The organism is Chitinophaga lutea, from assembly GCF_003813775.1.
GTDB lineage: Bacteria > Bacteroidota > Bacteroidia > Chitinophagales > Chitinophagaceae > Chitinophaga > Chitinophaga lutea.
Map to the genome: position 1 here is coordinate 2,418,355 of NZ_RPDH01000002.1, position 57,671 is coordinate 2,476,025.

51 protein-coding genes and 1 tRNA gene (2 of these 52 only partly in view) are annotated in these 57,671 nt (G+C 50.9%); 22 read left to right on the forward strand and 30 right to left on the reverse strand.

Annotation, left to right across the window (positions count from 1 at the left end; all coding sequences use genetic code 11):
* The 4 genes from EGT74_RS22155 to EGT74_RS22170 all read left to right on the forward strand — a co-directional run.
* Positions 1-475: the 3' portion of a sensor histidine kinase gene (locus tag EGT74_RS22155; protein WP_123848717.1), read on the forward strand. 347 nt of this gene lie to the left of the window's left edge; the window shows 475 of its 822 coding nt (coding positions 348-822); its start codon lies beyond the left edge, outside the window; its stop codon occupies positions 473-475.
* Complete coding sequence (locus tag EGT74_RS22160; RefSeq protein WP_123848718.1) at positions 472-1,140, forward strand: response regulator; 669 nt, start codon at positions 472-474, stop codon at positions 1,138-1,140. Before EGT74_RS22155 ends, EGT74_RS22160 begins: the two co-directional genes overlap by 4 nt.
* 976 nt (positions 1,141-2,116) lie before the next feature.
* Complete coding sequence (locus EGT74_RS22165; protein WP_123848719.1) at positions 2,117-2,479, forward strand: plasmid mobilization protein; 363 nt, start codon at positions 2,117-2,119, stop codon at positions 2,477-2,479.
* Positions 2,476-3,237 (forward strand): relaxase/mobilization nuclease domain-containing protein, encoded by a 762-nt coding sequence (locus EGT74_RS22170; RefSeq protein ID WP_123848720.1) that lies wholly within the window; start codon positions 2,476-2,478, stop codon positions 3,235-3,237. The genes EGT74_RS22165 and EGT74_RS22170 overlap by 4 nt, the downstream gene beginning before the upstream one ends.
* A 245-nt stretch (positions 3,238-3,482) precedes the next feature.
* Here EGT74_RS22170 and EGT74_RS22175 read toward each other — a convergent pair whose 3' ends face one another.
* Positions 3,483-3,749 (reverse strand): protein-tyrosine phosphatase family protein, encoded by a 267-nt coding sequence (locus EGT74_RS22175; RefSeq protein ID WP_123848721.1) that lies wholly within the window; start codon positions 3,747-3,749, stop codon positions 3,483-3,485.
* A gap of 221 nt (positions 3,750-3,970) precedes the next feature.
* Here EGT74_RS22175 and EGT74_RS22180 point away from each other — a divergent pair, with 221 nt between their 5' ends.
* Positions 3,971-4,864, forward strand: coding sequence for a toll/interleukin-1 receptor domain-containing protein (locus EGT74_RS22180; RefSeq protein ID WP_123848722.1), 894 nt, complete (start codon positions 3,971-3,973; stop codon positions 4,862-4,864).
* 104 nt (positions 4,865-4,968) lie between these two features.
* Entirely contained in the window at positions 4,969-8,736 is a 3,768-nt protein-coding gene (locus EGT74_RS22185) for a hypothetical protein (RefSeq protein ID WP_123848723.1), read from the forward strand.
* Positions 8,737-8,777: 41 nt separating this feature from the next.
* Here EGT74_RS22185 and EGT74_RS27400 read toward each other — a convergent pair whose 3' ends face one another.
* Positions 8,778-9,023, reverse strand: a complete 246-nt coding sequence (locus EGT74_RS27400; protein WP_123848724.1) for a helix-turn-helix domain-containing protein — start codon at positions 9,021-9,023, stop codon at positions 8,778-8,780.
* A gap of 378 nt (positions 9,024-9,401) precedes the next feature.
* Between EGT74_RS27400 and EGT74_RS22195 the strand changes: the two genes are divergently transcribed.
* The 3 genes from EGT74_RS22195 to EGT74_RS22205 all read left to right on the forward strand — a co-directional run bounded on the left by EGT74_RS22195 (position 9,402) and on the right by EGT74_RS22205 (position 11,900).
* Positions 9,402-9,776 (forward strand): hypothetical protein, encoded by a 375-nt coding sequence (locus EGT74_RS22195; RefSeq protein WP_123848725.1) that lies wholly within the window; start codon positions 9,402-9,404, stop codon positions 9,774-9,776.
* Positions 9,757-10,011, forward strand: a complete 255-nt coding sequence (locus EGT74_RS22200) for a hypothetical protein (RefSeq protein WP_123848726.1) — start codon at positions 9,757-9,759, stop codon at positions 10,009-10,011. Before EGT74_RS22195 ends, EGT74_RS22200 begins: the two co-directional genes overlap by 20 nt.
* A 365-nt stretch (positions 10,012-10,376) precedes the next feature.
* Positions 10,377-11,900: a recombinase family protein gene (locus EGT74_RS22205; RefSeq protein WP_123848727.1), complete on the forward strand. Its 1,524-nt coding sequence runs from the start codon at positions 10,377-10,379 to the stop codon at positions 11,898-11,900.
* On the opposite strand, the gene EGT74_RS22210 is transcribed toward EGT74_RS22205, so the two are convergent.
* Positions 11,882-11,955: transfer RNA gene (locus EGT74_RS22210), tRNA-Met, on the reverse strand. The genes EGT74_RS22205 and EGT74_RS22210 overlap by 19 nt on opposite strands.
* A 102-nt stretch (positions 11,956-12,057) precedes the next feature.
* Entirely contained in the window at positions 12,058-12,528 is a 471-nt protein-coding gene (locus tag EGT74_RS22215) for a group II truncated hemoglobin (RefSeq protein WP_123848728.1), read from the reverse strand.
* Positions 12,529-12,811: 283 nt separating this feature from the next.
* Between EGT74_RS22215 and EGT74_RS22220 the strand changes: the two genes are divergently transcribed.
* Both EGT74_RS22220 and EGT74_RS22225 read left to right on the forward strand, forming a co-directional pair.
* Positions 12,812-13,204, forward strand: coding sequence for a BlaI/MecI/CopY family transcriptional regulator (locus tag EGT74_RS22220; protein WP_123848729.1), 393 nt, complete (start codon positions 12,812-12,814; stop codon positions 13,202-13,204).
* 22 nt (positions 13,205-13,226) lie between these two features.
* Positions 13,227-15,479: a M56 family metallopeptidase gene (locus EGT74_RS22225; protein ID WP_123848730.1), complete on the forward strand. Its 2,253-nt coding sequence runs from the start codon at positions 13,227-13,229 to the stop codon at positions 15,477-15,479.
* Between the two features lie 59 nt (positions 15,480-15,538).
* On the opposite strand, the gene EGT74_RS22230 is transcribed toward EGT74_RS22225, so the two are convergent.
* The 7 genes from EGT74_RS22230 to EGT74_RS22260 form a co-directional block, all read right to left on the reverse strand.
* Positions 15,539-16,300, reverse strand: coding sequence for a sugar isomerase domain-containing protein (locus tag EGT74_RS22230; protein ID WP_123848731.1), 762 nt, complete (start codon positions 16,298-16,300; stop codon positions 15,539-15,541).
* A gap of 11 nt (positions 16,301-16,311) precedes the next feature.
* Positions 16,312-17,478 carry an MFS transporter gene (locus tag EGT74_RS22235; protein ID WP_220392927.1) on the reverse strand — a complete coding sequence of 389 codons (1,167 nt, stop codon included), beginning with the start codon at positions 17,476-17,478 and terminating at the stop codon, positions 16,312-16,314.
* Positions 17,471-18,388 (reverse strand): ROK family protein, encoded by a 918-nt coding sequence (locus tag EGT74_RS22240; protein WP_123848732.1) that lies wholly within the window; start codon positions 18,386-18,388, stop codon positions 17,471-17,473. Before EGT74_RS22240 ends, EGT74_RS22235 begins: the two co-directional genes overlap by 8 nt.
* Before the next feature lie 111 nt (positions 18,389-18,499).
* On the reverse strand, positions 18,500-20,320 hold the full coding sequence (locus EGT74_RS22245; RefSeq protein WP_123848733.1) for a RagB/SusD family nutrient uptake outer membrane protein: 1,821 nt from the start codon (positions 20,318-20,320) through the stop codon (positions 18,500-18,502).
* A gap of 12 nt (positions 20,321-20,332) precedes the next feature.
* A complete protein-coding gene (locus EGT74_RS22250; RefSeq protein WP_123848734.1) occupies positions 20,333-23,722 on the reverse strand; it encodes a SusC/RagA family TonB-linked outer membrane protein in 3,390 nt (1,129 codons plus the stop codon).
* A gap of 42 nt (positions 23,723-23,764) precedes the next feature.
* On the reverse strand, positions 23,765-24,682 hold the full coding sequence (locus EGT74_RS22255; RefSeq protein WP_123848735.1) for a FecR family protein: 918 nt from the start codon (positions 24,680-24,682) through the stop codon (positions 23,765-23,767).
* 42 nt (positions 24,683-24,724) lie between these two features.
* Complete coding sequence (locus EGT74_RS22260; RefSeq protein WP_123848736.1) at positions 24,725-25,258, reverse strand: RNA polymerase sigma-70 factor; 534 nt, start codon at positions 25,256-25,258, stop codon at positions 24,725-24,727.
* 214 nt (positions 25,259-25,472) lie between these two features.
* Between EGT74_RS22260 and EGT74_RS22265 the strand changes: the two genes are divergently transcribed.
* Together EGT74_RS22265 and EGT74_RS22270 are read left to right on the forward strand one after the other, a co-directional pair.
* Positions 25,473-27,932, forward strand: a complete 2,460-nt coding sequence (locus tag EGT74_RS22265; protein WP_158618266.1) for a DUF2339 domain-containing protein — start codon at positions 25,473-25,475, stop codon at positions 27,930-27,932.
* Positions 27,913-29,130, forward strand: coding sequence for a DUF3999 family protein (locus tag EGT74_RS22270; RefSeq protein WP_123848738.1), 1,218 nt, complete (start codon positions 27,913-27,915; stop codon positions 29,128-29,130). The genes EGT74_RS22265 and EGT74_RS22270 overlap by 20 nt, the downstream gene beginning before the upstream one ends.
* Here EGT74_RS22270 and EGT74_RS22275 read toward each other — a convergent pair.
* A complete protein-coding gene (locus EGT74_RS22275) occupies positions 29,108-29,872 on the reverse strand; it encodes an NIPSNAP family protein (RefSeq protein ID WP_123848739.1) in 765 nt (254 codons plus the stop codon). The two genes, EGT74_RS22270 and EGT74_RS22275, sit on opposite strands and share 23 nt — an antisense overlap.
* Before the next feature lie 100 nt (positions 29,873-29,972).
* On the opposite strand from EGT74_RS22275, the gene EGT74_RS22280 reads away from it, so the two are divergent.
* Complete coding sequence (locus tag EGT74_RS22280; RefSeq protein WP_123848740.1) at positions 29,973-30,743, forward strand: MerR family transcriptional regulator; 771 nt, start codon at positions 29,973-29,975, stop codon at positions 30,741-30,743.
* Between the two features lie 49 nt (positions 30,744-30,792).
* On the opposite strand, the gene EGT74_RS22285 is transcribed toward EGT74_RS22280, so the two are convergent.
* Positions 30,793-31,362: a hypothetical protein gene (locus tag EGT74_RS22285; RefSeq protein WP_123848741.1), complete on the reverse strand. Its 570-nt coding sequence runs from the start codon at positions 31,360-31,362 to the stop codon at positions 30,793-30,795.
* Between the two features lie 51 nt (positions 31,363-31,413).
* Between EGT74_RS22285 and EGT74_RS22290 the strand changes: the two genes are divergently transcribed.
* Both EGT74_RS22290 and EGT74_RS22295 read left to right on the forward strand, forming a co-directional pair.
* Positions 31,414-31,677 (forward strand): VanZ family protein, encoded by a 264-nt coding sequence (locus tag EGT74_RS22290; protein WP_123848742.1) that lies wholly within the window; start codon positions 31,414-31,416, stop codon positions 31,675-31,677.
* Between the two features lie 221 nt (positions 31,678-31,898).
* Positions 31,899-34,322: a TonB-dependent receptor gene (locus EGT74_RS22295; protein WP_123848743.1), complete on the forward strand. Its 2,424-nt coding sequence runs from the start codon at positions 31,899-31,901 to the stop codon at positions 34,320-34,322.
* A gap of 305 nt (positions 34,323-34,627) precedes the next feature.
* Here the strand turns inward: EGT74_RS22295 and EGT74_RS22300 are convergent, their stop codons facing one another.
* A complete protein-coding gene (locus EGT74_RS22300; RefSeq protein WP_246008277.1) occupies positions 34,628-36,703 on the reverse strand; it encodes an alpha-ketoacid dehydrogenase subunit alpha/beta in 2,076 nt (691 codons plus the stop codon).
* Positions 36,704-36,774: 71 nt separating this feature from the next.
* On the opposite strand from EGT74_RS22300, the gene EGT74_RS22305 reads away from it, so the two are divergent.
* The gene (locus EGT74_RS22305; protein WP_220392928.1) at positions 36,775-37,209 is read left to right on the forward strand and encodes a MarR family winged helix-turn-helix transcriptional regulator; all 435 of its coding nucleotides are present in this window, start codon (positions 36,775-36,777) and stop codon (positions 37,207-37,209) included.
* A gap of 56 nt (positions 37,210-37,265) precedes the next feature.
* Here the strand turns inward: EGT74_RS22305 and EGT74_RS22310 are convergent, their stop codons facing one another.
* From EGT74_RS22310 to EGT74_RS22325, 4 genes are all read right to left on the reverse strand, one after another.
* Complete coding sequence (locus EGT74_RS22310; RefSeq protein ID WP_123848744.1) at positions 37,266-37,877, reverse strand: fumarylacetoacetate hydrolase family protein; 612 nt, start codon at positions 37,875-37,877, stop codon at positions 37,266-37,268.
* 192 nt (positions 37,878-38,069) lie between these two features.
* Complete coding sequence (pth, locus tag EGT74_RS22315) at positions 38,070-38,645, reverse strand: aminoacyl-tRNA hydrolase (protein ID WP_123848745.1); 576 nt, start codon at positions 38,643-38,645, stop codon at positions 38,070-38,072.
* 88 nt (positions 38,646-38,733) lie between these two features.
* Complete coding sequence (locus EGT74_RS22320; RefSeq protein ID WP_123848746.1) at positions 38,734-39,324, reverse strand: 50S ribosomal protein L25; 591 nt, start codon at positions 39,322-39,324, stop codon at positions 38,734-38,736.
* A 35-nt stretch (positions 39,325-39,359) separates the two neighbouring features.
* Entirely contained in the window at positions 39,360-40,310 is a 951-nt protein-coding gene (locus EGT74_RS22325) for a ribose-phosphate pyrophosphokinase (protein WP_123848747.1), read from the reverse strand.
* Positions 40,311-40,476: 166 nt separating this feature from the next.
* Between EGT74_RS22325 and radC the strand changes: the two genes are divergently transcribed.
* Positions 40,477-41,220, forward strand: a complete 744-nt coding sequence (radC, locus tag EGT74_RS22330) for a RadC family protein (RefSeq protein WP_123848748.1) — start codon at positions 40,477-40,479, stop codon at positions 41,218-41,220.
* Between the two features lie 324 nt (positions 41,221-41,544).
* Here radC and EGT74_RS22335 read toward each other — a convergent pair whose 3' ends face one another.
* Positions 41,545-43,554: a T9SS type B sorting domain-containing protein gene (locus EGT74_RS22335; RefSeq protein WP_123848749.1), complete on the reverse strand. Its 2,010-nt coding sequence runs from the start codon at positions 43,552-43,554 to the stop codon at positions 41,545-41,547.
* 90 nt (positions 43,555-43,644) lie between these two features.
* Here EGT74_RS22335 and EGT74_RS22340 point away from each other — a divergent pair, with 90 nt between their 5' ends.
* On the forward strand, positions 43,645-44,616 hold the full coding sequence (locus EGT74_RS22340) for a Gfo/Idh/MocA family protein (protein ID WP_123848750.1): 972 nt from the start codon (positions 43,645-43,647) through the stop codon (positions 44,614-44,616).
* Positions 44,617-44,727: 111 nt separating this feature from the next.
* Here EGT74_RS22340 and EGT74_RS22345 read toward each other — a convergent pair whose 3' ends face one another.
* From EGT74_RS22345 to EGT74_RS22360, 4 genes are all read right to left on the reverse strand, one after another.
* Positions 44,728-45,405, reverse strand: a complete 678-nt coding sequence (locus EGT74_RS22345; protein WP_123848751.1) for a 2-C-methyl-D-erythritol 4-phosphate cytidylyltransferase — start codon at positions 45,403-45,405, stop codon at positions 44,728-44,730.
* Between the two features lie 409 nt (positions 45,406-45,814).
* Positions 45,815-46,864 carry a tRNA preQ1(34) S-adenosylmethionine ribosyltransferase-isomerase QueA gene (queA, locus tag EGT74_RS22350; RefSeq protein WP_123848752.1) on the reverse strand — a complete coding sequence of 350 codons (1,050 nt, stop codon included), beginning with the start codon at positions 46,862-46,864 and terminating at the stop codon, positions 45,815-45,817.
* Positions 46,865-46,931: 67 nt separating this feature from the next.
* Entirely contained in the window at positions 46,932-48,662 is a 1,731-nt protein-coding gene (locus EGT74_RS22355) for an ABC transporter ATP-binding protein (RefSeq protein WP_123848753.1), read from the reverse strand.
* Positions 48,659-49,429, reverse strand: coding sequence for an AMP nucleosidase (locus EGT74_RS22360; RefSeq protein WP_123848754.1), 771 nt, complete (start codon positions 49,427-49,429; stop codon positions 48,659-48,661). Before EGT74_RS22360 ends, EGT74_RS22355 begins: the two co-directional genes overlap by 4 nt.
* Before the next feature lie 65 nt (positions 49,430-49,494).
* Here EGT74_RS22360 and EGT74_RS22365 point away from each other — a divergent pair, with 65 nt between their 5' ends.
* Positions 49,495-49,962, forward strand: a complete 468-nt coding sequence (locus tag EGT74_RS22365) for a type I restriction enzyme HsdR N-terminal domain-containing protein (RefSeq protein ID WP_123848755.1) — start codon at positions 49,495-49,497, stop codon at positions 49,960-49,962.
* Between the two features lie 59 nt (positions 49,963-50,021).
* On the opposite strand, the gene EGT74_RS22370 is transcribed toward EGT74_RS22365, so the two are convergent.
* From EGT74_RS22370 to EGT74_RS22390, 5 genes are all read right to left on the reverse strand, one after another.
* Positions 50,022-50,798, reverse strand: coding sequence for a LuxR C-terminal-related transcriptional regulator (locus EGT74_RS22370; RefSeq protein ID WP_220392929.1), 777 nt, complete (start codon positions 50,796-50,798; stop codon positions 50,022-50,024).
* Positions 50,799-51,171: 373 nt separating this feature from the next.
* The gene (locus tag EGT74_RS22375; RefSeq protein WP_123848756.1) at positions 51,172-52,608 is read right to left on the reverse strand and encodes a Glu/Leu/Phe/Val family dehydrogenase; all 1,437 of its coding nucleotides are present in this window, start codon (positions 52,606-52,608) and stop codon (positions 51,172-51,174) included.
* A gap of 69 nt (positions 52,609-52,677) precedes the next feature.
* Positions 52,678-52,932, reverse strand: coding sequence for a CcmD family protein (locus EGT74_RS22380; RefSeq protein WP_123848757.1), 255 nt, complete (start codon positions 52,930-52,932; stop codon positions 52,678-52,680).
* A complete protein-coding gene (ccsA, locus tag EGT74_RS22385; RefSeq protein ID WP_123848758.1) occupies positions 52,925-53,590 on the reverse strand; it encodes a cytochrome c biogenesis protein CcsA in 666 nt (221 codons plus the stop codon). The genes EGT74_RS22380 and ccsA overlap by 8 nt, the downstream gene beginning before the upstream one ends.
* A gap of 144 nt (positions 53,591-53,734) precedes the next feature.
* Positions 53,735-54,397 (reverse strand): heme exporter protein CcmB, encoded by a 663-nt coding sequence (locus tag EGT74_RS22390; RefSeq protein ID WP_246008278.1) that lies wholly within the window; start codon positions 54,395-54,397, stop codon positions 53,735-53,737.
* Between the two features lie 66 nt (positions 54,398-54,463).
* Here EGT74_RS22390 and accC point away from each other — a divergent pair, with 66 nt between their 5' ends.
* The gene (accC, locus tag EGT74_RS22395) at positions 54,464-55,954 is read left to right on the forward strand and encodes an acetyl-CoA carboxylase biotin carboxylase subunit (protein ID WP_123848759.1); all 1,491 of its coding nucleotides are present in this window, start codon (positions 54,464-54,466) and stop codon (positions 55,952-55,954) included.
* Between the two features lie 70 nt (positions 55,955-56,024).
* On the opposite strand, the gene EGT74_RS22400 is transcribed toward accC, so the two are convergent.
* Positions 56,025-56,504, reverse strand: a complete 480-nt coding sequence (locus EGT74_RS22400; RefSeq protein WP_123848760.1) for a GtrA family protein — start codon at positions 56,502-56,504, stop codon at positions 56,025-56,027.
* Between the two features lie 75 nt (positions 56,505-56,579).
* Positions 56,580-57,149 carry a thymidine kinase gene (locus EGT74_RS22405; RefSeq protein WP_123848761.1) on the reverse strand — a complete coding sequence of 190 codons (570 nt, stop codon included), beginning with the start codon at positions 57,147-57,149 and terminating at the stop codon, positions 56,580-56,582.
* 149 nt (positions 57,150-57,298) lie between these two features.
* Between EGT74_RS22405 and EGT74_RS22410 the strand changes: the two genes are divergently transcribed.
* On the forward strand, positions 57,299-57,671 hold the 5' portion of the coding sequence (locus EGT74_RS22410; protein WP_123848762.1) for a hypothetical protein. The gene runs 353 nt beyond the window's last position; the window shows 373 of its 726 coding nt (coding positions 1-373); it begins with the start codon at positions 57,299-57,301; its stop codon lies off the right edge, out of view.

The window sequence follows — 57,671 nt, forward strand, 5'->3', positions numbered from 1 at the left end:
TGAATTAAAAGCACTAAGCGCTAATCTCAATACTGATCACATCATCCATATAGGATTTGTAAAAGCATTAGAGAATGAGCTTAACCGGCTTGCCAAAAGCAGGAGATATGAAGTGGTGATTACAAAAACAGGAGAAGAGTACCGTATGTCGGCCGAACATGAAATTATTCTGTTTCGCCTCTGTCAAGAAGTGCTAAACAATGTAGTAAAGTATGCAAAAGCAACAAAAATATCTACTTCACTATCCTTTTCGCCCGATCTTTTTATATTGACAATCGCAGACGATGGATCTGGTTTTGATGTCAAGGAGGCTCTTTACCAAAGCGGAGAAAAGCAAAGTACCGGATTACTTAACATCCGAAAAAGGGCTTCCATCATCAATTCTGAATTCAATATTGTCAGCGGCGAAGGAAAAGGAACTGTAGTAACTATCAACATGCCAAATCCTGAAAGGACAAATATTCCAGTATTATGAGAACGAACACTCCTGCACTGAACATCGCATTGGTGGATGATCATAACCTCTTCAGAAAGGGACTGATCAAACTTATTAACCTCGCAGACTATGGAAAAAGGTATGCCATTCTCCTTGAAGCAGAAAACGGGAACGACCTTCAAAACAAAATGACCCAGCCTCCGTTTCCTGATATCGTGCTGATGGACATTGACATGCCGGATATGAACGGATTTGAAACGGTGGAATGGCTGCAGCGAACACACCCGTCCATAAAAGTAATGGTGATTTCCATGCTAGAATCTGAAAGTGCAATACTGCGGATGCTGCGCCTTGGTGTGAAAGGCTTTCTTTCCAAGGATATAGAAGTGGAAGACATTCATAGAGCGCTGGAAACAATCTCCAGCAATGGCTTCTACTATTCCGATGCTGCTACAGAAGTTCTGAACCAGAATTTAACCGGTTCTGGTAAATTCAATACCACAGCCGTTCATCTGTCGGAAAATGAGCTGGAATTTCTCAAACTTGCCGCAACAGAAATGACTTATCTGCAAATTGCAGACAAAATGAATTTAAGTCCCAAAACAATTGATGGATATCGGGAAAATTTGTTTAAGCGGCTAAATGTGAAAACCAGGGTAACTCTGGCGCTTTATGCCGTAAAACACGGTATTGTACAAGTATAACCCCCAGCCAAAATGAAGCCCCTTTTATTCCTGTTATATGTTCTATTAATAGTCCCACTATCAACAACGTGTACTCAACCCGGCGAAGTCTATATCTGTCGGTCCAAATCCAGCTATGCCTATCATAAGCGCTTATGCCAGGGGTTGAAAAGATGCACACACAAGATAGATACGGTAACTATAAAAGAAGCACTAAAGGCCGGGTACTATAAAGCCTGCGGATATTGCAAATAGCTTTCCCGGTGATTTCCGGCCTCATGTAAAATTCGAGCAGCATATCCAGCTACTTAAAAGTACTCAATTACATATGTATTTGATACCATTCTAAGAATGGTAATTATCAACCGGTGCGTGAATAGGCTCTAACAATCTAAATCGGATGCCCTGCCAGACAATTTTATCAAAAAAAAATGCTCTTAGGATGCCTGTAGGGTGAATTTAAAAGAACCCCGGGGGAGTAAAATACTGGTCTAATAGGTTTGGCCTTACGGAGACTATCTAGAACATTTCCCTCCATCCGGCCCTAATACATAACGAAGGACCCTCCTGATATTTCAAATTAAAGTAAACTTCAAAAAAATCAAAACAAAAAAGCCCGACAACAAATTGATGATCAATTGTTATCGGGCCTTGTAGCGAGAAGGAGCGATCGTTTGAACACTTTTTGGAGTTGGCGGAGGTTTTGGGGCCGGTGATCGAAGCCCTCCCCGCCGAACCTGTTAACCCTGTAAATATTTGCAAATGAGCCGATTGAGTAATTTGCAGGTATCCCGGCCCTATCTTCTCTTTTCAACGGCAATTCGGATCAACTCCACTCCGGCACCTCCTCCCCTCTTCCCCCGCCGGCCGATGAAAGAAAAAGATTTTTGGTAGGAGCCAGCTATGTTTTGACTTCGTCAAAACGCGCTGGCTCCCCTCATGCCTGCGGCATTCAGGGAGGGTTATTGATTACGTTTTGTTCTTAAAAGTATATGCGATGCAAGTGAAGCGAAACAGGGGCGGTAGGCCGCGGAAACAAGTTAAGAAAACCGAGCAACTGGCGGTGATGTGTACGCCGATCGATCGGCTGGTAATTAAGGCGAAAGCAAGGGAAGCTAACCTCACCATTTCGGAATATCTGTTACATGCCGGGAAAGGATCACCGGTTAAAATCAAGCACATCCCCCGGGAGATCCTCCAGTTCACCGGAAGGATAAACCACACTGCCGCACTCCTAAACCAGATGGCCCGGAAACTAAATTGCGGGCTTTCGCTTGGTGAAATGGAGCGGCTTCTTTTGGTTTCCTGCCTTGAAACGCTACAAAAACTATCCTCCGAAATCAAATCCAGCCTGCCATGATCGGGAAAATTATCATCGGGAAGAGTTTCAAAGGCTGCATTAGTTATTGCCTCAGCCCGAAGCAAGGCCAAGCCGAACGGGCGGAAGTGATTCATTATAATAACTGTTATGGCGATAAAAACGAGCTGATCCGGCAGTTTGAGGAATTAAGAGAGCATAATCCTAAACTTGGGAAGCCCGTCATTCATGTTATTCTAAGTCTGGCGCCGGGAGATAAGGTTCGGCCAGGGCTAAAGGAGGCAATTGCCCAGGAATGCGCGGAGAATTTGGGGTTTGCTGATTGCCAGTACCTCGCCATTTCCCATAACGACACGCAGCACCAGCATATTCATATTATCGGCAACCGCGTCCGGTATAATGGGAAAACGGTTTCAGATAGTAACAATTACCGACAGATCGTGCGGTTCTGCAGGAAAATGGAGCAGAAATATAACCTCACCAAAGTCTTAAATCCCCGCCGGTATCTTTCCTCCGTAAACCAACTGATTCCCCGAGAGGACCAGCGGAAAAACATCTTGAAGCGCGCTATTAGTAGGGCGTTACAGGAGGCAAAAGATCTTAATTCCTTCCTGTCACTTATGAAATCGAGCGGGTATACGGTGGATAAGGGCCGGGGGATCGCTTTCATAGATGCCCAAAAAGTGAGGACGAAAGGCAGCGAGATTGGATATTCGTTGCAGAACATTCAGGAAACAATCGAACGATTGAACAACCGGCAAATTATTAGTCCACGCCAATATCGCGGAATAAGAATTTAAACCGGGGAAGGGACTAATGCCGCCCCTTCCCCCTCCCCCTTCCCGGCAGGGGTTTCCAAAACAATGTCTCACTTGGCCGAATTATACCAACCACACATAACCCGCAAGGCCGTACCTCCGGGCAATACTTCATCATCACGACCATAGCCGCAAAAAATAGGAGTATAAAAGTCTGGGTGAATGCCGTCTCCGTTTTAACGGAAACTCAGCAGCAAAGCTGCAATGATGGCTTGGGGTATGGGGTACTATTTCTGGGCCTTCCGCAGTACTTCATTCCTGCGCTCTCTCATCAGATTAAAATATTCCTTGTACTCTTCTTTACTGATTGGAGCAAAATCATCCCCATGGCAATCATAACACATTAATTGCCAAGATTTTACAGCACTTAGTCCATCTCTTAAACTTTGCACATCATAAACTGGGCCGCCGTAGCACACCCTTTCAACCCCCCAGTTTGGGAGAATCCTGTAAACTTCACCTCTTTTGAGGCTTTTAAAATAAAGATCTAACATATAATATTTTTTTGAAAATTCTTAAATACCTAAGAACCAGCAAATATACGAACAAAAATTGATATTACAAAATTTTTATCGCTCTTTTTTTTATAACAAAAAAATTTATTTTTATTTTCTTTTAACTATAGAACCAACGCTCGTTATAAATCCAACGGTAGCTAATGCGATTAAGAGCGTATCTTTATTACCAGCACTGAAATCACATTATCACTATATATATGCCTGAACTAGTTGATTACTTTTTCAATGATTTTAAAGGGGCAAATATTGACGTTAACATCCAAGAATTATTCCAACAAGCTGCTCCAAATTACCTAACGGACAATGATAAAATAAACCTCCGCATTCTACAAGGATCACAAAATCCAATCAGAATGTTCGTTTTTTACATTTCAAGTCCTGACAAGACGCTCACGTTGATATTAAGCGCGTTAGCCAATCTCAGTAAACTATCTGAGTTCGCAAATGGAATAATTTCAATTCCTCAGCATATTTCCGAAGTGAATTTGGGGAATTTCAGAGTGGAATACTCGTATCAAATTTATTTCTACATTGAATATGAATTGACCGACCAAGAATACTCAGAACTTAATCTTGAATCAAGTAGGATTGGAATCTGGGTTACAATTAGAAGCAAAAAATATGCAGAAATGGAGAATAAAAGCAAAAAGCCACAAGCATTTATTTCACATGATTCAAGGGACAAAGAATTAATTGCTCGGCCTATTTTCCACGGTTTACAATCCAGGCTATGCTCAGTTTGGTATGATGAATATTCCTTAAACATCGGCGACAGTCTAAAAGATTCAATAGAGCAAGGTCTAAAAGAAACCAATAAGTGTATTTTAATCTTGACTCCTAATTTCCTTAAAAATCCGGGATGGGTAAAGAAGGAGTTTGATTCAATATATACAAGAGAAATTATTAAGAATGAGCGTGTGTTTCTTCCAATTTGGCATGGTGTTACAAAAGACGAGATTTACGAATACTCTCCTGAACTATCATTACGCGTAGCGGAAATATGGCCGTCGCCAAAAGGAAAATCGGAGGATCAATATCTATTAGAGATTGAAGTTTTAATAAGTAAACTGCATACTGCAATAGCAAACTGAAGCCCCCACTCTCTCTTAGCAACTTACGCTAAGTTTGAGTGAGAGTTTGAAACTAGATTGAAAATTCTCCGTAATAAAGATTATTCATTCACCTTAAAAGAAATATGATTAAGAAAATTGTTTGGGCTAATTATACACCCGATGACTTCCAACTTTTCTGCAATTCCTTACTGTCCTTTGAAGTCGGCAAGCAATTTATTCCATATGGGGCTAAAGGAAAAGACAAAGGATTTGACGGATCATTCCAGGGATTCTATGATTTAGAGGAGGGGAATTGGCGCTTTCAGTATAAATATCATTCCACTCCTACGGCTAAGGCATTCAGCAGTCTAAAATCAGATATTAAAGATGAGGTTAAAAAAATAAAAGACGAAAATTACTTTGTTCTCTTAACTAATGTAGAACTTTCCAAATCCCAACAAGATCAATTGCTGGAAATTGGAAATAAACACAAGCCAGGCAGAGTAACGACACAAATTATTCTCTGGGATGGCGCAAAATTACACTCGCTTTACCTAAAATACCCTATTCTACATACGTGGCTAGAAGAGCGCTTCCATCAGTTAAAACCCTTTGAATATTCCTTTGGCGATTTATTGAACGCAGGCTTGCAGAACATGCAGACATTAAGCAACGAATTTGCCGGCCGTACGAAGGAATTGAATGAAGTCCATCAAGCACTGGTTAACCCTGATATATTATTAATAAATATTTCAGGAGAAGCCGGACTAGGGAAAACACGGCTGGCTGTAGAATACATTCAAAATAACATACAGACTATAGATTCCTGGCATTGCATTGTATTGGAATCTGGCAATATCAGCGGAACCGATATTGCCAAAGCACTGTCCGGAACGACCAACTATTTAGTTTTCATCGATGACGCTCACAATCATTCTCCTCAACTTATTTTAGACATATTTAAAGTTGCAGAAAGTTCTCAAAACAAAATTAAAATTCTTCTTACAAGCAGAAACCTCATTGGATATTACCCCACGCAATTAATTAATTCAAAATCTCTTTTCAAGGTAAAAACAGTTGAACTTACGAAGTTTACTCCCGAAGAAACTTCTGATTATCTAGAAATCCACCTTAAAGGAACTTACCTAGAAGACCATGTGAGTTCCCTCGTACAGATTTCTAGAGGCATTCCTATTCTCATTGTTGCCCTTCTCCGCGCTGCTCATGAGCACATTTCTATTCCTGAAATAAAAAATGGAAATTTCTTAATCCAATACGTGCTTTCTTACTTTGAAAGTTGCATAAATTACATTAACAGTGAGACAAACATTTCGAAACTAAATATTCGTCGGATAATTAAATTAGTATGCTTATTGGAGCCTTTTGATTATCATGACCAAAATATCTTAAAGGAAATTTCATCTAACGAGAATGTAACAGAACACGAAATTAGGTTTATCCTGAATACCTTGGTTAATCAGAAGTTCAGTTTTGGCCAAAAGAAGAAGGAAATTAAGCCCGATTACTATAGTGATATATACTTGAATAATGAACTAACTACGCCTTGGGTTGAATCGGTCTTAGCTAATTACGTAGATTTCACCGATAATATAATTAGGAATTTAGGTTCAATTGCTTCTGTTCACGATGGACAAATCAAGGAAAATCTACTTGAAAAAATGCTTGTTGAATATTTGGGCAGAGTGGAATACACTCAAGATACTAATGAATTAGAGAAAATCTTTGACACATTAGAGCATGTTGCTCATATTTATCCTTCAATTGCATTGAATGCCATAGGCAAAACCCTCACTTTTCACCCAAACGTAATTGTAAAAGATAGCTCCATCTATCGTTCCATCCTATTTTTATTATCAAACATCGCAAACACTTCGGATCATCTTAGCGTTATACTCCAGTATACTAATGACATTTATAATTTATCCTTCGATCAAAACATCTTTCAAGATATATTTGGTTATGCCTCGCTAGAAGTTTACTACGGTATCAATTTAGAAAGACAAATGTTTTTTGTACAGAAAAGTGAAGAATTACTACGAGAGCAGTCCACTTTGTCTGATTTTATTATTCATGGGCTAAATAAATTACTGGAACTGGATTTCACTTTAACCACTATGTCTGGAAATAGACTAAAATATCACATTCGGACATTCTACTTACCAGAAACAGCTGATATAATACAACTGAGAAATAAGATAATTGATCTATTAATTTGTGGATATAGCACGGAAAAATATGACGCAAAACAGTTAGCAATTTTAGATATCATACTAGAAGTTCCAGGTACAATTCTTCGTAGCAAATCAAGGAAAAATCCCTACAAAGGTGAATTAGAAATACAGAAGGTGTTTTTGTGGTTAGAAAAAGTACTGAATTCGACAAACCTCCAATGCTTATCAAAAATAATTAACAGCCTTCGGCTCTATAAGATGTGGTTTAAAGACGAACCATATATTACAAAACTAAATGAAATTGAAAGTAAGTTAACCCCGGGAACATTAACTAAAAAAATAATGATTCAGTTATCTGAAGACTATTCCAATATTAGTTTTGATGAAAGTGACGATAAAGTAAGAAAATTCACTGGTCAATTAATCGCTGACTTTAAAATCGAAGACTTGTTTACTAGCGCCTATGATATTTTCACCAGAGTCCCCGACAATCCAAGGTTTCCACTATTTGTATCAACGATTCATCAAAATCATCACATAAAAAGTATAGAATTTTTCGAACTTGCCTGGCTCAAGGGACGAAATTTCTTCCATCATTACGGATCATACTTTTTACAGTCGCTTTGCTTCCGACACGACGACAGGCTTACTTTTTCAAAATTCATACAGCGGCTTCAGGATGAAGACTCGCAAATTTCAAGAAACTTAATTTTAGATGTTTACTGTTATAGTATTCCTTGGAAGGATAAGATTAACAATGATGATCACAAGCTAATACTTTCCCTGTACAATTCTAAAAAACCTGTTAACCAACTGATAGTTAGTCAAGTTTTAGGGGTATTATATTACAATAATGCAAGTCAAGCGAATACTGCAATCGCCGACTTTGTAACTAATTGCAATCAAAGGGAAGCGGACCTACTTTTCCGCACATTATATTCATACTTTGGTAACTATAACGAGGAGTATACAAAAATCCTGTTGGGAAATGTTCGATTCCACCTTTCTTATGAATTAGAAAGGTGCTTAAACGAAGTTATAAAATCACATGGCTTTGATTCAGTTTGGCAATATCTACTTAGAAGGTATGATAAAAAACTGGAGCTTATAAATACAAATGGGCATGACTACACTTATGAGTACGTACCAAGGGAAAACAGCGGCTTAATTATAAAAGGAATGTCTGAAACGGACATTTCTGAAATTTTCGTTAAAGCCATAGAATGGTTTTTTTCAGTGTCTCCTTCTCCAGGATATAGTGATCAGTCTATATATCTCGTTAAATACTTCCGCCCAAAAGATGAAATTACAAGCGAAATCTTCGAATATCTAGATAATAAGCTCAACTTTAATATTACGAATGTTGAATTTCTGAAACGGTTTTCGAGTATTCTTCAAATCTTCAAGAAAAAAAATGAACAAATTATCACTTTAGTACTTCGGCTATGCAATATTGTGCACAAAATTAATAATGCACCCAAGGTTAAAGACGAGATTTTATCAGACTGTTACTTTGCCCTAACATCCGTTGGTGCTAAAACTGGCACTCCAGGTCAGCCATTTCCCATAGATTTGGAAATGAAAAAACTATTTGAAGAATCTATAGAAAAATTTAGGGTTCAATTTGACAATATTCAAATTCTCCACTCTGCGCTCAAAAGTTTCAATAGAGATATTGAGAGAAGTTTGAACGAAGATGGGCTAAACGACTGGAACTAAATACACAAAAATAACTACGACGAAGAAGGCATTTAAAGATGTTATTCAACCGCCCCCTCCGGCAGAAAATCCTTCGGGGAACAATTAAAGATCCTAGCCAGGTCGTTCAGGTGACGGATATTATACTTATGCCGCTGGCTCTCGCTCTCCACATTCGATACAAAACTGTCCGCAAGCCCAAGGTGATGGGATAAGTCTATCTGCCGCATTTGGGCCTTTTCTCTCATTTCCTTTACCCTCTCGATAACGTACAAATCAATTTTGGATGCGTGCGGCTTGCTTTTCATTATGAATTTTGAGGTAAAGCACGGCCTAACCAAAGAAAATATCAACCACACATGTGTGGTTTTGTGTAATTTTTCACTATATTTGGTTGAATAAATTACCAAACTTCTTAGCCATGAATTCTTCCTAGATGCTTAATTTTGGCGTCTGACGAAAATATCAAGCGCATTTGCTTTTCACTCGTACCCGAAAACTACGACCTTTCAAAGACTACGAGCGATAAGGTAAATCGCCTGCATCATACTGGTGTGGGCGTTCTTATCTCGTTGTCTGGGTGTCGTAGCCCATCGGGAACAGGTAGGGACTAACCCACGCCATTTTTTATTTCCCTTAGTTCCTACCCCATCTCCCTTACATTTTCCTCACCCAAAACTTGACCGATGACAGAAATCAAACATCGGATTGGCTATTGCATTGCCAATCAGTACACCTATTTCAAGGCGCTAAGTAACCTATCCAGGGAGTTCAAGGCCAAATTATGCCTGGAGCTGGGGTGGACTTCCACCACCTTCGATAATAGTCTGAATTCCTCAAGGGAGGCCAAAAACATAGAGCGGGAAGCCATTCACAAAGTGGCTTATGAACTGCTGGAAGGGATCATTAAGCAGAATTTCCGTGTTCTGGAAACTGAATTTACGATAGACATATCGGCATTGGAGACAAAGGCCCAATCCCTGAATAGCGAAATCAACTATATCAAGTCTCATGTTTCCTTGTTCACCCAAAAATTTACCGATGGAACCGCTGAACATTAAGAACTACGAAGCCTTCATGCTCTATTTTGAGGGTATTATGGACATCCTCAACGATGTTTCCAGCGACATAAAGGCCGTTTACATCAACGTACATATGGACGGAGACGTCACGCCGTGCGTATGCGGAAATGCACTCAATTACACAACGGAAGTAATCGAGAACCCACATTTTCACAGTGAGGTTACCTTTTTCCTTTCGCCGCCATCAGTGAAAAAAGAAATTAAGTCATACTAGTTCGGACGAAAATGGGGTTATTACGGGTGGGATATCTATCCCGCCCTATTTTTAGGGGAGGCGATTTTGTGCCACATTGTTTACGGTTGGCGTTAGACTTTACTTAAACACGGTTTTATTTACTCAAATTTGTCCAATTCCGTTCAGAATCGCCCACCAGCTTGAATTTTAACAATTTTTCCCAAAGAAAAATTTGGAACCCGCCCCTTCCGCAACGTATATTCGTCGTCCCACACTCCACTGCATCTCAGCAGCCAGTTTATTATTCTCCACAATATAAACTCCGGGCATATGACTCAAGAAGAGAAAGAATTTTGTGAATTAGTGGCCTGCATCATTGTTGAACTCATTTTAAACGAAACGTTATGATCGCAATCGGGTATGTTCGCATCAGCACGAAGGACCAGTCCAAATACTCGCTGGACTATCAAAAAAACAGCATCAGGGATTATTGCAAGCGGAACAAACTGGAACTCGTCAACCTCTTTGAGGACGACGGAGAAAGCAGCTATACGTTTGACCGCCCCGACTGGATCGCCCTGGAAGACTTCATCAAGAAGCACAAAGGCAAAGTCCAGTACCTCATTGTCATGGATCACGACCGCTTCAGCCGGAACCTCCCGGAAGCCCTCAACAAAATATCCCATCTGGAAATGAAATTCGGGATCAAGGTACTGGCGACAAACGAACCCATAGACCTCGATCCCTCCGACCCCAACGTCTTCATGACCCGGGCGTTCAAATATATGATGGCGAACAACGAGCTTTTCAACATCCGCCGCCGCACCTCCGCCGGGATTCGCCAGGCGCTGGAGAGCGGGCGCTTCGTGAACCGCGCCCCCTTCGGATATAAAAACGTCAAAGCAGAAGGCGGGAAAGGCTTCATCGTGATCGACGAGGAACGCTCGTTCATCGTGAAAAAGATCTTCCGGGATTTCCTGATGGGCCACCCGTTCGGGCAAATCTGCAAGGAAGCCCGCGCCCTCGGGTTCACCTATTCCGGTAATTCCGCCATCCCGCGCATCCTAAATAACCACTTATACGCCGGATTGATAAAAGTTCCCGCCAGCAAACAAACCCCGGAGAAAATAATCCCCGGCATCCACCAACCGATCATTTCAGAAACGGAATTTTGGCGCGCGCAGGAATTGCTTGGCAACATCAAACCCATCAAATGCATGCCGGTGGATGAGGTGCCATTACGCGGCATCCTCACCTGCACCTGCGGCCTCAACATGACCGCGGGAAAAAGCAAAGGCAAGCGGAAATACTACAATTACTACCGCTGCCGTGTCCATAATAACCTAAACTTCTCCGCAATCAAAATCCACGATCAACTGGATAAAATCCTCGACTTGTGCAGCTTCAAGCCGGAGCAAACCACCTACATCGCAGAAAAAGCAAAGGAACGAATGAACGATGCCCTTGCAGAAAGAACCCAGCAAGTCGCCATAAAAACAAAGGAACTGGAAGAAATAAACCGGAAGATCGAGAAGAACGAAGAGCGGTTTATGGAAGACATGATCGAACCGGAAACGTACAGGAAGTGGCACAAGAAATTCCAGATTCAGAAAGCATTGCTCATGGAAGAAATCAATTCCCTCACGCGCAACCGCCACGAAAAACTGGAAAAACTTTTTCAAGTTCTCCCCTATTTAACATCCCTCAAAAGTATTTTCCAGAAAGCAACCGTGCGGCAGAAACATCAGCTATTACGCGGGGTGTTCAAACGTGGGCTCACATATCGCGAAGGGGCATTTAGAACACCCTGGCTCCATCCTGCCTTAATACATAACGAAGTGACGCTCAAACAAAAAGGGCTGCTCTTTGTAGAACAGCCCTCAAGTGACTTAGGAGATTCTCCCATTCGTAGCGAGATCGGGAGTTGAACCCGAGACCTTTGGGTTATGAATCCAACGCTCTAACCACCTGAGCTACCTCGCCAAATTCCCGGTCTATTTCTAAATCGGGAGTGCAAAGATACAGGCTAAACTTTTAAAAGTCAAAAGTTAAGGCAAAAAAGTTTTTAAGCCCTGCCATAGCGGGTTACGGCTGATAGGGGCCTCCCGGTTCACCCCAGCCCCACTTCGGCATCGGCTCATTTTCGTTCACCGGGTTATCGCTGGTTTGAGAATTGATGACCGCGAGGCGGCTCCCCCACTCCAGGTACCCCACCAGGGCGGAACGAAACTCCGGATCGTCGGCCAGGCCTACTTCGTCGGCGCTGTCGAGCAGGAGGTTGATCCAGCGGCGGCGCTGGGGCTCGGTGAGCATTTTGCCGAGGTGATGGCGCACCATCCCGGCATGGCTGCCGCCGTCGCCGGTGGTGTAAGCGGGCGGGCCGCCTAATACTTCACCGATGAAGTGGGCTACATGTTTGCTATGCTCGGGGCTCATATGGCGGAAAACAGGTTCCAGCAGCTCGTCTTTTCCTACTTTGGCATAAAATACTTCCGTCAGGCGCTCGAGTGCGGGTTGGCCGCCGGCCCAGGCATATAATGAAGGTGTGTCTTTCATGCGCTGAATGTACAGAAATTTTCAAGGGCGACTGGCCCTGCGAGCAAGATCCCGGGAAAAGTACAACCCGAGCAGGCGGCCGTTACCATGGCGCTTCCATAGCTCTCCATTGAACGGCCTTATTGCCTTCCGTTCCCGGCTGCTGTTTTAATGAGCCTCCATCAACCACCTGCTTCCACCGTCCCCCTCATAAAAACGCCCCCACCTCCCCCATCATGATAAACATCCTCCAAAAAAAGAAGGTAATATTTGTTTCGTACGAAATATTTCCTACCTTTAAACCATGAAGCCGAACAAAAAAGACAACAGCGCCGAACCCACCAAATCCGAGCTCGAGATTTTGCAGGTTTTATGGCAACAGGGGCCGTCCACCGTACGCACCGTCAACGACGTGCTCAATGAGCAGAAAAGGGAGGTGCAATACACCTCTACCCTCAAACTCATGCAGATCATGGTGGAAAAAGGCTGGCTGAACCGCGACGAAAGCCAGATGAAACATGTGTACAGCGCCGCAGTGGAAGAAGACTCCACCAAAGGCCACCTGCTCGAGCGGTTTGTGGACACCCTTTACAACGGCTCCGCCAGCAGCCTGATGATGCAACTGCTGGGCAATAAAAAAACATCCAAAAAGGAACTCGACGCTATCAGGGAATTGTTGAAGAAGATGGATAAATAGTCTCATTTTTCAATCCGACGTTATGCTCAACAACGAAGTACTTTCCGCCATCTGCCGCACTTTTCTGCACTCCATCTGGCAGGGCGTTGTAGCGGCAGCCATCGCAGGAGCCGTACTGGCGCTCACCCGCCGCTCTTCCGCCCTCAGGCGGTACAACCTCCTGGGCGCCATCCTGCTGATCAGCCTGGCCGCCATCGGCATCACCTTCTATCTTGAACTCCAAACGGCCGTTGCAGCCGCTCCCGTATCGGAAACGGTGGCTATAGCAGCAGCACCGGCACCGCTCGTTACCCAGAGTTACTGGGACGTGCTGATGAACTATCTCAACACACACGCCCCGTTCATCATGCTGGTCTGGTCCATCGTGTTTCTGTTCAAATGTTTCCGGATAGGCTTCGGCTTTTACCACATCTATTACATCCGCCATCATAAAACCTCCGAACCTGATCAAAACTGGAGTGACCGGCTGCAATTGCTGGCGACCCAACTGGGCATCCGAAAAGCCGTGAAGCTGGTGGAATCAGCACTGGTACAGGTGCCGCTCACTACCGGTTTTATCAGGCCCTGCATTTTTGTCCCCCTCGGCCTGCTTGCACAACTGCCGGCGGACCAGGTGGAAGCCGTGCTGCTGCACGAACTGGCGCACATCCGCCGCAGGGATTACCTCGTGAACATCGTGCAGAGTTTTGCGGAAAGCATCTTCTTCTTCAACCCGGCCTTGCTCTGGATTTCAGCACGGCTGCGGGAAGAAAGGGAAGCCTGCTGCGATGATGTCGCCGTGGCCCACACCCCGCACAAAGCAAGTTACCTGCATGCGCTGGTGTCCTTCGCATCGCAATCCCCTTCGGGCCAGCTTGAAATGGCGCTCAGCAAAAAAAAGAACTTCCTGCTCAACCGGGTAAAACGTGTACTGACACGCGAAAACCAGCAACTCACCCTCATGGAAAAATCAATACTGCTCATCGGGGTCATCGTGATTTCCGCCTTCACCATGATACCGGCGCCGGTGGAACAGCAAGAACCGGCCGCACAAACAGCGGAAGACTTCATCATCTATATGCCGGCAGCAACGGCCGCACAAACAGGCCAGCCGGTATTGCGCGATACCACCATTCCGCGTCAAACGCAGCCAGGGAACTATTCCTCCCGGTACGATACAAGCATTCAATACAACGTTAACGTCAACCTGGATACGTCCATTCAGAACATCGCGTACAACTTCGCGAAAACCAACATACTGAACCCGTATAAATTCGATTTTGAATACAACGCGGCCACTAATCTTAAAACCGCCATCAACGTCAACAATGATGTACGCATCCTGACACTGGACTCGTCGAACATGCAGTTCCTCAAAAAGCTGGATATCGACTCCAGCAGGATGGAATACCTGAAGAAAACACCGCTGCAAACAAAGGAATTCAACTTCACCCAGCAGTACACATTCGCATTCGACTCTTCTTTCCGTTACCAGGCTGATGCCGATACAACTCCCCGGATAGAACAGTATAAAAAAGTGTATTTCAACGCCATTCAGCGATCAAAGGATTCTGCACAGCGGAACACCAGACAGCAGGAATGGAAACAAAAGAAAGCGGAATGGGAATCCAGGGCCAAAAATCCTGCAAATGTCAAAGACGACTCACTGCGCCGTCAAAAAAAGGCGGTAAAACCGGAAGCCTTCCTAAATACACTGAAGCTTAAACAGCAAGACTCCCTGCTATGGAAACAGCGGAGCACGCAATGGCAGGTCAAAATGAAACACTGGCGGCCTACACGGAAAGACAGCCTTCTATGGAAACAGAAAACTGCGGAATGGCAATCAAAAAGGCTCGATTGGAAACCCGGGCAGAAGGATTCCATGCAGTGGAAACAGAAAAATACCCAGTGGGAAGCCAAAATGAAAAACTGGCGGCCTACGCGGAAAGACAGTCTGCAATGGAAATCCAAGATGCAGGCCTGGCCGCAGGATTCAGCCATGAAACGGAAAGGATTCAGGAAACCTGCTGAAGAATCACAACCAGGCGCTGCGCCGCAGCCGGGCAGCGCCAAATCAGCCGCCACACCGCAGCCTAAAACGCTGCCATTCAACAATCAACTGGCTAAACAGGAACCACTGGCGCTGAAAGAAAGAAAGCCCAAGCAGGCCAAACCCGCGCCGGCGCCCAAACCGCAGCGCCCGAAAAAGACGCCGCGTAAACCGGACATCCTCGAAGAAAACACCCCGACATCTATTTATAACAGCTTCATTCTACCCAAAAGGATAGATTGCTAGTCTCAATTACCAATTCCAATAATTGCAATAAAGGTCCGTTTTATGACGGACCTTTTTATTTATACACCGGCAATGCGTTCTTTGTAAGCGGCCAGTGCAGCCTCGAGCCGCTGCCGCGCCGTATCGTCGCCGGGCACGTTGTGCGAAGGGTGGATATGCAGCTGCACCCCGCGATCGGCAAGGATTTCAGCAACGGTCGTCACCGTCATCCATACACAGGTCACAAATGCCATCGTGGACACAGGGCCGATTTTATCCTGGTGGTTTTTAAGCGGAACGGACGCATCTTCAATGGGAGCACAGGAATCCACCACAATATCCGCCACCTCGAAAATAGTTTTTCCGCTGGAGTGGCGGGTCTGTTTACCCTGCGCCGCAGCGGCGGATCCGAAAGCGATCACCTTCATGCCTTTTTTCTTCGCTTCGATGGCCACATCGATGTTGACATTGTTGATCCCGGAATGGGAAAAAAGCCACATCGTATCGCGGGGGTCAAAGTTGTATCCCTTCATGATCTCTACACCATACCCCTCCACCCTTTCGAGAAATACGAACTGGTGCACGCCCATCTCCCCGGTGATGCGGGTGAAAAAAGTAAGCGGCAGCTCGATCATCGGGTGAAAACCGACGAAACCGCCAATACGGGGATACATCTCTTCAATGGGAATGGTGGCGTGGCCGCAGCCGAATGTATGTACCCAGCGGCCGGCGGCGATGGTGTCCGCCATTACTTCCGCGGCCTTGCGGATATTGTTGAGCTGGGTGTCTTCGATTTGCGACATGACATGTCTGGCATTCGTCAGCCATTGTTTTGCTAGCATATAAAAAGGATTTATTTTATTCGTCGTACGATGGTGCTGCACAACGTCAGCATCACCAGCCACTCCGCCAGCGCCACCGTGGTGAGGTGCTGCACGCCGTAATGCTGCACCACCAGGCCCATCATATAATTCACCAGCATGTTGCCGATCAGGGCGATGACCAGCACAAAACTGAAGGCGGTACCGGAATGGGAAGCGTATTTCTCTCCCACAAAACCGAGCATGATGGGGAAACCTCCGGCCAAACCGGCGCCCAGCAAAATGAGGCCCGCCGCCGACAGCACAAAGCCGTTGCTTACCTGCAGCAGCAGGATGCCCGCGGGCATCAGCAGCAGCGACGCCACCAGCATCTGCCGTGGGGGCACGGTGCGGAATACGCTGCCGGTGAGCAGCCGCATGATGGTGAGGCCGGCGACGTATAACGAAAGGGCGTACAGCGCCTTGCTTTCTTCCATATGATCGCCTGCCGTGAGATAGGTGGTCGTCCAGTTATTGATAATGGCTTCAAAGCTGCTCTGGCAGAAAAGAAAAAACCCTATGAGCACGAGTGTAAGATCGCCCGCCATCCGCCCGGCCTGTTTGAGCGGGAAACCCTGCTGCTGTTTGGGTGGCGGGAACCGGATCACGGCGTACAAACCGGCCATCAGCAGCGTTATCCAGCCTACGGCCGACACGATGTCGTTCCAGGCATAATGATGGCGCAAAGCACCCAGCACCTGCGGCATGCCGAGCGCGCCGATGCCGAATGAAACACCGAGCAGGCTGAGCGAAGCACCTTTACCGCGCACGGTGATATCGGCCACCACCGCATTGGTGGCGCCATTGACCACGCCGCCGGACAGCCCGAATATAAAGATGCAGCCCTTCAGCACGGCCACGCTGCCCGCATGCGCAATACCCTGAAACCCTGCACAGAGGCCGATACACGATAGTACCAACAGTAATTTATACCCGTACCGGTCGCTGACGGGGCCGAAGAACAGCGAGCCCGTGAGGATGCCGATGGGCATGATGGAAAACAGCGTGCCGGCCGCAACGCCGTCCAGCCCGAACTTCATCCGCAGATCAAGCGCTACGGCGCCCAGTGTGATCAGCGTTACACCGAACAGCAGCAGGCCCGCGCAGGCGGCAATAAAGACTATCCGTTTGTTGTACATACGTGTTAACAGGTTATGCATGAAATGCGAGGTATGCCGCTCCGTACAGGCCGGCATCACTCTGCAGGGCGGCCGCTTCTATCTTCACCTGGCCCATGCTCACGGGCTGCGCCCAGCGCGCCGCTTCGGCCGTAATGGCCGGTATGAACTGTGCGGCGGGGCCAAATACGCCGCCGCCGAATATGATTTTTTCGGGGTTGAAGAGGCTCACCAGGTTGGCGGCCGCCATGCCCCATAATTCAATGGATTGGTGGATCACTGCAACGGCTACACGGTCGTTCGTTGCGTAAGCGGCAAATACATCTTTCGCCTGCAGGTGGCCGTGTTGCAGCATGCCTTTGTAACCATCGTCTTTTGCGATCAGGGCACGGGCCGCCTTTGCGATGCCTTCACCGGAAGCCATGCTTTCAAAACAGCCGCAGCTCACGTATTCGTGATGGAATGGGCGCTGCAGCGCCATCCAGCCGATTGCCCCGCTGATATCTGCGGCGCCGTGCAGCAAGCGGCCATCGGCCAGGATGCCGGCGCCGATGCCGGTGCCCACTGCCAGGTAAATGGCGTTGGTACAGCCCTGTGCACGGCCCTGCCAGGCTTCGCCCATGATGTAGCACGAACGGTCTCCTTCGATATGAATGGGAATATCACCGGCTACGGCACGCAGTTCCGCCAGCAGCGGGTAATCGTCCCAGCCGGGAATGTTCGGCGCCCACACCGTACCGGTTTGCCGCCGGCTGATACCCGGCACGGCCACGCCGATGGCATCGAACCCATGCGGCTGCATCTGCTGTACGGCAGCGGTGATCATCACCCCCACCGCCGCGCCGCTGCGCAATTCCAGGGGATAAACAGCGCGCTCCACGATGTGGCCATCGTGCGAAAAAACGGCTACCGCCAGTTTGGTTCCTCCTAAATCGATCGCTAATGCTTTCATAACATGTCTCTATATGTGACAAACAGAAATCCTTCGCCCGTTACCCGGTATAAAAAAAGAGCGCGTCCCTGCGAAAGGGATGCGCTCTTTACACTATGCATGCTTGATTGATTAATAACCCGGGAACTGCACCAATTGTTTGTTCCGGTCACGATCTGCCTGCGGGGCAGGGAAAAAATAGTTTTTGCGGTCCCATGGAGTACGGATGTCCGCCACTACTCTTTTGTGAAACGCAGGATCAGAAAGCGAGGTGCCGGCATATACGTCCATGCCGTGGAACTCGCCGTACTGGCGGTACGCTTCGGTTCCAGCCACTTTCCAGCGGCGTGTATCGAAATAGCGGTGCCCCTCGTACATCAGCTCAATCTGCCTTTCCAGCCTGATTTCGCGGCGCATCTGTTCCTGCGTAAGGCCGGCGGCCATCGCAGGCAGCCCCGCACGGCTGCGGATGAGGTTGAGATATACCAGGATGTCAGGGTTGCCCGGATCATACTCATTCAGCGCCTCCACATAATTGAGGTAAATCTCCCCCAGCCGGATCATCATCGCGGGACGGGCCTGTATGCGGTTATTCCGGAAATCGGTGTTGGGATGCAGGTTTTTCCGGGCGGTATAACCGGTGGTGGACCAGTTGCGGGAAGAACCATCGCGGCCGGAATTGCCGGTCCTGAACAATTCCACCACCGTTTGGCCGGATGCAGCCACCACGGGTATTTTGGCGCCATTGAAGGTCACATTCACATAAAACCGCGCCTCACGGCCCACATACATGTTGGAGGTACCGGATACATAGTAGTTATTGGCGGTGGTGGTGAAGCCGGTTTCTTTGTACCCGCTGTTTTCTTCATTGATCTTTTTGCCGTTCGACATGCGGAATGCGTCCACCGTTTCCTGTGTGGTGCTCACGCCGCTGTAACCTTCGCCATTGGCATTGCGGGGGGCGCAATGCTGCTCCCACTGCCTGCTGTTGGTGGCGGAACGGATCCAGATGGCCTCTACCTTGTAACCGTCCCAGAACAGGTTGCGGTAAGAAAGGAAGGCAGCCTGGAACGGATTGTTATCAGCCACCTTGTACAAGGAATAACGCCCGGTATTGATCACTGCAAGCGCAGCGTCTGCAGCCTGCTTCCAGCGGTTGGCGTCGTAGGTCTGGTTAAACAGCTGCTTGCCGTCGAGGTTTTTGAAATCAGCCAGTTCGGTGTTGCCGTTAAAAAGCGGGCTGGCATGATAAAGCAATATCTGCGATTTAACGGCCAGGATGACGGGTTTGGTGATCCGCCCGATCTGCGTGGGATCCGGTACTGTGGGGTTGCTGGGGTTCATATGCTCCACCGGCACGTCTTCGCTGGCTTTATCCATTTCAGCCAGCACATGCGCCACACATTCGTCCCAGCTGCTGCGCGGGATCTGATGATCGGCGTCGGCCGGAGGCGGCACGTCCTCCAGGATCGGGATAGGCCCGTACTGTTTCATGATCAGCCAGTAATAATAAGCACGCAGAAACCGCGCTTCAGCCCTGTATTGCTTCAGCAGTTCCTCGCCGGCCGGCTGGGAACGGATCTCATCGTTCTGATCGATATTATGGATCAGCACCCCGCACAAACGGATGGCCTGGTAAAAAGGATCCCAGTTTTTGGGCGTGGCATTGTCTGGCGTGATGGCGCCGGAATTCATCAGCGGCGTTTCCCAGGTGTTGTCCACCTCATCGCTCATGCAGGCCCAGGGGAATTTGTACGGTTGGTCCCACATATCCGGGATGGGAAAATAACAGCGGGCCAGCCATTCTTCCGTCATTTTTTTACTGGTGAACACATCTTTGTACGACGTAATGTTATCCGGTACGGTATCGAGGAATTTCTTCCTGCAGCCCGGCGCGAGCAACACCAACAACAGCGCCGGCAGTATCATTTTGAAGTATATAACCTTTTTCATGTTTCGCTGGTTTTAGAGGAAGTTGACACGTAATCCCATATTGTAAACGGACAGTTGCGGATACCTGATGCCACGCGATTCCGTCAGCTCGGGGTCCCAGAGTTTCCAGGGAGAAAAAGTGAGCACGTTGGTGGCCTGCAGGTACAGGCGGAGGCTTTTTACACTGAACTTCTGGAGCCCCTTTACATTGAAATTATAGCCCACCATCAGTTCTTTCAGGCGGATGTAATCCGCTCTTTTGATCCACCAGGTGCTGGCGAGATAGTTGGAAGTGGGATCGGAACGGGTTGACATACGTGGATAAAATGGCCGGGGATTCGGATTGTCGGGCGTCCAGCGGTCGGTGGCGATGGCATACAGGTTACCGTTGGTGTGGCCTTCCATGAAGGGAACGGTGTTGATACCGTTGGACAAGTTGGAATAATGGAAGTCGACCATCCCGGCGCCCTGCCAGAACATGAGGATGTCGAACCGGCGAATGCCCACGCTGAGGTTGAGCCCGTACATGATGCGGGGAACGTCGCTGAGGCCGATCGCCTGTTCATCGGAAGTATTGATGATACCGTCGCCGTTCATGTCTTTATACTTGATATCGCCCGGCCGTACACTGCCGGCCTGTTTGGGCGAGCGCATGATCTCGGCCGAATCTTTGAACAGTCCCTCCGCTACATAGCCGAAACGCTGGCTGATGGTATGGCCGGTACGTTCGCGCCAGGGATAATCCCAGGCCGGGCGGCCGTCGTACAGGCTGAGGTTTTTGTTATACGTGAAGTTGCCACGGAAGTTGATGTAGTAGTTGGCATTAAAAGCATGATTCACTTCCAGGGTGAGGTCGATCCCCTTGTTGGAAGTAACGCCAACGTTCTGAAAGGGCAACGTGCTGTTGGTGAAGCCGGAAGTATAGGGCACCGTGATATGCCGCACGAGTATGCCGGTACGGTCTTCCTTGAAAAGGTCTACGATGAGCGATATTTTATCCCGCAGCATTTTCACTTCCAGGCCGAGGTTCTGCCGTTTGGCCGTTTCCCAGCTCACATCGGAACCTACCTGCCCTTCTTCCATTCCGGCATACGATACGGTGCTGCCGGGCACACCGAACTGGAAGCCGCCATTGGCCGTGGTGACAGAAAGGATACGCGTCAGGAAGAGGAAACGGTCATTTTCATTCTTCACATGCGAATTGCCGGAGATACCATACGTGTAGCGCAGCTTGAGGTGCGATACGGTGTTCCTGAACGGCTGGAAGAATTTTTCGTTGGACACGACCCACCCTGCCCCGAATGAGGGGAAGAAACCATACCGTTTATTGGGCGCAAAATTCTCTGATCCGTTATACCCGAAGTTCACTTCCGTGAAGTAACGGTTATCAAAGCCGTAAGTTGCCCTGCCGCTGATGCCGCGCTGGCGGAAGGGAATGGAAGGGATGAGGGTGGTGGCGTCGCCGTTCACATAATCGGACTGGTTGTACAGCAGCAGGCCCGAAACATCGTGATGCCCGAAGCTGCGGCTGTAGTTCAGCGAGGTTTCGGTGTAAAAACGCCTGTTGCCGCCGCGGCTCGCTTCGAAATTGAGCACGTTGGAGCCGAGGTCTTGCGGCACCAGCACCAGCGACCCGTCCGTATTGCGGCTTTCCGCATAAAAGTTGGGCACTGTACGCCGGCGCATCGCCTCATTCCACGCATAGCTGTCGAATGCGAACATGGAGCTGAAAGTGAGGCCTTTCACAAGGAAGTCGAGGTTTTGCCTGACCCGGATATTGGAATTGACACGGTTCCGGTATTCGGTGCCGTAACCGGCGCGGGTGAGATTGATGTACGGGCTGATAAATCCGCCGCCTCTCATTTTAGGCGCCTGGCCGGTGGAATACACCGGGGGGATCAGGTTCGGCGGCACACGCGCAGCCTCGCTGAACAGCGCGCCGGCACCGATGCTGGGTTTGTTTTCATTGGTGATATTACCCTGCACGCCCAGCTCCAGCTTCGTGGTTTTAGTAATATTCACATCCACGTTGGTGGTGAAATTATAACGGTCCAGTTTCAGGACGGAGTTGTAAGCCTGTACAGCGTCGCGCTTCGACATACCTACTTCGGAAAAATAACCGGCGCTGAAATAATATGTGGCCACATCCGAACCGCCGCGCACGTTGAGGCTCGCTTTGCGGTTGTTGCCCCATTCGTTGAAAAGGGTCTTGAACCAGTCTACGTTCGGGTACAGGTCCGGATCCGCGCCGGAAGCATGTTTGGCGATCTGTTCGTCCGTCCACTGCGGCAGCCCGCCACGGGTCACCAGCCCTTCGTTATAAAGGCGCATAAAAGTGGGCGCATCCACATATTCGGGCAGCTGCGTGAACCGGGTGAAGGCCTGGTTCATTTCAACATTGATATTCGGCTTACCGGGCTTACCGGCTTTGGTGTTGACGATGATCACGCCGTTGGCGCCGCGGGTGCCGTAAACGGCGGTGGCCGATGCATCTTTCAGGATGGTGAACGACTCGATGTCTTCCGCATCGATATCGGCGATCGACCGGTCAGGCACTCCATCCACGATGATCAGCGGGCCCTGCTGGCTGCTGCTGAAAGTAGACACGCCACGGATGTAAATATCCGCTTCGTCCGCCCCCGGCTCCCCGCTTTTCTGTACGGCCACTATACCGGCCAAACGGCCTCCCAGCGCATTTGTAAGGCTCCTTCCCGGTTGCTTCAGCTCAGCCGGCTTGATGGTGGATTGTGCGCCAACGAGGCTGATCTTCTTCTGCGCTCCAAAACCAACTACCACTACCTCGTTCAATCCACCTTCCTTTGCTTCCATGGTCACATTGAGATCCATTTTATTACGGACGGCAATGCGCTGCGTTTCATAACCGATGAAAGAAAACTCCAGGGTATCCGTGGGCTCTACTTCAATGGCATAAAAACCTTCCGTGTTCGACAGGGTGCCACCTGTATTGCCGGTTACTCTTACCGTTACGCCGATGATCGGCGAGCCCAGTTTATCTTTGATCAGGCCGGCCACCCTTATTTTGGCGGCGCCGACCACCGGTTTGGCCACAGGCGCCGCTGTCGGCGCTTCCGGCGCAATGGCGAACTGGGCCTCCCCTATTCTGTTCAGCACCAGGCGGTACGGTTGCAATGCGCGTTGCATGGAAACGATCAGCTGATCGCCCCTGGTGCGCAGGAGCTGTTCCGGCAGTAATACGCCCCGAACATGTTGTTCGTTGTAAACGACCCTTACTTTGTGTTTTTTGTAGATGGTTTCGAGTGCATCTTTTAAAGGCACCATCGGAGCGGATGTACCGCCCGTTTGCCGGGCGGCGCTCGCAAATACCTGCTGGGCATGGATTTCAGCTGTCAACAGGCATAGCAAGGCAATTCTAAGGCAAAGCCTCAGGGTACCAAATTTCATAACGTAAAATTTAGGTTAGATAAGCGATTCTACTTTGTTTTTTTACTTCGGTTGAATAATTAATGTTTGGTCATGCTGCGAAACGTGCGCATTCAGTGTAACCGCCAGGATGGTTTTTAGCGTTTCAACGTCGTTTATCTGCATCTGCCCGCTGAGTGCGGCGCCACGGAAAAAATCCGGGTTGCGGATTTCCGTTGTAAGGCCGTAACTGCTGGCGATCACGTCCTGCAGTTCTGCAAGGCTGGTATTGTTAAACAGATAATCGCCGTCTTTCCAGGCAGCATATAGTTGTGCATTTACTTTTTGTTTGAACCAGCTGCCGCCCCGTAGTGTGACTTTTTCTCCGGGGCTCACCACCATTTCATGTTCGCCGGCTACCGCTTTGATTTTGCCGGTGCTGACAATCACGGCATGCGGATGCAGCGTGAACGAGGTGCCCAGTACCTGCACGGATATTTCACCGGAGCGGGCGGTGAAGGGCGTTTCAGCCGGGGCCACTTCAAAAAATGCGCTGCCGGTTACCGTTGCCTGCCTGTGCTGGTAGGTAATGCCGGAACCGGGTTGCAGCCAGACTTTTGAACCGTCGGGCAACACCGTCATTTCCGTTTTGCCGCCCGCCGGAGCCTGGTAGGCTACTTCGGCGCCCTGTTGCCTGCTGACGCCCAGCCAGATGGCCGCCCCGCCGGCCAGTACCAGGAGTGCAAAAACGGCGGCATACTTCCACCACTGCATTTTTTTTACCCGGGTGATCTTGCCGCTTACCTGCTCCCAGGCGCCCGCCGTATCTGTTTGCGCACGGTTGGCGCGGTCGCGGTCGAGAATGTCTTTCACTTTGAAAAACAGTTCCTTGTTAGCCGGCTCGGCCCGCATCCAGATTTCCACTTCCGCGGCTTCTTCCGGACTGGCCTGGCCGTCGATTACCCGGACGAGGCGCTGGTAAAAATTTTCTTCGTGCTGCATTTCTATATAGACGGTGAGGAGATAAAAACTACGTACGCCGGATCAAAAAAAGTTTAAAAGAATGCCGTGGGCCCTTTTCAGCACATTACGGAGCTGCTTCATGGCCTTGTACAGCTGGGTTTCGACGGTGCGCGAAGAGATACCCAGCACGGTGGATATTTCCGGGGTCTTCATGCCCTGTTCGTAGCGAAGCCGCACTATTTCCCGGCATTTGGGAGGCAATTGCTCAATGGCCGCCCACACGCTGCTTTCCGGCGCTTCCAGCAAGCTGGTATGCCCTGTATCGGGATTAAAGAAAGCCAGTTCTTCCTGTACAAAAAGAACTTCTTCCACATATTTTTTGTGAACGGCCAGCCGCCTGAAATGGTCGGCGCATTTGTTGTGCACGCTGCGGAACAGGTAACTGCCGGCATTGGCGGGTATTTTATTGTGCGCCTGGATGAACACGTCCTGCACCAGGTCTTCCGCCGTTTGCGGGTCTACAAACTTGCAGGCATACCCTACCAGCGCCGCATAGTATTCGTGGAAAATCTGCGCCGTGGTCTGTTTGCCGTCATCAACTGCCCTTTCCTGCATAGTTTAATGGTGTAGACTGGTAATTTACAAAGCCGGTGCTATTTTACTATATAAATTTGTTAAAATAAAGCGGAAACGGCCACCCATATATGATAATGTATATATTTGATCTGCTATCACCTATACATCCGTTATGATCGAAGCGATTCTTATCATTCTTTTGCTTGTTCTCCTCTTTTACATCGTCTCTTTCCGAAATGAAATGGAGCGTGATATGACCGAGCTGAAAATCAAGCTCAGGCATCTTGAGCAGAACCAGCTGCCGCCTTCTCCACAGGAAGCTCCTCCTTTTCAAACCCAGCCTGTTGCGGATAAAATGCCACTCGAAGAGCGTGCCGCCCCATATGCCGCGCCGCGCATACACGAAGCGTCCCAACCGGAGGCCTCTGACGCATCCGGCCACCGGCCGGATGTAATACCCGAAGAAACGTATACCGGTACTCCATCAGAGGGGCCGGCCGGCGAAGAGGATGAGTCTCATGAGCGTGAAAGCGGTGCGCCTGTGGGAAGCACCAATACGCCTCCCGAAACCGATCCCGGATTCTACATGCATATTCCGTCCGGCGAAAAAGTGCCCGGCATTGATGTCATCATACCGGCAGACGAGAAAGAACCCAGCTGGCAGGATATCGAAACCGCACCGGCCGCCGCCTTTACGGCCCCGAAAGAAAAACAGCCCGGGTTCTGGGAACGAAACCCCGACCTGGAAAAATTCATCGGGGAAAACCTGTTCAACAAAATCGGCATCGGCATCCTCGTGATCGGCATCGGTTTTTTCCTCAAATATGCTATCGACAAAAACTGGATCAACGAAACGGGGCGCAGCTTCATCGGGTTCTTCTGCGGCGCCGTGCTGATCGGTTTGGCCCACTACCTGCGTAAATCGTTCGCCGCGTTCAGCTCCGTGCTCGTGGGCGGCGGTGTGGCGGTGCTGTATTTTACGGTCACCATCGCCTTCCAGCAATACCACCTCATTTCACAGAGCGTCGCATTCGCGCTGATGATCGTGATCACCGCCTTTACAGTCTTGTTATCGCTGAGCTACAACCGGAAGGAACTGGCCATTCTGGCTATTCTGGGAGGGTTCTCCTCTCCTTTCCTGGTAAGCACGGGGCATGCCAACGAAATCGTATTTTTCACCTACCTGCTCATCCTCAACGTGGGGATGCTGGTACTGGCTTATTATAAAAAATGGAACGTCGTTAACGTCATCTGTTACGTGGCCACCATCCTGCTATACGGCGGGTGGCTCATGAAAAACCTGGAGGGCCATGCGCGGTACGGAGTGCCCCTGTTGTTCGGCACCTTGTTCTATACCGTGTTTTTCCTCATGAATGTGATTAACAACGTCCGGAACAGGATGAAATTCGGCGCGCTGGAAATATCCATCCTGCTGAGCAATACTTTCCTTTATTACGGAGCCGGCATGGCCATCCTGCGCTATTGGGGAGATGGCGCCTTCCAGGGCCTGTTTACCGCACTGCTGGCCGTATTCAACTGCATATTCGCGTATAGCCTGTACCGTAGCAAGGGGGGTGACCGTACGCTGGTCTTCCTACTGATCGGGCTGGTGCTTACGTTCATGAGCCTGGCCGCCCCCATCCAGCTGGAAGGCAATCACATCACCCTCTTCTGGAGCGCGGAAGCCGTGCTGCTGTTGTGGCTGTGGCAGAAATCGCAGATCACGCTCATGCGCTACTCCGCTTTCCTGGTGCTGGTGCTGATGTTTGTCAGCCTCATCATCGATTGGGGACAAATCTACTTCAGCAACGGCCCGCAGCTGTTCCCGGTGTTCAACAAAGGGCTCATTACCGGCATCGTGGCGGCAGCAGCCGTGTGGGCGCTTCGCCGGCTTGCCGGGAATGAAGCACAGGATAGTGAATTGCTCCCCTCCGTAAAGGCTGCGCCAGTCCGCAAAGGGCTGGCGGGTCTGCTGGCCGGCTTGCTCTACTTGGTGATCTCGCTGGAACTTTTCCACCAGCTTGCTTTCCACGCGCCATTACTGACCGTATTGGGCATGGCGGCATTCAATTACCTCTACATCGCCATCCTCTGGCGCATAACGCGCAACGGCGGCGAGGGCGTTACAATGTTCCTGCTGCTGCTTTCCTTTGGTGCAGCATTAGTGATGGTCACCGTCCTGAACGGAAGCGTAACCAACATACGCGACGCATATGTAGCGCAGCAGGCGCCGTTTGCCTATTTCCTTTTCCACTACCTGGTGATTGCCCTGCTGGTTTGGGTAGGCGTTTGCACCTACCGGCACCTGCAACGAGCGGAAGCCCCCCTGATGATGCCCGTTTTTAAATGGGTAGCCGCCTTCGTGGTGCTGTACCTGCTCAGTGCAGAACTCGACCACCTGCTGCTGCTCATCACCCGTAACCAGGATACCATCCATACCAGCCACAGGACCGGCTATGCTATCCTGTGGGGCCTTTACGCCTTTGTGCTGATGTTCATGGGGCTTCGCCTGAAATCCAAGGACCTGCGCATCATTTCGATCAGCGTGTTCGGCATCACCATCATCAAACTGTTCGTATTCGATTTGTCCGGACTCGGCGAGGGAGGAAAAATAGCTGCGTTTATCTCTTTGGGTATTTTATTGCTGCTGATCTCTTTTATGTATCAACGCCTTAAAAAAATAATTCTGAAAGATGAAGAAAGCAAGCCTTAGCGTATGGCTGCTCGGCCTGAGCCTCCAGGGCTTCGCGCAGGAACCGCCGGCCTTCACCTGGCAGGCGAAGTTGCCCGTACCCGATAGCACCGGGTTCTATCACATCGCCCTGACGCCCGCCGTGAGCCGCATGGCCTACCGCGATGGCCGGTGGGATATCAGGATATACACACAAAAACAGGAAGTGCCCTATGTGCTGTACAGCGACTTCAGCGGTTCACAACCACCCTCCGTTTTCCAGCCGCTGCCCGTCATTAATCAGTCGCCCGGCATGCTCGTGTTTGCCAATAAAAGCCGTCGCACCCTGGATTGTTTCGACATCGTTTATAAAAACTCCCGCGTGCGCAAAACCATCCAGGTAAACGGAAGCGACGACGGGCAACAGTGGTACGGCGTCACGGAGCAGTTCCTCTTCGACCCCTCCGCGGGGGATGCAGGCACCGGCGTCACTTCCATTCAGCGCATCCAGATACCACGATCGAACTACGCATTTTACCGGCTGCGCATATCCGATACGGTACATGCACCGCTGCTGATCGAACAGATCGGCATACCGGAATTCCCAACCCGGCCACCGGCTTATACCGCCATTCCCGGAGTGCGCATGACGCCCGTTAAGGCTGCCCGCCCCAAAGAAAGCGCATATCTCATCGATTTGCAGGGCATTTATCCGGCAGACAGATTGACGTTGAAGATTTCCTCGCCGGCACTATATCACCGGCAGGCCCTGCTGCAGCAAAACAGCACCCGCACCACTGTTACATCGTTCACCCTTTCTTCCGAAACACCGGCCACGATTGAACTGCCCCGTACGGGATACGACAGCCTGTACCTGGTCGTTCTCAATGAAGACAGTCCTCCCCTGACCATCAGCGGCGTGGAGGTCATGCAAAAAAATCATTACCTCGTGGCGCGGCTGGAAAAAGGAAAAACATATGTATTGTGCGGAGGAGCGCCCGCTGCCGTACCGCCGCAATACGACCTGCAGTTTTTTAAAGAAAGGCTGAATGATTTTGTGGTGGAAGTAATGACACCCGCTGCGCCCACACTACTCGCGCAAACAGCACCGCCCACACCCGCCGCCGGCTTCTTTAACAGCCGTTGGTGGATATGGGCGGGCATCTTATTGATCATCGCAGTGCTTGGCCTGCTGGTACCGCGGCTGGTGCGCGATATCAAAGATCAGAATACTCCGTAGGCCGCAGGAAAAACTTTTCGTTTTTAGATACGTTGTTTTTGTATTCCTGCATGGCGGAGAGTTTTTTCCATTCGGGGTCGCCGGAAAACGTTTTCCAGTGCGCATCACGGTCAGCCTGGTCTTTAAACGCAGTCATGTACATCAGGTTCGGCATATGGCTGCCGGCCAGTACCTCGCCGTAAAACACCGCGTTGAAACCGAGTCTCCTGAACAGCCCGATTTCATCGCCGTCGTTGAACATCTTCACTTTATTCACGTAGTACTTTTCCGTGGGGCCTTCATAACTCCGCAGCTCGTATACCCTGTCTCTTTTCGGGCCCGTCAGCGCGGGGGCTTCCAGCTTCTGCATACCGCTGAACGCTTTCAGCAGGATGGATTCGATCCGCGCATATGGCGTGTTATTGTACTCGGCGTTGATATAGCTGCTGCCGCTTTTTTTAAACACAGCATCCCTTTCCAGCAGGAGGGGCAGTTTTTCAAACTGCTCCAGCGATTTAAAAGGAATGAGCACATACAGCCGGAGGTCGGCCGTGTCCTGCTCGATGGGCTTGAACACACCCACATGTTTGATGCCTGCGCGGTGCAGGGCCGGGAGGAAGGCGGTGCTCAGGAAACTGTCGACGCGGGCCACCTGGGTTTCCGATTTCAGGTGATAGATCTTTATCTGGTAAAATTCGCCGGCGGATGCGGTAAAACCGCAGCACATCAGCAGTAAACAAAAAAACAGGCTAGCTTTTTTCATGATCGTGGTGATATTAGAACAACAGACAAGATAAACAGGAAATCGGAAAGTTTCAAAACCCTCTTGACCCTTACGTAACGTGATACCCTACTTTTGCAATATGGAAAATACTTATACCGTCAAGCAACTGGCGGCGCTCGCAGGGGTGAGTGTGCGCACGCTTCACCACTACGACGCCTGCGGTTTGTTGAAGCCCGGCAAACGCAGCCCGGCGGGGTACCGTTTATACGGGCCATACGAACTGTACCGGTTGCAACAGATCATGTTTTACAAGGAGCTGGATTTTCCGCTGGAAAACATTGCGGCCATCCTCGACGATCCGGACTTTGAGCTGACGCCGGCCCTTGAGGCACATGAGAAAGCCCTGCAGGCAAGGCGGGACAGGATTTCCACCTTACTCGAAACCATTCACAAAACACTTGAAAAATTAAAAGGAGGGCCTGTTATGCTCACAGATAAAGATTTGTACGAAGGTTTCCCCAAGGGAAACACCTATCGCGAAGAGGCGGTGGCCAAATGGGGCCGCGAAGCCGTTGAAAAAAGCGAAAACAACCTGCGGAAACTGGATAAAGCGGAATTGCTGAAATTGAGAAGCCGGTTCGATGAGATCCGCAGCGAACTGGGCGGACTGATGCACCTGCCGGCCTCGCACCCTAAAGTGCAAAAAGTGATACATACACATTTTGAGCTGATCAAACGCTTCTGGGGAGAAACCGTACCCGAAGCGGAGCGGCTGGCGGCCTATGCCGGCCTGGCTAAATTGTATATCAACGACGAAAGGTATACCCAAACGCCGGACGGCAAATCCGACCCGGCCTATGCAGCCTTTATTGCAGAGGGAATGACTTATTATTCCACCCACCCCGCATAATCGAAACAGGAGATGGGCTGCGCTGCCTCAGCGGCAGTCAGCCCATTACTTATTCCTTCACCGGCATATTCCGGTGGTAACCTATCAATTTGTAACTGCCATTCACTTTCCCGAAAACGAACGTGAAAAAGCGCTGTTTGTTGCTGTTCTGATCGGGATACGCTTTGTGCACCTCGTACATTTTAGTGCCTGCATCCGTTACTGTCCTTAACTTCTTATAATAAGCGGAGGGATGATTCTCCTCAATTTCGGTAATATTTTCATCAGTGACCGCAGGCAGGAGGCGGAGTACATCGCCGTTAAATATGTGTTTTTCATGGCTTCTGAATTCAGCTTTCTTCACTTCCGTACCGGCGTTGTCCACCGGCAGGGGGAAGTGGATCATGCCGCGCAGCAGCGTATCGTGCTGCCCGTCTGCCGCTTCCGTAAATGCGCCCAAAAAAGTTCGGAATTGCTGCTCTTCCGTACTCACGGCCGGCGGGTTGGCGCCGGTTGTCTGCACGGCGCTGTCTTCCGTGGGCGGAATGCCCGTTTGCTCCGGTTGTTTATCGGTTTTGTTGCTGCTGTTCCCACAGGCCAGCAGCGTACAACAAGCCAGTATCTGCAATAACTTTTTCATAAAACTGCAAACACAATTTCCATACCAGCCGAAACTTGTTATTATTGCAGGATGCGTAAAATAGCACCGGATAAATGGAAACACTTTTGGGTGGGCATACCGATGGGAATCGTCTTACAGACCACCGCCTGGTATTTGTACCCGCCGCTCATGTACCTGCTGGCGTTTTTAGCCGTATGTGCCGTGAGTTATGGATTCGAGCTGCTCTCCCTGATCACCGGCAAGGGACATCACGACGTGAAAGATGCCATCGCCAGCATTATCGGCGGGGTCATCGGGATGGGTTTGTTTGCACTCTGGCTGTTCGTTTGTTGATTTCCCATGTTTGACATTATATAGACGGCCGGCGCCCGGTTGGCACCTATTAATCAATTGTGGCTATAAAACTGCCTGGTTATGATGTAAGGTAAAAAACTGGTCAGCAACTGCCCCCTTCCGCGTTAGAACACCCGCCCCTGGTTGATTTTTTCCCGATTGCGTAAATAATTTTCCCAATTCAGTAAACCCCGCCCACGGTTTCACGGGAATTTTGCGCCATGAAACGACTTATACACCTGATACTGTTGCTCCTGTGCGCTCAGGGCATTTCAGCTCAAAATACATCCGGCGTCATTAAAGGAACCGTTCGCACCAGCGACGGGCAGCCGGCTCCCTTCGTCAGCGTATTGCTCAAAAACAATAACCGCGGGGTGGTGACAGACATGAAAGGGGAATTTTCCTTCCGCCGCCTGCAGCCCGGCGCCTATACTATCCTGGTAACGCTGGTGGGTTACGAGCCACTGGAGAAAGAAGTACGTGTAGCCGGTACCGAAACGGTGAATGTGCCGCTTCAGCTGACGGTTTCCAATTTACAACTCCAGGAAGTGACCATCAAAGGCACCCAGCCATCCAAAAAGGAAAGCGAGTACATTGCCCGTCTGCCCATCAAAAATATCGAGAACCCGCAGGTATATAATGTGGTGAACAAGGAACTGATGAAAGAACAGATGATTACCACGTTTGACGACGCTATCAAAAACGCTCCCGGCGTCAGCCGGCTCTGGTCTTCCACCGGCCGCCCCGGCGATGGTGCGGGATATTTCATCGTCAGAGGGTTCAGTGTGCAGCCTACGATGATAGACGGCGTGGCCGGGCTTACCAATGGAGGTATCGATCCCGCCAACACCGAGCGCATCGAAGTGATCAAAGGCCCCTCCGGTACTTTGTTCGGCAGCAGCCTCGTGTCTTTTGGCGGGCTCATGAACATCGTTACCAAAAAACCATATGATACCTTCGGCGGCGATATTACTTACACCGCCGGCGGATTCGGGCTGAACCGCGTGACGGCCGACATCAACACCCCGCTGGATGGGGAAAAGAAATTCCTGCTCCGTGTAAACGCCGCTTACCATAACGAAGGCAGTTTCCAGGACGCCGGGTTCAAAAAATCGTTCTTCTTCGCCCCCAGCTTCAGCTACCAGGCAAGCGACCGCCTTTCTTTCCACCTCAACACGGAAATCTACAACGCGGAAAGCACCAATACGCTGATGGTATTCCTTAACCGTAACCGCCAGCTGATCGCCAGAACACCGGCGGAACTGGGCATTGACTTCAACCGCTCTTTCACCAGCAACGACATCAGTTACAAAACGCCCACCACCAACCTGGTAGGCCAGATCAAATACAAACTCAGCGATACCTGGACCTCACAAACCGTGGCCGCTCACAGCATCCGCAAAAGCGACGGCTACTACTCCTACGTGATGTTCCTCGATGCGGCAGATCCCAAACCCAACGATTCCCTGCTTTCCCGCTTTGTTTACACCCAAAACCAGCAGGCCATCACCACCAACGTACAGCAGAACTTCATCGGCGACTTCAAGCTCGGCAGCCTGCGCAACAGGGTGGTAGTTGGCGTGGACTTCCTCAACCAGCAAACGACGAATAACTATTCACCCTACGCATTGTTCGATATAGTTAGTGCGGTCAACGCAAGAGATCCCCGTTACGGCCAGCTCACCCGGCCCGCAGTAGACGCTAAGCTGGGCAGTCTCACCAGCGGCTATACAAAAAATGCGGCTACCACCTATGCTTACGGCGCGTACATCTCCGATGTGCTCAATATCACCAAAGCACTGTCTGCCATGATGAGCCTCCGCTTCGACTACTTCGACAATAAAGGCACAAAGAACCACCTCACCGGCGCGCTGACTGGCAATTACAACCAGCGCGCATTTTCTCCGAAATTCGGCCTGGTGTACCAGGTGGTGCAGGATAAGGTAAGCCTGTTTGCCAACTATATGAACGGATTCCGCAACATCACTGCCGCGCAGCCCAACCCCGCATTGGGCCTCGATATCAAATACAAACCACAGCAGGCCAACCAACTGGAAGGCGGTGTGAAAGTGGAACTGCTGAACAACAGCATCAACTTTACCGCCAGCTACTATGACATTAAAGTAACCAACATGTCGCGCCAGGTAACCGCCAAAGGCAACGACGGTGTTGACTATAATTATACCATACAGGATGGCGTACAGCGCAGCAAGGGTTTTGAAGCGGATGCGAACGTTACCCCCGTAACCGGCCTGAACCTTTTTGCGGGTTATGGTTATAACGATAGCAAAATGGTAGAATCCGCTCCCAACGTCAAAGGCAGAAGGCCCACCAGCGCAGGCCCTCAGCACGTCGCCAATTTCTGGCTGGGCTATACTACCCCCGGTGGCTCACTGCAGGGGCTGGGCGCGGGTTTTGGTGGCAACTACGCCAGCGAAAACGTCACCACCAACGATCTCAACACGGGTATTTTTACGCTGCCCGCTTACACCGTGCTGAACGCAACGGTATTTTATCAGGCGAAGTCTTTCCGCCTTGCGGTTAAACTGGACAACATCGCCAACAAAGAATATTTCGGCGGCTGGACGACGGTTGAGAAACAACTGCCGCGCCGCCTCTCCGCCAGCGCCGGTTTCCGGTTCTGACGATACGATATCAAAACCCCATTAAAGAGTGAATCCCCGGCTCATGTGGCCGGGGATTCTTTTTGGGACATTTTCTCAAAGCAGGAAATTTCTTTTCAGGTTGGAATGGGTGCCGTTTTAAAAGCGTGTATTTCGATATGCCATCCGGCACTGATCATTTTTCTTTTCAGATTGGAAGGTGTTTTGTTGTCAAGGCAAATAGCTCATCCGGTTTTCAGATCCGAAGATGCTCGTTTTCGAAGTATGTATCTCATCCGGCATTCAAAGCAACTCTCCATTGGTGTCAAATAACACAGCCTGCATCGCTAGTACGCCAGCAGTTTCCTGATTTTTTCCGTCACCTTTTCTGCATTCGGCAGCATTTCTTTTTCCAGCGCGGTGTTCAGCGGAACGGCCGGCAGGTCCATGGCGCCCATGGTTTGTACCGGCGCGTCGAGAAAACGGAAGCAGGCTTCGGAAATCCGTGCTGCCAGCGATTGCGCGAAGGAATTGTTGAGTTGTTCTTCCGTCAGCACCAGGCATTTGCCATGTTTGCGAACGGTGTCGAACACCAGCGCCTCATCCAGCGGATAGAGGCTGCGGAGGTCCACGATCTCCACCCTGCCGGGGAAGTTGGCCGCCGCCGCTTTGGCCCAGTAAACGCCCATGCCGTAGGTGATGATGCACATCCCTTCGGCGGCTTCCTGTATGATGCGGCCCTTGCCGAAAGGCAATATGTAATCGGCCGCCGGCTCGATGGTCATGGCTTCCAGCGTGCCCGGCACCTTCGACCAGTAAAGGCCTTTGTGCTCCAGCATCACCACCGGATTAGGGTCCAGAAAAGCCGCTTTCATCAGGCCTTTGAGATCTGCCGCGTTGGAGGGGTAGGCGATTTTGATGCCTTTGATGCTGAGCAAAGTGGTTTCAACACAGCCGGAATGATAGGGGCCGCCTCCGCCGTATGCACCTACCGGTACACGGATCAGCGTCTGTACGGGGAATTTGCCCGCGGAGAGGTAACAGCTTTTCGAGATTTCAGATACCAGCTGGTTGAAGCCGGGATAAATGTAATCGCCGAACTGCACTTCCACGATGGGTTTGACGCCCACCGCCGACAGGCCCGCCGTGCTGCCGATGATGTAAGCTTCCTGGATGGCGGTGTTATACACCCGGTGGTCGCCGAATTTTTCCGCGAGGGTGGCCGCTTCGCGGAATACGCCGCCCAACCGGCGCCCCACATCCTGCCCAAACAGGATTGACTCGGGATATTGCTGCATGATTTCTTCAATGGCATGCAGCGCGGCATCCACCATCACCACTTTGGCGCCGTTCTCCGGTACGCGGGTACCGGTTTCCGCTTTCACCGGCGTGGGCGCAAATACATGATCTTTCACGGTTGCGGGCTCGGGGTCAGGACTGACGCAGGCCATTTCAAATGCCAGGTCGATTTCCGCAGCCGCCTCCTCCTCTATTTTATTCACATCGCCGTGCAGCCGGTTTTTCAGCAGCACAAGCGGGTCGCGGGCCGCATGTTTTTGCAGGTCTTCCTCCGTGCGGTACCATTCTTTCCGCACACCCGACGTATGGTGCCCCAGTAACGGCACGGTGGCGTGCACCAGGATGGGGGCCCTTTCCGCCCGCACGTAACGGATGGCAGAGCCCATGGCATGCCAGGCCGCTTCAAAATCGCTGCCGTCGACGCGGATCCTTTCCAGCCCCTTGAAGCCGGCCGCATACTCGTACGCATCCATGGCGCGGGCTTCGGCGGCGCTGACGGAGATACCCCAGTCGTTATCCTGCACCAGGTAAATGATAGGCAGTTTTTTCAGCACTGCGAACTGCAGCGCCTCGCTCACCTCTCCTTCCGTTACACTGCCATCGCCAAGGGAACACAGCACCACCGGGCGGAGCGCATCGTCTGCAAGCCCTGCATTTTCCAGGTATTGCAGGCCCTGGGCCATGCCCGTGGCGGGTATCACCTGCATACCGGTAGCGCTGCTCTGGTGGGGAATCACCGGTTTGTCCGCATCGCGGCTGCAGGGATGGCAATAATAAGAGCGGCCGCCGCTGAACACATCTTCCCCTTTTGCCAGCAATTGCAGCATCAGCGTGTAGGGTGTGAAACCCATGGCCAGCATCATACAATCGTCGCGGTAATAAGGGCTTACGTAATCGGAAGGCAGCATCTGGAGTCCGGCCGCCACCTGTATGGCCTCGTGGCCGGCGGAAGTGGAATGCACATATTTGCAGATGGCACGATTGGCTTCGTACTTTGCGGCCATATTACGGGCAAGGCACATAATGCGGTAAGCCTGCAACTGCAGAGCCTGGAAATCAGGATCCAGCTCCCGGTGTGTAATGGTGGCTTTCAAAGTAGATGCGCTTATGTTATCTTTAAGCACGTAAATACTGTTTTGGTGGTCAAAAACCAATTAGTTGCTACTACAACTATTGCTACTGCAAATTAATTAATATGCACGACACTTTTGTGAGTAATCCATCTTTTTTTAAGCTGGATGCCACGCTGAAAAAAATCAGGAACTACTGGCAGAAGAATTTTGATGCGCAGGGGAAAGACATTACGGTAGACCAATGGCTGCTGATTGAAAACCTCTATAAACATAAACGTATCACGCACAATGAGTTGGCGCGGCTCACGTCGAAAGACATTACCACGGTTTCAAGGATTATTGAATTACTGGTGAGAAAAGAGCTGGTGGAGCGGCAGGGGTCTACCGACGACCGGCGGAAGGTATATGTACAACTCACGCCTGCCGGAGTGAACAAGTATAAGGATGTGCGGCCAATGGTGCTGGAAATGCGGAAAACGGGGTGGAAAGACCTGACGGAGAAAGACTACCAGGAGCTGACCCGGATTCTGGATGTGATTTACGGGAATATTCCCTGACGATAAAAACGGACTGGCTGAAAGAACGGAATGCGTACTTTCAGCCAGTCCGGTCTTTATTTTACCATAAACTCCAGGAGGCTGTCGTTTTCAATGAATGCCTCCAGCGTATCGCCGATTTCCACGGCGCCCACTCCTTCGGGCGTTCCGGTGAATACGAGGTCGCCGATGTTGAGCGTAAAAAAACGGGAGATATAGGCGATCAGTTTGTCGAAATTGAATAGAAGGTCTTTGGTGTTGCCGTGCTGCACCAGTTCCTTGTTCTTGTACAAAACAAAGTTGACGTCTTTCAAATCCGTTGTTTCGGTAATAGGAATAAACTTGCCCACCACGGCAGAATTATCGAACGACTTGGCAATTTCCCAGGGCAGGCCTTTGGCTTTTTGTTTTTCCTGCAGGTCCCGCGCGGTGAAATCTATACCTACCGACATGCTGTCGTAGTATTTTGACGCAAAACGCTCCTGTATGTGTTTTCCATTCTTCGATATTCTCAGCACCAGTTCGCATTCATAGTGGAGGTTATCCGTAAATTCCGGATAATAGAAGGGATGGTTGTTTTGCAGCAGGGCATTTTTCGGTTTCATGAAAATCACGGGATCGGAGGGCACTTCGTTTCTCAATTCTTCTGCATGTTTGGCATAGTTTCTTCCAACGCAGATAATTTTCATAATGCGTGTATTTTGTAAGGTTAAATAAAGCCTATGGTTTGACCCATAGCCCACAATACATTGTCCAACGTGCGCACTGTCCTGCAGATACTGCAGTAATTCCGCAGGATATAGCGATCATTGGTACACGGATCATGACCTATAGCGGTTAAGGTAGGGGTACCTTTCAGGCATGAAATATACAATTTACTTCTATAATGGAAAAGTAAGCTTGTTATAATTGTTCATCGATCGTTCGAGGCCGATGCTGGCGAAACTTTCAATGATCTCCACGCTTTTGTCTGTTTTCTGCAGCACGAGCGGTTCTTCTTTGCTGCTCCATTTGCCCAGCACGTAATCTACCTGGCGGCCTTTCGGATAATCGTTGCCGATGCCGAATCGCAGCCGGGGGTATTGGTTGGTGGCGATAGATTCCTGAATGCTTTTGAGGCCGTTGTGCCCGGCATCGCTGCCTCCCGGCCGCAGGCGCAGCACTTCAAGCGGCAGCGCCAGATCGTCGAGGATGACCAGTACGTTTTCGAGCGGTATCTTTTCTTTGTCCATCCAGTACTTGACGGCTTTCCCGCTCAGGTTCATGTACGTAGTGGGTTTGATCACCACCAGCACTCTCCCCTTCCATTTGATCTCCGCCACGTCGGCCAGCCGGTCGCTGCGGAACGTTACGCCGTGTTTGCGCACCAATGCGTCCGCCACATCAAAACCGATGTTATGACGGGTGTGCTGATACTCCGCACCGATGTTTCCTAGTCCAACAATGAGATACTTCATATAATCGTAAACGTATTGATCGGGATGCCAAAAATAAAAAGCCCGGCTGAAATTACGCCGGGCTTTTTAATATAATTATTTCGCCTATTTATTTTTTCTTGGCATCCTTTTCAGCCGCAGCCTCTTCCTGTTTCAGCTGACGTGTCATTACCACGGAAGCAACAGGGATACGGGGAGAGTTCAGGATCTCGATACCGGGAGCCTTCACGTCTTCCACGCGGATGTTTTCGTTCAGGTCCAGGTTGGTGATGTCCACTTCCAGGTTTTCACGCAGATCTTTCGGCAACGCTTTCACTTTCAGTGATTTCATTTTCACAACCAGTTTACCGCCGCCTTTTACGCCAACGGAAGAACCTACGGTTTTCAGCGGCAGGGTGGCTACCACTTTTTTGTCTTCCACCAGTTCCAGGAAGTCAACGTGCGTCAGCTCGTCTGTAACGGTGTCGAACTGCAGGTCTTTCAGGATGCAACGGTAAGTTTTTGCACCGATCTTGATTTCTGCGATCTGAAAATCAGGTGTGTACACCAGCGGTTTGAATGCAACGGAATCAGCAGAAAAACTGATTGTTTCCGCACCCCCATAAATAACGCAAGGCACTTTTTCCTCAGAACGGAGAAGGCGGGTGGCTTGTTTGCCGAATTCGCTCCTGAGTTGTCCTTCGATGGTTATTGTTTTCATTGTTTAAACATTTATGATATAAAAAAATACGCTACTTAAGACATCCTGCGCTGGCTGTGCACAAACAGGCTCGTAATCGACTTGTTTTCATGCATATTGCGGATGGCCACTGCAAAAAGATCGGCTACGCTGATCACTTTTACCTTGGAACTTTGCTGTTTCAACGGGATGGTATCGCATACCACCAGTTCGTCCAGCACCGAATTTTCAATATTCTCGTACGCCTTGCCGCTGAATACGGGGTGCGTACAGAATGCCCTCACACTTCTTGCTCCTTTTTCCATCAGGAGGGCCGCTGATTTGGTCAGTGTGCCGGCGGTGTCGCAGATGTCGTCTATCAGTACGATATCCCGGTCCGTCACATCACCGATTACCACCATCGACGCAATTTCATTGGCCCGTTTACGGTGCTTGTCGCAGATCACCATTTCAGCATTGAAATAGCTGGCCACTTCGCGCACCCGGGTGGTCGAACCCACGTCAGGGGACGCAAAGGTAAGGTTTTTCAGCTTCAGTTGCTCTATATACGGGATAAAAATGGCGGAACTATCGAGGTGATCCACCGGGATATCAAAGAAAGCCTGTATCTGCGGAGCATGCAAATCCATGGTAATCACCCGGTTAGCCCCTGCCGCGGTCAGCAGGTTGGCGATCAGCTTCGAGCCGATGGCCACCCTGGGCTTGTCTTTACGATCCTGGCGCGCAAACCCGAAATACGGGATAACTGCCGTAATATATCCGGCCGACGCTCTTTTTGCCGCATCGATCATCAACAGCAGTTCCATCAGGTTATCAGACGGCGCGTTGGTGCCCTGTACCAGAAAAACATAGTCGCCGCGGATGCTCTCCAGGAAAACCGGCTGAAATTCACCGTCGCTGAATTTCTGGATATTTACCTTACCGAGACCGTTGCCATACCTGCCCGCGATGCGTGCAGCCAGTTCGGGATTACTATTCCCTGTGAAGATTTTTACCTTTGGATTCATGATGAAGAAAAGAGGTTGCAAAACTATGACTTTATACGGGATAAGCTGCAAAAAAAATTACGGAAGCCCCTACAGGCCGCATGGAGGCGGGAAACGGGAAGAATGCTAAAAAAAGTGGCGGGAATTTTACTAAAAAAATTAGTACATTTATAGAAAGGAAAGATTTATGGATGTTAACCCAACGTTTTTACCGCCCATTTCCAATTACCTTATCCATCCGCGCGCCCTTCCTCCGATCTGCGATTGGGCGGTGGATGATCGCCCGCGTGAAAAACTCCTGCAGAAAGGCCCGGCAGCCTTGAGCCATGCGGAGCTGCTGGCTATCCTGATCCATTCTGGGAACAGGGAATTGTCGGCGGTATCCCTCGCACAGTCTATTCTGCTGGGTTGCGGTAATGACCTGTCGGAGTTAGGGAGGCTGGGCCTGTACGAGCTCTCCCGGTTTGCCGGTATCGGGGAAGCCAAGGCGGCCACCATTATGGCGGCGATGGAACTGGGGCGCCGCCGGCAGACGGCCGCACTGTCCAGCAACAGAACCGTTCTATACAACAGCGCCGATGCGGCGGCCCTGCTCAAACCGCTCCTGGAAGACCAGCCCTGCGAAACCTTTTACGCCGTTTACCTGAATCACGCCAACAAGGTGCTGGGGCACAGCTGCATCAGCACCGGCGGGCGCACCTCCACCACCGTGGATCCCCGGCTGGTATTCGAAGCCGCGTTACTGCACAAGGCCACCCGCATTCTGCTCTGCCACAACCATCCGTCCGGCAACCTCCGGCCCAGCCACGCCGACGTAACAATGACACTCCGGTTGAAAGAGGCCGGCAAACTGCTCGATATCGACGTAATCGATCATGTGATTGTTGCCGATACCGGGTATTTCAGCCTGCGGGAAGACGGAATGATGTAGAGATATGATTATGATGATGTAAGGCACGATTTACTCGGTCCAGACATCTGGATGAAAATTGTGATAGTGGGCAGCGAGTGGGAAGGGAAGCAAGGTTTACTCAGTCCATGCAGCGGAATGAAGATTATGATAGCTGGTAGCGATTGGAAAGGGAGGCGGGACTTGCTCAGGCCATGCACCGGAATGAAGATCGCGATGGCGGCAACGGTTGGTGGAACTGGAGGCGAGGTTTACTCAGTCCATGCACCGGAATAATGAAGTGTAAGACGACAAATTCAGCGCCTGGTACGCCGGGAAGCGGGAATGGCCCAATGCAGGCAACACTCACCGCAACAACGTCGAAACACCCTTCTGGAACACCCGAGTCCCAAGCTCGGTGTCCGTATATTCCAGCACCCAGGCATAAGTACCCACATCCGCAGGGGAACCGTTAATCCTGCCATCCCATTTCTGCAGCCAGTGCCTGGTTTCAAATACAAGCTGACCGTTGCGGCTATACACCCGGAACAGCAGGTCCGCGGTTTTATAGCCGTTGATAGGATACAGGAAATCATTGACCCCGTCGTTATTCGGCGTAAAGGCCGTGGGCACCGCCACACTACAGCTGGGCACTGTTTTGAGTGTATGTTCGATCGTATCGCGGCATTGCAGATTGTCTTCCACCACCAGGCGCACACGGTACGTTTGCTCCCGGCTGGCCAGCGGATACCGGAACGGTTGCGGCGTGATGAGGCGGGATGCGGGCCCATGGCCAAAATCCCAGGCATGTGAAACAATATGGCCGATGCTGTTATTGGTGAATGAAGCCATATCGAGCGGACAGAGCACGGGTGTGTTGACCGTGAAATCCGCTTTCAGCTCGTTATCCAGCAAAATCTGGCGGGTATGCTCGTCGGTGCAGACGCCGTTGCTCACCGTCAGTTTTACAGTTTTCATACCGAACACGGTATATACTTTCTCCGGAGCCGGGCCGGTCATCGACGTGCCGTCTTCAAACGACCACTTCCAGTCGTTAACGCCATGGGCACCGTCGTGACGCAGGAAAATGGTGTCGTAAACACAGTCGAGGCGTACGCGGTGCGCGAACGAGGCATTCACGGTATCGCGTGTAACATACGGAACGCTGTGGCCAAGCGGCGTTTGCACCCCGCATTCGCTGATCATGGTGTTGTTGTCCGTGCCCCTTACAAGGTCGATACGGTAATTGCCGTCGCGGTACACGGTGCCGCTCAGTACCAGTTCAATGCTGTCTGAGAGCTGCCCGCTGCAGAAAGTATTGGCGCTGACGATGCGAACGGCGGGCCCTGTACCGCTCAGCTGGAAATCGCTGCCATCTGCAGCGATGGATGAGCACAATACAGGGCTGGAAAGCAGCACCTTGATCCTGTCCGGGCGGCAGGTAACGGCGCGTATGTTATTGAACGGCACGAATTGCGGCACGGGAATGGAGAATGAGACGTCGCGCCCGGCGGCGATCGGATTGTCGCAGGCATCGAGCAACGTATTGTTATCGGTGCCGTTGCGTATGCGCACCGTGTAGTTACCCGGTGGCAGCGGACGGTCGAGGTCGAGCACCACCGAATCCATATCAAACCCGGAGCTGCAGCTAATAGCCTGTGCCGCGGTGACGCCGGCGGCACCACCCACTATTTCAAATTCGGTGCCGGCGGGGGTGAGCGTACTACACTGGAAACGTTTATTGAGTTTAATGCTGATACGGTTATTCAGGCAGTGGTACGCCGCTTTCTGGAACGCACCAGGCAGCGGGTCCGTGATATTGGCGGTACCGCCCTGGAACGACAGGGAATAACCGCTCTGCGACAGGGAGAAGTTGCTGATCATCAGCAGGTATTGATGCCCTGCGATAAGCGTGGGCATGCGGCTCCACTTGGGTTGCTGAAATCCCTCGCAGGCCGTTTGCACGGTTCCCGCGGAAGACGCGCCCGTTTGGCCGGGAATAGCGCTCCAGTTGCCGCCCACCTGTGTATTGGCATTCGTATAAACGTCGTTCAGGTTGCGGCCGGTTACATCGAACAGTTGCCAGTCGTAGTCATCGTTGAGGTCGGCCGGGGTGATCGAAAATCCCAGCGTACCCGCCTGGTAGCAGGTGAATTTATACCAGAAAGCGTTTACATCCCGGTATTGCGTTTGTGTGGCGCAACCGGTCACATTGATTACCCTGCCAGGGCAGGGAGGCACCTGTTGCTGCTGCAGCGCCCGGGTACCACATACCGGGAAGGCGCTCTGCGGCGACTGGCCCAGCGTGGTGCATTGGGCTACGCCACGTTGTGCGGTCAGCAAAAAGGTCGATATAATAATGATGAGCCAGCGCATGTGATTCTCGGGGCAATATAGAATTATTATATAAAGTAATAACCGTCCGTTTTGTTACATTTGCAGGAATTTTCCATAAAAAAAACACTCATGCTCAAAATAGGCTTGTTCGGTGTAGGGCATTTAGGCAAGATCCACTTATCTCAGCTGGCTACCATGAAAGATGTTGAAGTAACCGGCTTCTTTGATCCGAACGACGCCAATGCCGCCGGAGTGCAGGAGCAATACAGCATCCCAAGATTCACCTCCGCCGAAGAGCTCATCCATGTTTCCGACGCCATTGATATCGTAGCGCCCACCACACAGCACTTTGCCCTCTGTGAAATGGCCATCCGCAACGGCAAGCATGTGTTTGTGGAAAAACCCATGACCAACACCATGGAAGAGGCCAAACTGCTGGTGAAACTGGTGGACGAAGCCAACATCAAATTCCAGGTTGGGCATGTGGAACGTTTTAACCCCGCTTTCCTCGCACTGAAAGGTTATGATCTGAAACCCATGTTCATCGAGGTACACCGCCTCGCTGAATTTAATCCCCGCGGCACAGACGTCAGCGTTATTCTCGACCTGATGATACACGACATCGACATTGTGCTCAGCATCGTAAAATCCAGCATCAGCCGGATTTCTGCGAGCGGCGTGGCGGTTATGAGCGACACGCCCGACATCGCCAACGTACGCATCGAGTTCCATAACGGCTGCGTGGCCAACCTCACATCGAGCCGCATTTCCCTCAAAAAAATGCGCAAAATGCGCCTCTTCCAGAAAGATGCTTACATCGGCATCGATTTCCTCGATAAAAAAACAGAAATCATCAAATTAAAAACGCCGGAAGACGAAGGGCTCTTCACACTCGATATCGCGACCAATTCCGGCAAAAAGACCATCGCGATAGACAACCCGGAAATCAAACAATCCAACGCCATCCGTATGGAACTGGAGCTGTTCCGCGACAGCATCCTGGAAAACAAACCGGTGGCCGTCAACGTGATTGATGGTTTCCAGGCGCTTGAAGCAGCGCACCAGATTCTGCACAAAATCAGCAAAGGGCAGACCGAGTAGGCCTCTCCTGCCCCATCACCATCTGTCCGTAAACGTGCAGGTCATTGTTCCAGGGAAACCGGGTCATCCGGAAGGAGCACTGCACCAACCGTTTCTTCAGCAAAAAAGTTTCTACTGCCCGGCCAGGAAAGCCGCGGCAATGGCCAGATCAGCGGGACGGGTTATCTTGATATTCTGTTCTTCTCCCTGTACCAGGTGAATGTCATGCCCCATCCTTTCCACCACCGTCGCCTCATCGGTAAACAACGGCTCATAAGGCTGCTCGAAAGCCGGTATCAGCAGCTCGGATAAAAACGTTTGCGGGGTCTGGATGATGCGGAAACGGGAACGGTCCGCCGCCATATTTCCTTCGTCGTCCACTTCCCGGATGCTGTCTTTCAGCTCAATTGCCGGCACTGCGCTCCCCTGCACCAACGCCTCTTCATGACAGGTACGAATCAACGAAGGAGATACCAGCGGGCGCACACCGTCGTGTACAAACACCACGGCCTCTCCCCTGATCACCTGCAATCCGTTACGCACGGAGTGGAACCGCGTTTCACCACCGTCCACCAGCGTCACGGACGGCGGCCTGTCGAACGCCGTCAGCACATGGGCAATCTGCGTTTTATGCGCCTCGGGCACCACCAGGATGATGTGCATGTCGTCATACGCCGCTTTGAACGCGGCAATGGTGTGGTATAATACCGGTTTGCCGGCAAGACTGAGAAACTGTTTGGGTGTGGCGCTGCCCATCCGCTGACCGGAACCGCCGGCCACGATGACCGCTATTTTTTGACGGGATATCATTCGCTATTGAAAATTAGTTGAGTTTACAGGTTTACGGACCACATTGCAGTGGTTTCGGGCGCATCATATTAATCTTGTTCCCGTTTCTCAACAGTCGTCCGGAGCTTGTGATGCCGGCTGTGGCCGTAACAAAACATCCCGAGCCACCGGGCGTGAACGTTCGCCCTCCCAATCACCGCCGTGTCCCCGCCACGAAGTAAGAAACATTTAATAGCACACCCGTTTCACAACAATCGTCCGGACCTTGTGATGCCGGCAGTGACCGTATAACAAAACATCCGAAGCCACCGGGCATGATCGTTCGCCCTCCGAATCATCGCCGCATCCCTGCCACGAAGTAAGAACATTTAACAGAAAAGGGCAAACAGCGTATGCTATTTGCCCTTAAAAACTTTCCGGTTTGCACGGATCAGATGATCAGCATGGCGTCGCCGTAGCTGAAGAAACGATATTTTTCTTTGATGGCCTGCTGGTAGGCATCCATAATCAGGTCGTAACCTGCGAAGGCGCAAACCATGATCAGGAGGCTTGTTTTAGGCAGGTGGAAGTTGGTTACCAGTGCGTTCGGGATAGAAAAGTCGTACGGCGGATGAATAAAGGTATTCGTCCAGCCTTCGGCCGCTTTCAGATGGTTCTGCGCGGTCACGGACGATTCCACGGCCCTTACGGTAGTGGTACCGATGGCGCAGATTTTCCGGTTGTCTTCTTTTGCCTTGTTCACGATTTTCACAGCGTATTCATCGATGTGAAAATACTCTGCATCCATTTTGTGTTTGCTGAGGTCTTCCACTTCAATAGGGCGGAAAGTACCCAGGCCCGTGTGCAGCGTCACTTCTGCGAACTTCACGCCTTTGATTTCCAGGCGTTTGATCAGCTCGCGGCTGAAGTGCAGGCCGGCGGTAGGCGCGGCCACGGCACCTTCGTATTTGGCGTACACGGTCTGGTAGCGCTCTTTGTCTTCGTCTTCCGGTTTACGTTTGATGTATTTGGGAAGGGGTGTTTCACCCAGGCTGTCGAGCACTGCCTTGAACTCCTCATCGTTGCCCTCGAACAGGAAACGGATGGTACGGCCACGCGAGGTGGTATTGTCGATCACTTCCGCCACCAGGCTTTCGTCGTCACCAAAATACAGCTTGTTGCCAACCCTGATTTTACGGGCAGGGTCAACAATCACGTCCCAGAGGCGGTTCTGTTTGTTCAGCTCACGCAGCAGGAACACTTCGATTTTCGCACCGGTCTTTTCTTTACGACCATAGAGCCTGGCAGGGAACACTTTCGTGTTGTTCACCACCATCACGTCTTTGTCGTTAAAATAACCCAGAATGTCTTTGAAAACCTTGTGCTCGATTTTGCCGGTTGCACGGTTAACAACCATTAAACGGCTCTCGTCTCTTGTCTTGGAAGGATGCTGTGCAATCAGGTTTAGCGGGAGATCGAACTTGAATTGTGATAATTTCATATTACGGTATGAATGAATTTAAAGTGTGCGAAGGTACGGAATATAACGCATTTCTTCAAAAAAACGTCTATCTCCCCGGAATGGCCGCTATCAGCTGCTGGGTATAATCGGACTTCGGCCGGTGGTAAACCTCCTCTGCCGGACCCATTTCCGCGATTTTTCCCTTGTTCATCACCATCATCCGGTCGCTCATGAAATGCACCACGGATAGATTATGTGAAATGAATATATATGTGAAATTAAACTCCTTCTGCAGCTGCACCAGCAGGTTCAATACCTGTGCCTGTACGCTCACATCGAGGGCGGATACCGATTCGTCGCAGATGATAAACTCGGGAGTCAGCGCCAGGGCGCGGGCTATCACGATGCGCTGCCGCTGGCCGCCGGAAAACTCGTGCGGGTACCGGTGATAGTGCTCGGGCCGGAGATTCACCTTTTCCAGCAGCTCCATCACCTTTGCTTTCCGGGCCTGCTCACTACCGTAGAGGCCATGCACCTGCATGGGCTCGAGAATGGCCTGCCCCACCGTCATACGGGGATTGAGGGAAGAATATGGATCCTGGAAAATCAGCTGGATATGCCGGCGCATTTCCCGCATCTCCGCGGCGGACAGGCTTTGCAAATCGCGGCCTTTATAAAATATACGGCCATGAGTCGGCTCTACCAGCCGGAGCAATGTGCGGCTGAGAGTGGTTTTGCCGCAGCCGGATTCGCCGACCAGGCCGAGGGTTTCCCCTTCCCGGACGTCGAAACTGACATCGTCTACCGCCCTGGTCCACTGTTTCACCCCGCCCAGCAGGCTCCGCCGTCGCGGAAACCAGGTGCTCAGCCCTTCCACCCGCAATAACGGCGGGCGCTCTTCGAGCAGGGCGGCCCTCGCCTGCCGGTCTGCCTCGGGCAATATCAAAGACTTTACAAAGGCATTCACGTCATCCGCGCGGCCGCCTTCCAGGAAGTCGCTCACCACCGGCAACCGCCGCAGTCGCAGGTCCATCGGCGGGCGGCAGGCCAGCAACCCCTTGGTGTAGGGATGCTGCGGATGTTTAAAAATATCTTCCACGGCGCCTTCTTCCACGACGTTGCCTTTGTACATCACGGCCACGCGGGACGCGATTTCTGCGATCACTCCAAGGTCGTGGGTGATAAACACCACGCTCATCCCCATTTCCTGCTGCAGCTCCTGCAACAACTCAAGGATGGTTTTCTGCACGGTCACATCCAGTGCGGTGGTCGGCTCATCTGCAATGAGGAGCCGCGGGCCGCAGCTGATGGCCATGGCGATCATCACCCGCTGTTTCTGGCCGCCGGACAATTCATGGGGATATTTATCGTACGCTTCCTCCGGATGCGGAATGCGCACCCGTTCGAACAAAGCGATGGTCTGACGTTTTGCTTCGCGCCTGCCCACTTTTTCATGCAGGCGGATGGCCTCGGCCACCTGGTTGCCGCAGGTATGAAGGGGGTTGAGGGAAGTCATGGGCTCCTGGAAGATCATGGCGATCTCACTGCCCCGGTACGCCCGCATCCCGGCGGGCGGAAGCCGCAACAGGTCTACCGGCGCCTGCCCCGGCGGCTGGTAAATGATTTCCCCGGCACTGATGCGGCCGGGCGACTGTATCAGCTGCATCAGGCTGAGCGCGGTCACGGACTTGCCGGAGCCGGACTCGCCCACGATGCCCAGTATCTCACCGGGCATGATATCCAGCGAAATATGGTTGACGGCCGTCACGGTTTCTTCGTCGGAACGGAAAGTAACCGCCAGGCGGCGAATGGACACTAAAGGCGCGGATGGGCTCAAAAGCGCAGGTGTTTAACGGTTTGGTGACTGTTGATGAGATTTTTCAGGGAGTCGACCCCGATTTTGAGATGGCGCTCCACGTATTCGTTCGTCACCTTTTTATCGCTCTCTTCCGTTTTCACGCCTTCGGGCACCATCGGCTGGTCGGATACCAGCAGCAGCCCCCCGGTGGGGATCTTATTGTAAAACCCGACGGAAAAGATGGTAGCGGTTTCCATATCTATAGCCATGGCGCGGATACGCTCCAGGTATTTTTTGAAATCAGCGTCGTGCTCCCATACACGGCGGTTGGTGCTGTAACAGGTGCCTGTCCAGTAGTCGCAGCCGTATTCGCGGATGGTGGTGGAGATGGCCTTTTGCAGCGCGAACGCCGGCAGTGCCGGTACTTCGGGCGGGAAATAGTCGTTGGAGGTACCCTCCCCCCGGATGGCGGCGATCGGTAAAATGAGGTCGCCGATACTGTTCTTCTTTTTCAGCCCGCCGCATTTTCCCAGGAACAGCACCGCTTTCGGCATGATGGCGCTCAACAGGTCCATTACGGTAGCGGCGCCGGGGCTCCCCATCCCGAAATTGATGATGGTGATATCTTCTGCCGTACAGCATTGCATAGGTTTGTCCGCACCAACGATTTTGGCTTTGTTCCATTGGGCGAACATCGTTACGTAATTGGAAAAATTGGTCAGGAGGATGTGGGAACCGAAGTTCTCCAGTTTCTCCCCGGTGTAGCGGGGAAGCCAGTTGGCGACTATCTCTTCTTTCGTCTTCATAGCCTTTTGACAAGTGAATGTAATGTTTTTTTACGAATCAGCCATCAGTTCGCTAGTTTTACAGCATGATCAGCATCAGTTTCCCGCCGCCCGATTTCCGGATTATGACCCAGCAGGGGCAGGATATGATTTTCGACCCCTTCCGCAAAAAGTATGTGGTGCTGACGCCCGAGGAGTGGGTGCGGCAGAACTTTCTCAACTACCTGGTGAAAAGCCGCGATTATCCCGGCGCGCTGATGAGCATCGAAAAGGAGATGCATCTCGGCGAGCTGCGCAAGCGCTGCGACATCGTTGTGTATTCCCGCGAAGCGGAGCCCTGGATGATTGTGGAATGCAAGGAAATGGGCGTACCGCTCAAACAGCCGGTGCTGGAGCAGATCGTACGGTACCATATGGCGCTGCCCGCGCCCTGGCTCGTCATCACCAACGGGGTGAACACCTGGTGCTGCCGCCTCGATGGCGCGGCTGGAAGCTGGGTGTTCGAAAACGACCTTCCCGATTACCCGCCGGTGAATACCATCACGCCACGTTAATGACTATTTTTACAAGGGGAATTAACGTCTGCCCCCTGGCCAGGGCCATTGTATTCGAATTATATCCACCCCTCTGTAATCGCTTTTCTCACCAGTTCAAGCGGCGTTTTAACATTACCCTTCGCCAGAATATTTTTGCGATGACTATTGATCGTATGAATACTTACAAATAATTCACAAGCCAGTTGCCGGCTGCTTTTACCTTCAACAATTCCTTTAAGGATTTCCCTTTCCCTGGTGGTGAACAAACTTTTTGAAGCAATACAGGTTATCGATTCCTGAATGTTGTAGTATGATGGCAGCCCGTTCAGTCCTATCACGGAAAGATGGGGCTTCCCTTCACTTTTAATATGTGTGATATCGGTATGCAAATGAAAACTATGTTTCAAATCATGCCCCTGGTGATTAACAATAATATACTGAATGAGCATTCGGGAATAATTTCCGTCCTTTTTTCTGATCCGCAGATCGTACTGCACTTTGTATTGGCCTATACGATCGACTGTCAGATCGTTATAAAAATTGGTGACATGTTGCTCAAATTTTAAGAAAAAGGGCATATCCTGCGGATGGATCCTGTTCACATACTCCTCCATATTTAGTTCGCCCTGGCTGTAACCCAGTACGTCAACAAGCCCTGGGCCTACTTCCGCGATCTCACCCTGGTAGATGTCGACTAATAGGAAAAAGTAGTTCCCCGTCTGGAATATGTTAAATAAACGCTTATGCGTTTCAATTTGCAACTGAAGAGACCGGAAGTCTATATTGCCCTCTTTGCCCGCTACATTTGTCCAATACTTTTTAACCTCCAGGTATAAGTCGTTTTTATTGTTCATGCTTAGGGATTTGACAACTTAATTAAAGACCACATTGAAAAACAGTGACATACTCGACTATAATGATAACACGCTCAGACAGACGATGTAAAGGAAGCATCATTAGGTATAAAAATCATTATTAAATTAAAACATTACAGCTTAAAGTGGAAAAAACGACTGCTCCTGTCAGGAAAATAACTATAACTAGCTATGTCAATGAGGTGATTGACTATCATAGAAACGTATAAATTAGTTATAAATAGAATATTTAAATAATGGAAATCGGATGGAGTAAGCTACAAAAAACGAAGATCGAAGCCAGCCTTTGAGGTTAAAAAAAAGGGGGCCCACAATAGTGCCCCCCGGTTGTCCAGTTCTTTATTCGTAAAAATCAGGGGAAGATGCCCAGCTGCTCGTAAGCGGCGCCCACCTTGTCGATGGCGCAAACGTAAGCCGCCGTGCGCATATCCTTGATCTTTTTATGTTCCAGTGATTTTTCGCGCACCTCGTGCAGCGCGGTGATCATGGTTTCTTCCAGGCCGGAATACACCAGGTCCACCTCATCGGCGCCGTGTGCGATGAATTTCCTTTCTTTTTCGGATACCTTTTTACCGGTCAGTTCTTCGATCTGGCCGAGGATGTGAATGTTCATGTTCTCGTCGAACCGTTTGCCGAGGCGGCCATAACGCACGTGGCTGAGGTTTTTCAGCCATTCGAAGTACGATACGGTTACACCACCCGCGTTCAGGAACATATCCGGCACCACGATCACGCCTTTTTTAGCGAGGATGTCGTCTGCTTCCGGGGTCAGCGGGCCGTTGGCCGCTTCACCGATGATCTTGGCTTTGATGCGGGGCGCGTTCTCTTCGTGAATCACGTTTTCGAGCGCGGCGGGAATGAGGATGTCGCATTCCAGTTCCAGGCCGTCTGTATTTTTCTTCAGGTTTTTGGAACCGGGGAAACCTGCGATGGAGCCGGTTTCGTTGCGGTATTTGAGCACCGCGTCCGGATCGAGGCCTTTGGAATTATAGATGGCGCCATCCCACTCGATCAGGCAGATCACCTTGGCACCCGCTTCGTGAAAGTATTTGGCGGCGTGGTAGCCCACGTTGCCCATCCCCTGCACGATCACGGTTTTGCCTTCCAGGCCGGGCTCCAGGCCGATGCGTTTCATATCTTCCTTCACATGGCACAGCTCGCGCAGACCGTAAAACACGCCAAGGCCGGTTGCTTCCTTGCGGCCGCGTACGCCGCCCTGGGATACGGGTTTGCCGGTTACGCAGCCGTAACCGTCGATTTCACCGGGCCGGAGGCTCATGTACGTATCGAGGATCCAGCTCATTTCACGTTCGCCGGTACCATAGTCGGGGGCAGGAACGTCGATGCCGGGACCGATAAAGTTCTTTTTCACCAGCTCAGCCGTGTAACGGCGGGTAATATTTTCGAGCTGAAAGGGGCTGTAGTTGCGGGGATTGATCTTGATGCCGCCTTTGGCGCCGCCGAAAGGCACGTTTACGATGGCGCATTTGTAGGTCATCAGGGCTGCCAGGGCCATCACCTCGTCCTGGTTCACTTCTTCACTGAAGCGGATACCGCCTTTACAGGGCAACTTGTGATGGGAGTGCTGTACCCGGTACGCCTCGATCACCTCGATCTGGTCTCCCACCCGTACGGGGAATTTTATACGGTACACTGCGTTACAGGCTTTGATCTGCTCCAGTATCCCGTTTTCCCATTTGGTGAATTGCGCAGCCTTGTCGAAACTCATTTCCACACTGTGGAAAAAGTTATAGTGCTGTTCTTGCGTCAGCGCTTTTGCTTTAGCCATAAAAAACGGTTTAGATATGTTGTTTGGTGTTTTGGTGCTTTGTTGTAAGGGGCTGGCTATGGCTTCGCTTTATTCTTTTTCCAGTTTGGTAAGCCGGCGATCCAGCCTTACCAGATATAACACGATACAAATGAAAATGATGACCAGGATGCCTACGGCCACGTAAATTTTTGAATCGCTCCTGAAAAACTCGTTCACAGGGCCGGTTTCCGTATTCTGCTGCTGGGAGGCTTCGGAAATCACACGGGTGGTATCCTGCCCTAATACGGTGGTACAGAGAAACATCAGGCCGGCAAATAATAATAAGCCAAGTCGGTTAGCCATGAAGAATATTTTTTAATGCTAATCTTTTATAACGGTTTCTTAAGGTATAGATCCAGATGCCCAGCAGGGTCCACCCGATAAATGCGGGCCACAGCACCATTTTGATGGTGCCGGCAGTGTCCTGCGAACTGAAACCCGGGCTGCTGGCGCTGCCGGGGTGGAGCGATTCCACCATTCTCGGGATGATATACGTCAGCGGAACGAGCAGGGCAAAGGCGAATACGTTGAAAATGGCGGATACGCGGGCGCGTTTGTCAAGATCGGTAAACGACAGGCGCAGTACGAGGTAAGCCATGTAAATGGAAAGGGCGATGGCCGTGGTCATCTGCTTGGGATCGTTGACGATGGTGCCGCCCCAGGTGTAGGTGCTCCACAACATCCCGGTGAGGAAGCCCATCACCCCGAACAATACCCCCACGCTGGCGGAGCTCGATGCCCGGATGTCGCGCCGGAGGTCGTTGGTAGACAGGTACCAGATGGAATTCACGACGGAAATGGAAAAGAGCGTGTACATGCTCATCCACATGGGCAAGTGAAAGAAAATGCTGCGGGCTGCCTGCTGGTTATTGCCGATAGAAGGCACTTTGATTAAAAAACCGCCGATGATAACATACAGCAGCAACACGACCGCCAGAATTTTCCACCAATGTTTAGCCATGGTTCTAAAGAAATATGTGGTGGCAAACCTACAGGTTTTAGCGCTAATAGCAAAGCGAAAAAGGGATTTTGATGTTTCGCGCAAAGGCGGGCTTATCCTTGAAAAACCGTTACCGGCGGGCGGGATTTGTTGAAAATTGTATGGCTATTCTTTCCACAGGTAGGGAAAAAGAATCAGCGCCAGAGCAATCACCAGCACGTCCATCCCCCCCAGCAGCAGAAACATGCCGGGCAGGCCGGGCTGCACTACCGGGATAAATGCGCTGCGGGAAATATTGGCCAGCAGCATCAGGATGGGCATGATGAGCGGGAAACCCATGATGGCCATCAGCGCAGCATTCTGGCTCGCCTGCGCCGCAATGGCCGCCAGCATGGTAAACAGCAGCGAAAGGCTGACGCCGCCCAGCGCCACCACGCCCAGGAAATAGAGCGGGTGAATAAGCGGGTTACCCAGGAAAATGATACAGCAGATGTACGACACGAGGCTCATGCCCGTCATCAGCAACACGTTGTAAATCAGCTTGGCCGTAATGAAATAACGGGGATGAACCAACGAATAATAATAAAGCAGGCGCCCGCGGCTTTCCTGCAGGAAACTCTTGGCCACGGCATTGACACACACGAAGAGCTGCACCACCCAGAACAGGGCGTTCCAGATTTTTTCCTCCGGCTCCCCCACCATGAGATTGATCACGAAAACAGTGGAAAACACGTACAGCAGGATGCCGAACAGGGCATGCCGCTGCCGCCATTCCAGCAGCATGTCTTTTTTAACCAGGGCGATAATTTGGGTAAGAGCACTTTTCACGTCGGCAAAGATAACCTCGTTTGGCAAATTCTAAATCCCTTAACTTTAAGCCCCTTATATTCGAGTATGCAAAAAATCGTAGTAGCCAACCGTGGGGAGATCGCCCTCCGGGTCATGCGTTCCGCCAGGGAGATGGGTATCGCCACCGTAGCCGTGTATTCCGAAGCAGACAGGAACATGCCCTTTGTGCAGTATGCAGATGAAGCTGTTTGTATCGGGCCGGCCCCCAGCAACCAGAGTTACCTGCTGGGCGACAAAATTATTGCAGCGGCCAAAAGCACCGGCGCCGATGCCGTGCATCCCGGCTACGGCTTCCTCAGCGAAAACGCAGGGTTTGCACAGGCGGTGAAAGATGCGGGACTGATATTCATCGGCCCCTCCCCCGCCGCCATCGAAGTGATGGGCAGCAAACTCGCCGCCAAACAGGCCGCGCAAAGCTACGGCGTACCGATGGTGCCCGGCACCGAAACGCCGCTGCGCAGCCTCGAAGAGGCCCGCGAAGTGGTGAAGAAGACAGGTTTCCCCATTCTCATCAAGGCTTCGGCCGGGGGGGGCGGCAAAGGCATGCGCGTGGTGGAAAAAGAAGCGGAACTGGCAGAACAGATACGCCTGGCCAAAAGCGAGGCCCTGAGCGCCTTTGGCGACGACGCCGTTTTTATCGAAAAATACGTGGCCGCGCCGCGCCACATTGAAATACAGGTGCTGGGCGACCAGCACGGGCATTGTATCTACCTTTTCGAGCGCGAATGCTCCATACAGCGCCGTCACCAGAAACTGATCGAAGAAGCGCCCTCCTCCGTGCTCACGCCCGCCATCCGCGAGGCGATGGGCAAATGCGCGGTGGATGTGGCCCGGGCCTGTAACTATTACGGCGCCGGTACGGTGGAGTTCCTGGTCGACGAACAGCTGAATTTTTATTTCCTCGAAATGAACACCCGCCTGCAGGTGGAGCACCCCGTTACGGAAATGATCACCGGCCTCGACCTGGTGAAAGAACAGATCCGTATTGCGCGCGGGGAGACGCTTTCCATCACGCAGGAACAACTCCGCATCAACGGCCACGCCATCGAACTGCGCATCTGCGCCGAAGACCCGGCCAATAACTTTTTACCCGATACCGGCCGGCTCGACACCTACATCCGCCCCCAGGGATACGGCGTACGGGTAGATGATGGCTACGAACAGGGCATGGATATCCCCATCTATTATGATCCGATGATCGCCAAACTCATCGCCTGGGGCGCCGACCGCGAAGAAGCACGGCTCCGGCTGCTCCGCGCCATCGACGAATACCGCGTAACCGGCATCCGCACCACATTGCCCTTCGGCAAATGGGCCCTGCAGCAACCGGCTTTTATCAGCGGGCAGTTCGACACCAACTTCATCGGCAAATATTTCCAGCCGCAACACCTCGAAGGGCACGATACGGCGGCGGAACAGGCCGCAGCCATCCTGGCCGCCCAACTGTGGCAGCAACTGGCAGCGCCCAAAACAGCCGTTACGACCGCAGCGGCAGGCAATCACTCCAACTGGAAAAAACGGAAAACGAGAAGATAGACAGCGTTTTGAGGGTCACAGCAGGCCTGTTCCCGGGTTACAAGGGCTCCGGCATGGTCAGAAACACCTGTCAGGGCTCGATCTTTACCTTAAACGTAAATTTCTTCTGGGTCACATAACTAAAGCACACCACCAGGATAGTGGTAAGGATTTTCGCGATCGTGGGGTAAAAGTGACAATACTCCACAAACACCTTCATAAAGATGTAGTTAAACAACAGGCACACCCCTACGAGTATAAAATACCGGATGAGCTGCACGCGCCCGCGAAGGTTAGATTCGGAAAATACAATGTATTTGTTCAGCAGAAAGCCGGTGGGGAAACTCACAAAAAACGCCATCAGCACGGCGGCAATGTGCGGGCTGACCGTGATGAACGGCAGGTGCACCATTTCTTTTTGCAGGATAAAATTATAACTGATGAAAAAGAGGAAAATGTCGAGCAGCGTATTTCCACCCCCGCAGGCCAGGTAACGGAAAGTCTGGAAGGGCATTATTTTCGCAAAAGGTTTGTAAAAAAATGCCAGGATATCGAGAATCAGCTGCTTCATCTTAAAAACGCGGCAAAGCTACGAATGAATTATTAATGTAAGGCGTTAAAAACCGATTTTAACATTCCTGCAACCCTATGGTACGTTGTGGTAGCAATACCGGCAACGCGGCTCGTAGAGATCCTTTTCACCGAGCAACACGGTGCTTTTGTCGCTGCTTTTGCGAAAGGAATGGGTAGCGATGTTGCCACATTGCACACAAATGGCATGTAGCTTTGTGATGTATTCCGCCTGAGCCAGCAGATCCGGTATCGGACCGAAAGGCTGCCCCTGGTAGGTCATATCCAGTCCCGCCACAATCACCCTGATGCCGGTCTGCGCCAGCTGGTCGCACACATTGGGCAGTTCCAGATCAAAAAACTGGGCCTCATCGATGCCCACTACATCCACCCCCTGCCCCAACAACAATATCTGCTGGGAACTTTCCACCGGCGTGGAGAGAATCTTTGACTCATCATGCGACACGATATTCTGTTCATCATACCGCGTATCCATCGCGGGTTTGAATATTTCCACCGACAGGTTGGCGATGCGCGCCCGTTTCAGCCTGCGGATAAGTTCTTCCGTTTTCCCGGAAAACATCGAGCCGCAGATCACTTCTATCCATCCCCGCCGACCTCCTGTAAGAGAAGGTTCAATAAACATATTATAGTATTTTGATTACTAAGTGGTTAAAAAAGTATAACTTAGTGCAATTAAAATAATTTCCATCAGATGGCGTTAACAATTAAGGCATGGAAAAAATAAATGCATTAATTGACAAACTGCAGGAGTTAAAAAATACGAATGCAGGTTTGCAAACCATATCCTACTACACGCAGTTGCTGCAGGCGGAAATTCTCCACCAGCGCAATATGCAGAAACAGCAGGAGCTCCGGGGCAACGGACACGTCGCGGTGATTATGCCCGCGCATACACCCGTACTCGAAAAGCCGGCCCCGCCGGTTTATCAGGCGCCGCCTCAGGAAAAGGTTACACCGCCGGCTTACCAGCCGCCAACACCTGCCCCCACGCAGGAAACGCCTGCACCGGAAAAAACACCGCCGCCCGCTGAAAAAACGCAGCCTGCCGCCAACGGCAACGGTTATGCGCCGGACCGGGTGCCGGTGAAAGAAAAACCGGTAGCGGCCACCCTCTTCGACCCTCCCCCGCAACAAAAAAATACCG

Coding starts and splice junctions, on each gene's coding strand:
- EGT74_RS22160 (WP_123848718.1), top strand. CDS start 472: ATGAGAACGAACACTCCTGCACTGAACATCGCATTGGTGGATGATCAT.
- EGT74_RS22165 (WP_123848719.1), top strand. CDS start 2,117: ATGCAAGTGAAGCGAAACAGGGGCGGTAGGCCGCGGAAACAAGTTAAG.
- EGT74_RS22170 (WP_123848720.1), top strand. CDS start 2,476: ATGATCGGGAAAATTATCATCGGGAAGAGTTTCAAAGGCTGCATTAGT.
- EGT74_RS22175 (WP_123848721.1), bottom strand. CDS start 3,749: ATGTTAGATCTTTATTTTAAAAGCCTCAAAAGAGGTGAAGTTTACAGG.
- EGT74_RS22180 (WP_123848722.1), top strand. CDS start 3,971: ATGCCTGAACTAGTTGATTACTTTTTCAATGATTTTAAAGGGGCAAAT.
- EGT74_RS22185 (WP_123848723.1), top strand. CDS start 4,969: ATGATTAAGAAAATTGTTTGGGCTAATTATACACCCGATGACTTCCAA.
- EGT74_RS27400 (WP_123848724.1), bottom strand. CDS start 9,023: ATGAAAAGCAAGCCGCACGCATCCAAAATTGATTTGTACGTTATCGAG.
- EGT74_RS22195 (WP_123848725.1), top strand. CDS start 9,402: ATGACAGAAATCAAACATCGGATTGGCTATTGCATTGCCAATCAGTAC.
- EGT74_RS22200 (WP_123848726.1), top strand. CDS start 9,757: ATGGAACCGCTGAACATTAAGAACTACGAAGCCTTCATGCTCTATTTT.
- EGT74_RS22205 (WP_123848727.1), top strand. CDS start 10,377: ATGATCGCAATCGGGTATGTTCGCATCAGCACGAAGGACCAGTCCAAA.
- EGT74_RS22215 (WP_123848728.1), bottom strand. CDS start 12,528: ATGAAAGACACACCTTCATTATATGCCTGGGCCGGCGGCCAACCCGCA.
- EGT74_RS22220 (WP_123848729.1), top strand. CDS start 12,812: ATGAAGCCGAACAAAAAAGACAACAGCGCCGAACCCACCAAATCCGAG.
- EGT74_RS22225 (WP_123848730.1), top strand. CDS start 13,227: ATGCTCAACAACGAAGTACTTTCCGCCATCTGCCGCACTTTTCTGCAC.
- EGT74_RS22230 (WP_123848731.1), bottom strand. CDS start 16,300: ATGCTAGCAAAACAATGGCTGACGAATGCCAGACATGTCATGTCGCAA.
- EGT74_RS22235 (WP_220392927.1), bottom strand. CDS start 17,478: ATGCATAACCTGTTAACACGTATGTACAACAAACGGATAGTCTTTATT.
- EGT74_RS22240 (WP_123848732.1), bottom strand. CDS start 18,388: ATGAAAGCATTAGCGATCGATTTAGGAGGAACCAAACTGGCGGTAGCC.
- EGT74_RS22245 (WP_123848733.1), bottom strand. CDS start 20,320: ATGAAAAAGGTTATATACTTCAAAATGATACTGCCGGCGCTGTTGTTG.
- EGT74_RS22250 (WP_123848734.1), bottom strand. CDS start 23,722: ATGAAATTTGGTACCCTGAGGCTTTGCCTTAGAATTGCCTTGCTATGC.
- EGT74_RS22255 (WP_123848735.1), bottom strand. CDS start 24,682: ATGCAGCACGAAGAAAATTTTTACCAGCGCCTCGTCCGGGTAATCGAC.
- EGT74_RS22260 (WP_123848736.1), bottom strand. CDS start 25,258: ATGCAGGAAAGGGCAGTTGATGACGGCAAACAGACCACGGCGCAGATT.
- EGT74_RS22265 (WP_158618266.1), top strand. CDS start 25,473: ATGACCGAGCTGAAAATCAAGCTCAGGCATCTTGAGCAGAACCAGCTG.
- EGT74_RS22270 (WP_123848738.1), top strand. CDS start 27,913: ATGAAGAAAGCAAGCCTTAGCGTATGGCTGCTCGGCCTGAGCCTCCAG.
- EGT74_RS22275 (WP_123848739.1), bottom strand. CDS start 29,872: ATGAAAAAAGCTAGCCTGTTTTTTTGTTTACTGCTGATGTGCTGCGGT.
- EGT74_RS22280 (WP_123848740.1), top strand. CDS start 29,973: ATGGAAAATACTTATACCGTCAAGCAACTGGCGGCGCTCGCAGGGGTG.
- EGT74_RS22285 (WP_123848741.1), bottom strand. CDS start 31,362: ATGAAAAAGTTATTGCAGATACTGGCTTGTTGTACGCTGCTGGCCTGT.
- EGT74_RS22290 (WP_123848742.1), top strand. CDS start 31,414: ATGCGTAAAATAGCACCGGATAAATGGAAACACTTTTGGGTGGGCATA.
- EGT74_RS22295 (WP_123848743.1), top strand. CDS start 31,899: ATGAAACGACTTATACACCTGATACTGTTGCTCCTGTGCGCTCAGGGC.
- EGT74_RS22305 (WP_220392928.1), top strand. CDS start 36,775: ATGCACGACACTTTTGTGAGTAATCCATCTTTTTTTAAGCTGGATGCC.
- EGT74_RS22310 (WP_123848744.1), bottom strand. CDS start 37,877: ATGAAAATTATCTGCGTTGGAAGAAACTATGCCAAACATGCAGAAGAA.
- pth (WP_123848745.1), bottom strand. CDS start 38,645: ATGAAGTATCTCATTGTTGGACTAGGAAACATCGGTGCGGAGTATCAG.
- EGT74_RS22320 (WP_123848746.1), bottom strand. CDS start 39,324: ATGAAAACAATAACCATCGAAGGACAACTCAGGAGCGAATTCGGCAAA.
- EGT74_RS22325 (WP_123848747.1), bottom strand. CDS start 40,310: ATGAATCCAAAGGTAAAAATCTTCACAGGGAATAGTAATCCCGAACTG.
- radC (WP_123848748.1), top strand. CDS start 40,477: ATGGATGTTAACCCAACGTTTTTACCGCCCATTTCCAATTACCTTATC.
- EGT74_RS22335 (WP_123848749.1), bottom strand. CDS start 43,554: ATGCGCTGGCTCATCATTATTATATCGACCTTTTTGCTGACCGCACAA.
- EGT74_RS22340 (WP_123848750.1), top strand. CDS start 43,645: ATGCTCAAAATAGGCTTGTTCGGTGTAGGGCATTTAGGCAAGATCCAC.
- EGT74_RS22345 (WP_123848751.1), bottom strand. CDS start 45,405: ATGATATCCCGTCAAAAAATAGCGGTCATCGTGGCCGGCGGTTCCGGT.
- queA (WP_123848752.1), bottom strand. CDS start 46,864: ATGAAATTATCACAATTCAAGTTCGATCTCCCGCTAAACCTGATTGCA.
- EGT74_RS22360 (WP_123848754.1), bottom strand. CDS start 49,429: ATGAAGACGAAAGAAGAGATAGTCGCCAACTGGCTTCCCCGCTACACC.
- EGT74_RS22365 (WP_123848755.1), top strand. CDS start 49,495: ATGATCAGCATCAGTTTCCCGCCGCCCGATTTCCGGATTATGACCCAG.
- EGT74_RS22370 (WP_220392929.1), bottom strand. CDS start 50,798: ATGAACAATAAAAACGACTTATACCTGGAGGTTAAAAAGTATTGGACA.
- EGT74_RS22375 (WP_123848756.1), bottom strand. CDS start 52,608: ATGGCTAAAGCAAAAGCGCTGACGCAAGAACAGCACTATAACTTTTTC.
- EGT74_RS22380 (WP_123848757.1), bottom strand. CDS start 52,932: ATGGCTAACCGACTTGGCTTATTATTATTTGCCGGCCTGATGTTTCTC.
- ccsA (WP_123848758.1), bottom strand. CDS start 53,590: ATGGCTAAACATTGGTGGAAAATTCTGGCGGTCGTGTTGCTGCTGTAT.
- accC (WP_123848759.1), top strand. CDS start 54,464: ATGCAAAAAATCGTAGTAGCCAACCGTGGGGAGATCGCCCTCCGGGTC.
- EGT74_RS22400 (WP_123848760.1), bottom strand. CDS start 56,504: ATGAAGCAGCTGATTCTCGATATCCTGGCATTTTTTTACAAACCTTTT.
- EGT74_RS22405 (WP_123848761.1), bottom strand. CDS start 57,149: ATGTTTATTGAACCTTCTCTTACAGGAGGTCGGCGGGGATGGATAGAA.